Source organism: Microbacterium jejuense (assembly GCF_039544225.1).
Lineage (GTDB): Bacteria > Actinomycetota > Actinomycetes > Actinomycetales > Microbacteriaceae > Microbacterium > Microbacterium jejuense.
In genome coordinates this window covers 98,796-155,639 of record NZ_BAABLG010000012.1, presented here as the reverse complement: position 1 = coordinate 155,639, position 56,844 = coordinate 98,796, and the positions used below count along the sequence as shown (strand labels likewise).

Annotated in this window: 54 protein-coding genes (1 of these 54 cut by a window edge); 39 read left to right on the top strand and 15 right to left on the bottom strand. The window is 71.6% G+C overall.

What is annotated here, in order from left to right; genetic code table 11:
* From ABEA46_RS18175 to ABEA46_RS18165, 3 genes are all read right to left on the bottom strand, one after another.
* Positions 1-43: the beginning of a Mur ligase family protein gene (locus tag ABEA46_RS18175; protein ID WP_345546548.1), read on the bottom strand. 1,622 nt of this gene lie to the left of the window's left edge; only the first 43 of its 1,665 coding nucleotides appear in the window; the start codon lies at positions 41-43; its stop codon lies off the left edge, out of view.
* Positions 44-192: 149 nt separating this feature from the next.
* Positions 193-903 (bottom strand): YcnI family protein, encoded by a 711-nt coding sequence (locus ABEA46_RS18170; RefSeq protein ID WP_345546546.1) that lies wholly within the window; start codon positions 901-903, stop codon positions 193-195.
* Positions 904-1,003: 100 nt separating this feature from the next.
* Positions 1,004-1,579, bottom strand: coding sequence for a hypothetical protein (locus ABEA46_RS18165; protein WP_345546545.1), 576 nt, complete (start codon positions 1,577-1,579; stop codon positions 1,004-1,006).
* A 92-nt stretch (positions 1,580-1,671) separates the two neighbouring features.
* Between ABEA46_RS18165 and ABEA46_RS18160 the strand changes: the two genes are divergently transcribed.
* The 3 genes from ABEA46_RS18160 (at position 1,672) to ABEA46_RS18150 (ending at position 4,732) form a co-directional block, all read left to right on the top strand.
* Positions 1,672-2,988, top strand: a complete 1,317-nt coding sequence (locus ABEA46_RS18160) for a M50 family metallopeptidase (protein ID WP_345546543.1) — start codon at positions 1,672-1,674, stop codon at positions 2,986-2,988.
* Positions 2,989-3,083: 95 nt separating this feature from the next.
* Complete coding sequence (locus ABEA46_RS18155) at positions 3,084-3,452, top strand: YciI family protein (RefSeq protein WP_345546541.1); 369 nt, start codon at positions 3,084-3,086, stop codon at positions 3,450-3,452.
* Positions 3,449-4,732, top strand: a complete 1,284-nt coding sequence (locus tag ABEA46_RS18150; RefSeq protein WP_345546539.1) for an RNA polymerase sigma factor — start codon at positions 3,449-3,451, stop codon at positions 4,730-4,732. The genes ABEA46_RS18155 and ABEA46_RS18150 overlap by 4 nt, the downstream gene beginning before the upstream one ends.
* A 139-nt stretch (positions 4,733-4,871) precedes the next feature.
* On the opposite strand, the gene ABEA46_RS18145 is transcribed toward ABEA46_RS18150, so the two are convergent.
* Positions 4,872-6,842: an anthranilate synthase family protein gene (locus tag ABEA46_RS18145; protein WP_345546538.1), complete on the bottom strand. Its 1,971-nt coding sequence runs from the start codon at positions 6,840-6,842 to the stop codon at positions 4,872-4,874.
* A gap of 284 nt (positions 6,843-7,126) precedes the next feature.
* Here ABEA46_RS18145 and ispG point away from each other — a divergent pair, with 284 nt between their 5' ends.
* On the top strand, positions 7,127-8,278 hold the full coding sequence (gene ispG, locus ABEA46_RS18140; protein WP_185842942.1) for a flavodoxin-dependent (E)-4-hydroxy-3-methylbut-2-enyl-diphosphate synthase: 1,152 nt from the start codon (positions 7,127-7,129) through the stop codon (positions 8,276-8,278).
* Entirely contained in the window at positions 8,278-9,141 is an 864-nt protein-coding gene (locus tag ABEA46_RS18135) for an aminoglycoside phosphotransferase family protein (protein ID WP_345546535.1), read from the top strand. Before ispG ends, ABEA46_RS18135 begins: the two co-directional genes overlap by 1 nt.
* A gap of 24 nt (positions 9,142-9,165) precedes the next feature.
* Here ABEA46_RS18135 and ABEA46_RS18130 read toward each other — a convergent pair whose 3' ends face one another.
* Together ABEA46_RS18130 and ABEA46_RS18125 are read right to left on the bottom strand one after the other, a co-directional pair.
* Positions 9,166-10,539, bottom strand: coding sequence for a hypothetical protein (locus tag ABEA46_RS18130; protein ID WP_345546533.1), 1,374 nt, complete (start codon positions 10,537-10,539; stop codon positions 9,166-9,168).
* A gap of 100 nt (positions 10,540-10,639) precedes the next feature.
* Positions 10,640-11,236: a YdcF family protein gene (locus tag ABEA46_RS18125; protein ID WP_345546531.1), complete on the bottom strand. Its 597-nt coding sequence runs from the start codon at positions 11,234-11,236 to the stop codon at positions 10,640-10,642.
* 51 nt (positions 11,237-11,287) lie between these two features.
* Between ABEA46_RS18125 and ABEA46_RS18120 the strand changes: the two genes are divergently transcribed.
* Together ABEA46_RS18120 and ABEA46_RS18115 are read left to right on the top strand one after the other, a co-directional pair.
* A complete protein-coding gene (locus ABEA46_RS18120; RefSeq protein WP_345546529.1) occupies positions 11,288-12,034 on the top strand; it encodes a metallophosphoesterase family protein in 747 nt (248 codons plus the stop codon).
* A complete protein-coding gene (locus ABEA46_RS18115; protein ID WP_425563216.1) occupies positions 12,031-13,275 on the top strand; it encodes a benzoate/H(+) symporter BenE family transporter in 1,245 nt (414 codons plus the stop codon). Before ABEA46_RS18120 ends, ABEA46_RS18115 begins: the two co-directional genes overlap by 4 nt.
* A gap of 45 nt (positions 13,276-13,320) precedes the next feature.
* On the opposite strand, the gene ABEA46_RS18110 is transcribed toward ABEA46_RS18115, so the two are convergent.
* Positions 13,321-13,656 (bottom strand): putative antibiotic biosynthesis monooxygenase, encoded by a 336-nt coding sequence (locus tag ABEA46_RS18110; RefSeq protein WP_345546528.1) that lies wholly within the window; start codon positions 13,654-13,656, stop codon positions 13,321-13,323.
* Between the two features lie 114 nt (positions 13,657-13,770).
* Here ABEA46_RS18110 and ABEA46_RS18105 point away from each other — a divergent pair, with 114 nt between their 5' ends.
* Positions 13,771-14,499, top strand: a complete 729-nt coding sequence (locus tag ABEA46_RS18105) for a TetR/AcrR family transcriptional regulator (RefSeq protein ID WP_345546526.1) — start codon at positions 13,771-13,773, stop codon at positions 14,497-14,499.
* Here the strand turns inward: ABEA46_RS18105 and pcp are convergent.
* Positions 14,383-15,018, bottom strand: coding sequence for a pyroglutamyl-peptidase I (gene pcp / locus ABEA46_RS18100; protein ID WP_345546524.1), 636 nt, complete (start codon positions 15,016-15,018; stop codon positions 14,383-14,385). The genes ABEA46_RS18105 and pcp overlap by 117 nt on opposite strands.
* A 9-nt stretch (positions 15,019-15,027) precedes the next feature.
* Positions 15,028-16,488: an RNB domain-containing ribonuclease gene (locus tag ABEA46_RS18095; protein ID WP_345546522.1), complete on the bottom strand. Its 1,461-nt coding sequence runs from the start codon at positions 16,486-16,488 to the stop codon at positions 15,028-15,030.
* 91 nt (positions 16,489-16,579) lie between these two features.
* Here ABEA46_RS18095 and ABEA46_RS18090 point away from each other — a divergent pair, with 91 nt between their 5' ends.
* From ABEA46_RS18090 to ABEA46_RS18075, 4 genes are all read left to right on the top strand, one after another.
* Positions 16,580-17,116, top strand: a complete 537-nt coding sequence (locus tag ABEA46_RS18090) for an RNA polymerase sigma factor (RefSeq protein ID WP_345546520.1) — start codon at positions 16,580-16,582, stop codon at positions 17,114-17,116.
* Positions 17,113-18,303 (top strand): hypothetical protein, encoded by a 1,191-nt coding sequence (locus ABEA46_RS18085; protein ID WP_345546518.1) that lies wholly within the window; start codon positions 17,113-17,115, stop codon positions 18,301-18,303. Before ABEA46_RS18090 ends, ABEA46_RS18085 begins: the two co-directional genes overlap by 4 nt.
* A 45-nt stretch (positions 18,304-18,348) precedes the next feature.
* The gene (locus tag ABEA46_RS18080; protein WP_345546516.1) at positions 18,349-20,145 is read left to right on the top strand and encodes a proline--tRNA ligase; all 1,797 of its coding nucleotides are present in this window, start codon (positions 18,349-18,351) and stop codon (positions 20,143-20,145) included.
* Positions 20,146-20,238: 93 nt separating this feature from the next.
* The gene (locus tag ABEA46_RS18075; RefSeq protein ID WP_345546514.1) at positions 20,239-21,507 is read left to right on the top strand and encodes a glycosyltransferase; all 1,269 of its coding nucleotides are present in this window, start codon (positions 20,239-20,241) and stop codon (positions 21,505-21,507) included.
* A 29-nt stretch (positions 21,508-21,536) separates the two neighbouring features.
* On the opposite strand, the gene ABEA46_RS18070 is transcribed toward ABEA46_RS18075, so the two are convergent.
* Complete coding sequence (locus ABEA46_RS18070; protein WP_345546512.1) at positions 21,537-22,178, bottom strand: acetate uptake transporter family protein; 642 nt, start codon at positions 22,176-22,178, stop codon at positions 21,537-21,539.
* Positions 22,179-22,353: 175 nt separating this feature from the next.
* On the opposite strand from ABEA46_RS18070, the gene ABEA46_RS18065 reads away from it, so the two are divergent.
* Positions 22,354-23,403 carry an LOG family protein gene (locus tag ABEA46_RS18065; protein WP_345546510.1) on the top strand — a complete coding sequence of 350 codons (1,050 nt, stop codon included), beginning with the start codon at positions 22,354-22,356 and terminating at the stop codon, positions 23,401-23,403.
* A gap of 31 nt (positions 23,404-23,434) precedes the next feature.
* Here ABEA46_RS18065 and ABEA46_RS18060 read toward each other — a convergent pair whose 3' ends face one another.
* Positions 23,435-24,262: a DUF1206 domain-containing protein gene (locus ABEA46_RS18060; protein WP_345546508.1), complete on the bottom strand. Its 828-nt coding sequence runs from the start codon at positions 24,260-24,262 to the stop codon at positions 23,435-23,437.
* Positions 24,263-24,399: 137 nt separating this feature from the next.
* On the opposite strand from ABEA46_RS18060, the gene ABEA46_RS18055 reads away from it, so the two are divergent.
* The 5 genes from ABEA46_RS18055 (at position 24,400) to rbfA (ending at position 31,140) form a co-directional block, all read left to right on the top strand.
* A complete protein-coding gene (locus ABEA46_RS18055) occupies positions 24,400-26,301 on the top strand; it encodes a lipase family protein (protein WP_345546506.1) in 1,902 nt (633 codons plus the stop codon).
* 117 nt (positions 26,302-26,418) lie between these two features.
* Positions 26,419-27,408 (top strand): transcription termination factor NusA, encoded by a 990-nt coding sequence (gene nusA / locus ABEA46_RS18050; protein WP_345546502.1) that lies wholly within the window; start codon positions 26,419-26,421, stop codon positions 27,406-27,408.
* A 36-nt stretch (positions 27,409-27,444) separates the two neighbouring features.
* The gene (locus ABEA46_RS18045; RefSeq protein WP_345546501.1) at positions 27,445-27,696 is read left to right on the top strand and encodes a YlxR family protein; all 252 of its coding nucleotides are present in this window, start codon (positions 27,445-27,447) and stop codon (positions 27,694-27,696) included.
* A gap of 92 nt (positions 27,697-27,788) precedes the next feature.
* Positions 27,789-30,638 (top strand): translation initiation factor IF-2, encoded by a 2,850-nt coding sequence (infB, locus tag ABEA46_RS18040; protein ID WP_345546499.1) that lies wholly within the window; start codon positions 27,789-27,791, stop codon positions 30,636-30,638.
* Between the two features lie 67 nt (positions 30,639-30,705).
* Entirely contained in the window at positions 30,706-31,140 is a 435-nt protein-coding gene (gene rbfA / locus ABEA46_RS18035) for a 30S ribosome-binding factor RbfA (protein ID WP_345546498.1), read from the top strand.
* A 108-nt stretch (positions 31,141-31,248) separates the two neighbouring features.
* Here the strand turns inward: rbfA and ABEA46_RS18030 are convergent, their stop codons facing one another.
* Positions 31,249-32,115 carry an HhH-GPD family protein gene (locus ABEA46_RS18030; protein ID WP_345546496.1) on the bottom strand — a complete coding sequence of 289 codons (867 nt, stop codon included), beginning with the start codon at positions 32,113-32,115 and terminating at the stop codon, positions 31,249-31,251.
* A gap of 149 nt (positions 32,116-32,264) precedes the next feature.
* Here ABEA46_RS18030 and ABEA46_RS18025 point away from each other — a divergent pair, with 149 nt between their 5' ends.
* The 12 genes from ABEA46_RS18025 (at position 32,265) to ABEA46_RS17970 (ending at position 41,274) form a co-directional block, all read left to right on the top strand.
* Entirely contained in the window at positions 32,265-32,627 is a 363-nt protein-coding gene (locus ABEA46_RS18025; protein WP_345546494.1) for a hypothetical protein, read from the top strand.
* Between the two features lie 5 nt (positions 32,628-32,632).
* Entirely contained in the window at positions 32,633-32,884 is a 252-nt protein-coding gene (locus ABEA46_RS18020; protein WP_345546493.1) for a hypothetical protein, read from the top strand.
* A gap of 44 nt (positions 32,885-32,928) precedes the next feature.
* Complete coding sequence (locus ABEA46_RS18015) at positions 32,929-33,603, top strand: nucleoside/nucleotide kinase family protein (RefSeq protein ID WP_345546491.1); 675 nt, start codon at positions 32,929-32,931, stop codon at positions 33,601-33,603.
* Entirely contained in the window at positions 33,603-34,508 is a 906-nt protein-coding gene (gene truB, locus ABEA46_RS18010; RefSeq protein ID WP_345546490.1) for a tRNA pseudouridine(55) synthase TruB, read from the top strand. The genes ABEA46_RS18015 and truB overlap by 1 nt, the downstream gene beginning before the upstream one ends.
* Positions 34,505-34,873 (top strand): hypothetical protein, encoded by a 369-nt coding sequence (locus ABEA46_RS18005; RefSeq protein WP_345546488.1) that lies wholly within the window; start codon positions 34,505-34,507, stop codon positions 34,871-34,873. The genes truB and ABEA46_RS18005 overlap by 4 nt, the downstream gene beginning before the upstream one ends.
* Before the next feature lie 55 nt (positions 34,874-34,928).
* Positions 34,929-35,372, top strand: coding sequence for a hypothetical protein (locus ABEA46_RS18000; protein WP_345546487.1), 444 nt, complete (start codon positions 34,929-34,931; stop codon positions 35,370-35,372).
* Positions 35,369-36,340 carry a bifunctional riboflavin kinase/FAD synthetase gene (locus tag ABEA46_RS17995; RefSeq protein WP_345546486.1) on the top strand — a complete coding sequence of 324 codons (972 nt, stop codon included), beginning with the start codon at positions 35,369-35,371 and terminating at the stop codon, positions 36,338-36,340. Before ABEA46_RS18000 ends, ABEA46_RS17995 begins: the two co-directional genes overlap by 4 nt.
* A gap of 46 nt (positions 36,341-36,386) precedes the next feature.
* The gene (locus ABEA46_RS17990; RefSeq protein ID WP_345546484.1) at positions 36,387-36,764 is read left to right on the top strand and encodes a hypothetical protein; all 378 of its coding nucleotides are present in this window, start codon (positions 36,387-36,389) and stop codon (positions 36,762-36,764) included.
* A gap of 133 nt (positions 36,765-36,897) precedes the next feature.
* On the top strand, positions 36,898-37,842 hold the full coding sequence (locus ABEA46_RS17985) for a sugar-binding transcriptional regulator (protein ID WP_345546482.1): 945 nt from the start codon (positions 36,898-36,900) through the stop codon (positions 37,840-37,842).
* Between the two features lie 48 nt (positions 37,843-37,890).
* Positions 37,891-38,898, top strand: a complete 1,008-nt coding sequence (gene deoC, locus ABEA46_RS17980) for a deoxyribose-phosphate aldolase (RefSeq protein ID WP_345546481.1) — start codon at positions 37,891-37,893, stop codon at positions 38,896-38,898.
* 25 nt (positions 38,899-38,923) lie between these two features.
* Positions 38,924-40,414 carry an aldehyde dehydrogenase family protein gene (locus tag ABEA46_RS17975; protein WP_345546479.1) on the top strand — a complete coding sequence of 497 codons (1,491 nt, stop codon included), beginning with the start codon at positions 38,924-38,926 and terminating at the stop codon, positions 40,412-40,414.
* Positions 40,411-41,274 carry an aldehyde dehydrogenase family protein gene (locus tag ABEA46_RS17970; RefSeq protein WP_345546477.1) on the top strand — a complete coding sequence of 288 codons (864 nt, stop codon included), beginning with the start codon at positions 40,411-40,413 and terminating at the stop codon, positions 41,272-41,274. The genes ABEA46_RS17975 and ABEA46_RS17970 overlap by 4 nt, the downstream gene beginning before the upstream one ends.
* A 74-nt stretch (positions 41,275-41,348) precedes the next feature.
* On the opposite strand, the gene ABEA46_RS17965 is transcribed toward ABEA46_RS17970, so the two are convergent.
* On the bottom strand, positions 41,349-42,065 hold the full coding sequence (locus ABEA46_RS17965) for an NRDE family protein (RefSeq protein ID WP_345546476.1): 717 nt from the start codon (positions 42,063-42,065) through the stop codon (positions 41,349-41,351).
* Positions 42,066-42,129: 64 nt separating this feature from the next.
* Here ABEA46_RS17965 and coaBC point away from each other — a divergent pair, with 64 nt between their 5' ends.
* From coaBC to ABEA46_RS17940, 5 genes are all read left to right on the top strand, one after another.
* Positions 42,130-43,368 carry a bifunctional phosphopantothenoylcysteine decarboxylase/phosphopantothenate--cysteine ligase CoaBC gene (gene coaBC / locus ABEA46_RS17960; RefSeq protein WP_345546475.1) on the top strand — a complete coding sequence of 413 codons (1,239 nt, stop codon included), beginning with the start codon at positions 42,130-42,132 and terminating at the stop codon, positions 43,366-43,368.
* 78 nt (positions 43,369-43,446) lie between these two features.
* Positions 43,447-44,343 carry a glycerophosphodiester phosphodiesterase gene (locus tag ABEA46_RS17955; RefSeq protein WP_345546474.1) on the top strand — a complete coding sequence of 299 codons (897 nt, stop codon included), beginning with the start codon at positions 43,447-43,449 and terminating at the stop codon, positions 44,341-44,343.
* Between the two features lie 133 nt (positions 44,344-44,476).
* A complete protein-coding gene (locus tag ABEA46_RS17950; protein ID WP_345546472.1) occupies positions 44,477-45,133 on the top strand; it encodes a hypothetical protein in 657 nt (218 codons plus the stop codon).
* A gap of 236 nt (positions 45,134-45,369) precedes the next feature.
* Positions 45,370-47,523, top strand: coding sequence for a DEAD/DEAH box helicase (locus ABEA46_RS17945; RefSeq protein WP_345546470.1), 2,154 nt, complete (start codon positions 45,370-45,372; stop codon positions 47,521-47,523).
* A gap of 114 nt (positions 47,524-47,637) precedes the next feature.
* Positions 47,638-48,666: an ATP-dependent 6-phosphofructokinase gene (locus ABEA46_RS17940; protein ID WP_345546468.1), complete on the top strand. Its 1,029-nt coding sequence runs from the start codon at positions 47,638-47,640 to the stop codon at positions 48,664-48,666.
* Positions 48,667-48,932: 266 nt separating this feature from the next.
* On the opposite strand, the gene ABEA46_RS17935 is transcribed toward ABEA46_RS17940, so the two are convergent.
* Complete coding sequence (locus ABEA46_RS17935; RefSeq protein ID WP_345546466.1) at positions 48,933-49,718, bottom strand: hypothetical protein; 786 nt, start codon at positions 49,716-49,718, stop codon at positions 48,933-48,935.
* A 564-nt stretch (positions 49,719-50,282) separates the two neighbouring features.
* Entirely contained in the window at positions 50,283-52,427 is a 2,145-nt protein-coding gene (locus ABEA46_RS17930) for a S9 family peptidase (RefSeq protein ID WP_425563215.1), read from the bottom strand.
* A 157-nt stretch (positions 52,428-52,584) separates the two neighbouring features.
* Here ABEA46_RS17930 and ABEA46_RS17925 point away from each other — a divergent pair, with 157 nt between their 5' ends.
* The 4 genes from ABEA46_RS17925 to ABEA46_RS17910 all read left to right on the top strand — a co-directional run.
* Positions 52,585-53,949, top strand: coding sequence for an inorganic phosphate transporter (locus tag ABEA46_RS17925; protein WP_345546465.1), 1,365 nt, complete (start codon positions 52,585-52,587; stop codon positions 53,947-53,949).
* The gene (locus ABEA46_RS17920) at positions 53,946-54,278 is read left to right on the top strand and encodes a peptidase (protein WP_345546464.1); all 333 of its coding nucleotides are present in this window, start codon (positions 53,946-53,948) and stop codon (positions 54,276-54,278) included. The genes ABEA46_RS17925 and ABEA46_RS17920 overlap by 4 nt, the downstream gene beginning before the upstream one ends.
* Positions 54,279-54,321: 43 nt before the next feature.
* Positions 54,322-55,230 (top strand): phosphodiesterase, encoded by a 909-nt coding sequence (locus ABEA46_RS17915; RefSeq protein ID WP_345546463.1) that lies wholly within the window; start codon positions 54,322-54,324, stop codon positions 55,228-55,230.
* Between the two features lie 149 nt (positions 55,231-55,379).
* A partial coding sequence (locus tag ABEA46_RS17910) for an aspartate ammonia-lyase (protein WP_345546460.1) occupies positions 55,380-56,844 on the top strand: 1,465 nt, incomplete at its 3' end.

Here is a 56,844-nt window from a genome sequence, read left to right as displayed (position 1 = left end):
GGCGGAGTACCGGGGGAAGGTTCGAAGGCGCGTCTGTCGGCATGGCGCATCCATCTTCGCACGGCGCCGGGGCTCCTCGCCGGTGCGCAATTCAGTCTGGTTCCGGACGCGCCGGAACGCGCGCCGCGCTGCTCCGGGCGTCGTGTGGCGGCGACGTGACGGCCAGACTGAATTGCGCACCGGGCGCCGGAGTCAGGCCTGGCGGCGACCCCGGACGAGCGCCACGAAGAGTGCGGCGACGCCGGCGGCGAGTCCGCCGGCGGCGAGCCAGCGCGCCACCGGGTCGGCGGCGCCCGTGGACTCGTCGGATGCCGCGGCCCCGGCATCCGCGTCGGCGTCGGCGTCGGCTGCGGCATCCCCCGCACCGCCGTGGTGATCGGACTCGGCATCGCTGACCGCGCCGACGGTCACGACAGGGGCGGGGGAGTCGAGCTCCTCGGGGTCCTGGCCGTCGTCGGCGATCTGCGTCCAGGCGGTCTCGCCGACCGTGCACGTCTGCGTCACGGGGAATGCCAGTGCCGTGTCGGCTGCGGCCTCGGTGAACAGCACGTCCATCGCGACGGCCGCCTTGAGTCCGTCCTCGACGGGGGCGTCGGCGGTGTAGACGACGCGTGTGGGAACGCCGTTCGTGCCGAGTTCTCGCGTGATGGTCCAGCCGCCCTGCACGACGGGCGTCGCATTGCCGACGCCTTCGGGCATGTCGATCGCGAGCGCCGTCGTCGGCGAGCCGTCGCAGCCGTGCGAGAACGAGAAGGTGACGGTCTCGGTGGAGCCCGCCGCGGCGGTCTCGGGGTCGACGTGCACATGCGCGGATGCCGCGAGCGGTGCGCCGAGGGCCAGGGCGAGGCCGGCCGCGGCGCCGATCGCGAGACGGCGGGGGGAGGAGGTGCGGGAAGGGGTCATTGCTCTTTCGTCTTTCGTCGGTCGTCCGGGCGCGGCGAAGGGCCGCCGCGCGCGGCAGAGGAGCCGGTCGCGGATCGTGCGACCGGTGCGAGGGCGACGCTCAGCGCGCCGCGGTGACGAAGACGGGAGGGCCGCGCCGCGACAGCCCCGACAGCACGATGCGTGCCGGGAGGACCGCTCGGGCGCGGCGCGAGACGAGAAGGCGCGGCACGGACGGCAGCGGCGCGAAGACGCGTGCCCGCGAGAGGATCGACCGGATGCCGCGGCCGAGGGCTTGCAGCATCCGCTCCCCGCCGTACAGTCCCGCCACCGTGGCGATGGCGGCGAGCACGTGCGCGACGAGCATCGGGGCATCGGGGAGCGCGACCGGCGTGACGCCTCCGGCGAGGACCATCGTGTGGTGCGCGTGCGAGGCGGTCGGATCGGCTCCGGCCGTTATCGCGAACGCCAGGTGGAACAGCGCCTGACTGGCCAGCACGATGGCGCCGACCCGCCACACCGAGAGGCGGCGCCCGGCCAGCGCGACGGCGAGGGGAGCCGCGAGGATGCCGACCGCGGCCACGAGCGCGGGGGCGGGAGCCCCGCCGCCGGCGAGCGTATGGGCGGTGGCGGCGACGACTGTCGCGACGGCCGCGGCGGCGGTGCCGCGCAGCGCGCGGGCGTGGCGTGGCGTCACGGCTCCTCGCTTCTGTCGACCGGCATGCCCGCCACGAGCCTACGCGAGGCCGTCACACCCAACTCAAAGCCTGGCGCGGGTACCGTGAGCGTGTGGAAATCCTTGCGTTCGTCATCGGCGTCGCGCTCATGGTCGTGGGCCTCGCGGTGTCGATCGCGCTCCACGAGCTCGGGCACCTGTGGCCGGCGAAGAAGTTCGGCGTGCGCGTCGGGCAGTACATGATCGGCTTCGGCCCCACCCTGTGGTCGCGTCGCCGGGGCGAGACGCAGTACGGATTCAAGGCGATTCCGCTCGGCGGCTACATCTCGATGGCCGGCATGTACCCGCCGTCGCCGGTCCTCCAGCAGGCGAAGAGCCGCAGCGGCCGTGCCGCCGGCGGGTTCTTCGCCACCATGGTGCAGGACGCCCGGGACGCCAACGACGAGACGCTGCGCGGCGACGACGACACGCGCGTGTTCTACCGTCTGCCGATCTACAAGCGGATCATCGTCATGCTCGGCGGGCCGCTCATGAACTTCCTCTTCGCCGTCGTGCTGTTCGCGATCCTGTTCACGGGGATCGGCGTGCAGACCGCGACCACCACCGTCGCCCGCCTGTCGGAGTGCGTGCCTGCCACGACGTCGTCGGGCACGACCAGCGAGTGCTCGGCATCCGACCCCGCCGCCCCCGCAGCGGCCGCGGGCATCCAGCCGGGCGACACCATCGTGTCGATCGACGGCGAACCGGTGGCCGACTTCGCCGAGGCGTCCGAGATCATCCGCTCGTCGCCCGGGCAGCAGCTGACGTTCGTCGTCGAGCGCGACGGCGCCACCCAGACGCTGCATGTCACGCCGGCCACGGTCCAGGCGACAGTGACGAGCGCCGACGGCACGACCTCGACGCAGGATGTCGGCTTCGTCGGCATCGGACCCACCGTCGAATACGTGAAGCAGCCGATCTGGGCCGGGCCCGAGGCTGCCGTGCAGCAGGTCGGCGCCGTCGCCGGCATCATCTGGCAGCTGCCCGCCAAGGTGTGGAACACCGCGGTGGACCTCGTGACGGGAGAGCCGCGCGACCCGAACGGGCCGCTGAGCATCGTCGGCGCAGGACGCCTGTCGGGCGAGGTCGCGGCGGCGGACGCGCCGGTGCTGAACCGCGTCGCCGGATTCCTGTCGCTGCTGGCGTCGCTGAACATCGCGCTGTTCGTGTTCAACCTGATCCCGCTGCTGCCGCTGGACGGCGGCCACATCGCCGTCGCCCTGTGGGAGGGCATCAAGCGGGTGTGGGCCAAGCTCTTCCGCCGCCCGCCCCCGAAGCCCGTCGACGCGACGAAGCTCGTGCCGCTCACCTTCGTCGTCGTCATCGCGCTCATCGCGATGGGCGCTGTGCTGGTGCTGGCGGACCTGTTCAACCCGGTCACGCTCGGCTGACGCACCCGTCGCACGGATTTCGGCGCGCTGTCGAAATCGGTCTTGTCCGTTCGCTGTGGGGATGAAACGGTTCCCCTGACGAAAGGACACGGGCCATGAAGTACGTCATCATGTTCACCTCCACCCCGGAGCTCGACGCGGCGGTGCCCGAGGAGCGCGCGAAGGAGGTCTACGGCCGGATCTGGGACTGGTTCCAGACCAACTCCGACCAGATCACCGACGGCGGCGCGGAGCTTCTTCCGGTCACCACCGCCACCACCGTCAAGTACGGGCCGGACGGCCCCGTCGTCGTGGACGGCCCGTTCTCGGAGGCGAAGGAGGTGGTCGGCGGGTTCAGCGTGCTCGACGTCCCCGACCTCGACGCCGCGATCGCGCTCGTCAAGACGTGGCCGTCGATGGAGCTGCCCGGCATCGCGATCGAGATCCGCCCGATGGTGACCGACTACAGCCAGTTCGAGCAGTGAGCGACGCGGATGCCGCGGCTCGCGGCCGATCCGACGGCCCGGCTGAGCCCGGAGCCCTCGGAACGCCCGGGGCCGCGGCATCCGATCGCCTTCTCGCCGCCGTCGTCCGCGAGGAGTCCGCGCGGATCACGGCGGCGCTGACGGTCTCGTTCGGCAGCTTCGACATCGCGGAGGAGGCGGTCGCCGAGGCCGTCGAGGAGGCGCTGCGCGAGTGGCGGATGCGCGGCATCCCGCCTAAGCCCGGTGCCTGGCTCACGCAGGCCGCGCGGCACAACGCACTCGACAGGGTGCGACGCGAGCGTGTGCTGCGCGACAAGGTGGCGCTGCTGCCGGCGCCGGCAGCGCCGGACGATGCGGCGCCCGCCGACGAGCGGCTGCCGCTGCTGTTCGGCTGCTGCCACCCCGCCCTCGCACCCGACGCGCAGCTCGCGCTCACGCTGCGGGCCGTGTGCGGCCTCACGACCGCGCAGATCGCACGGGCCACGTTCTCGACAGAGCCCGCCACCGGCCAGCGGATCTCGCGGGCCAAGCGCAAGATCGCCGACAGCGGGATCCCCCTGCGGGTGCCGACCGGCCCCGACGCGGCAGCCCGCCTCGACCTCGTGCTCACGATCGTCTCGGTCATGTACAACGAGGCGCACTTCGTCGCGGGGGCGGATGCCGCGGCCGACCGCGACCTCGCCGACGATGCGCTGTGGCTGGCCGAGGTGATCGCCGGGGCGCTCCCACGCGCGGCGGAGGCCCATGGGCTGCTGGCGCTGCTGCGGTTCCACCGGGCGCGCGAGTCGGCGCGGTCGGTCGACGGCGAACTCGTGCTGCTCGCCGACCAGGACCGCACCCGCTGGGATGCCGCGCTGCTCGCCGGCGCCCGGGACGAGCTCGAGCGTGCGGCGCGCCTGCGCCGACCGGGGCGCTGGCAGCTGCACGCCGCGATCGCCGCCTGCCACGCCGATGCCGCGGACGCGGCCACGACGGACTGGCTGCAGGTGCTCACGCTCTACGACATGCTGCTCGCGTACGACAGCACCCCCGTGGTGCGCCTGAACCGCGCCGTGGCGCTCGCGCAGGTCGAGGGCCCGGCGGTCGCGCTCGCCGAGGTCGAGGAGCTCGCAGATCCGCTGGACCGGTCACACCTGTGGCACGCCGTCCGCGCGTGGCTGCTGCGCGATCTCGGTCGTGACGACGAAGCCCTCGCCGCGGACCTGCGCGCCCTGGAGCTCACCGCGAACGAGGCCGAACGCCGCCTGCTCGCGTCCCGCGCGGCGCTTTCCGGTCGTTGAGCGAGCGTCGCCCACCGCTCGCCCGACCATGCTCGTCGAGCGGGCGAAGCGAGACGAAACGCCGTGAGCACCTGGGCGGAGCCGGCCACTTCCGCACCGTAGGGGTCGGGCGATCGCGTGCTTCGCGGGGTGACCGAGGTCAGGCGAACGCCTGCTCCACCAGCCGCTGCAGGGTCGTCATGCCGTCGCGCGACAGGATCGACTCCAGGTGCCCCTGCACCGATGCGAAGGCGGGCCCGCGCAGCGCGTACACGTCCCCGGCCGCGTCGGAGGCCACGTCGGCCTCGCCGACCCGGGTCGTGCCGGCGGGCACGCGGGCCGTGAACGTGTTGTAGAACCCGATCGAGGCCGGAGTCCCGAACACGTCCACGGTCTTCTGCAGTCCCTGGTGCGGGGCATCCAGCGGCGCGAGCCCGATCCCGAGCGAGTCGGCGAGGATCTGGTGGCTGAGGCACACCGCGAGCAGCGGGGCGCCGGTCTCGCGTCGGCGGGCGACGACCTCGCGCATCCGGGCGATGCGCGGGTTCGCGGCATCCCGGGGGTCGCCGGGGCCCGGGCCCGACACGAGCAGCTCGGCGGCGTCCATCTGCGCGTCGGTGACCTCGTTCCACGGCGTGATCTCGACGTCGAGGCCCAGGTGGCGCAGCTGGTGGGCGAGCATCGTGGTGAAGCGGTCCTCGGCGTCCACCACCAGGGCCGAGCGGCCCGCGAAGGGCGCCGGACCGGTCGTGCCCTGCGGCTTCAGCCAGAACTCCGCCAGCCGGGCGTTGCGCGATGCCAGCAGCTCCGCGATCGCGGGGTCGTCCGCCAGGCGGCGCGGAGCCGCGGCAGGCGCGTCCTCGTCGATCGCGGCATCCCCGCCGGCGACGGCGTCGAGCACGGCGGCACCGCCGGCCTCGGGAGCGTCGCCGGCGGCTTGCTCGGCGGCGACGTCGCGCGGCACGGCGCCGATCGCGCCGAGCACGCCGGCGGCCTTGCCGTGCGTCTCGCCGACCTCGCCGTACGGGTCGGAGTGGCGCACGAGCGTCGCGCCCACCGGGACGCGCAGGCGGCCGTCCTGCAGATACGCGGTACGGATGAGGATGGGGGCGTCGAGGTCATGCGTGGGCTCGTCGGCCAGCAGCGTCTCGCGAGGGGTGAACAGGGCTGCGACGCCCGAGTAGTACCCGCGCGGCGTGGTCTCGTGCCGCGTGATGACGGTGCACGCGTTCTGCATCGGCGAGCCGGTGACCGTGGGCGCGAACATGGTCTCGCGCAGGATGTCGCGGGGGTCGAGGCGGCTGCGCCCGCGCAGCACGTACTCGGTGTGGGTCAGGCGCGACATCTCCTTGAGATGCGGGCCGGTGATGCGACCACCGTCGGAGCAGACCGCGCTCATCATCTTGAGCTCTTCGTCGACCACCATGAAGAGCTCTTCGGTCTCTTTCGTCGAGCGCAGGAACTCCGTGAGCGTCTCGACCGTCGCACCGCCTGCGGGGTGGCGGAAGGTGCCCGAGATGGGGTTCATCGTCACGACGCCATCGCGGGCGCTGACGTGGGCCTCGGGGCTCGCGCCGACGGCCACGTGGCCGGCAGTGACGACCGCGAAAGTCCAATAGGCGCCCCGCTCGTGCTCGAGCAGGGCCCGGAACCACGTGAGCGCGGCGGTGGCGGCATCCGCCGACACGCCCGCCGTGAAGTCGCGCCTGATGACGAAGTTGGCGCCCTCGCCGCGCCCGATCTCGTCGGCGATCACGCGGCGCACGATGCCGGCGTACTCCTCGTCGGCGATGTCGAAGCCGGGCTCGTCGAGCGCGACAGGCTCGGCGGGCAGCTGCGCGAGCGCGTCCTCGCGGGGGAGCGAGGCACGCTCGGTCACCACGAGGCAGCGCAGCGGCGCGCCGTCGTCGTGGCACTCGAAGCCGCGCTCACGGACCTGCCGGAACGGCACGAGCGCGAGCACCTCGCGGGCCGTGCCCGCGGCGTCGAGGAGCGGGATGTCGCCGAGCAGGTCGACGTCGACGACGTCGCCGGTGAGCACCTCGACGGTGACGCCGTCGCGGGCGATGAGGGCGAACGGGATGCCGCTCTGGGCGATCTCGCGGAGGGAGCGTTGGGCGAGGCCGGTCATGGCTGAGTTCTTTCGTCGGGGGGCGGCATCCCTTACGAAAAAGAAGACCGCCCCAGGGGCGGTCGTCGGTCGCGCGAACCCACCGCCTATGCGGTGGGCCACCAGAGAAGTCGCGCGGACATGCGGTCACGATAGCAGACCGGGGATGCCGCCTCCTGCCTCGTTACCCGCAAGCGGCCGGGCCTCACCCGCTGCGCGTGGTCGCGCCTGCGGCGCTCGACGCTTGCTCGCTCGGCTCCGTCCGCAAGCGGCCGGGCCTCACTCGCTGCGCGTAGGCTGGATCCGTGCCAGCCGTGAATCTGGGGATGCCCAAGGTCCCCGAAACGCTCGCCCCCCGCCGCAAGAGCCGCCAGATCAAGGTGGGCAAGGTGCTGGTGGGTGGCGATGCCCCCGTCAGCGTCCAGTCGATGACGACGACGCCGACCACGAACATCAACGCGACCCTGCAGCAGATCGCCGAGCTCACCGCCTCGGGCTGCGAGATCGTGCGCGTCGCGGTGCCGTCGCAGGACGACGCCGACGTGCTGCACATCATCGCGGCCAAGAGCCAGATCCCGGTGATCGCCGACATCCACTTCCAGCCGAAGTACGTGTTCCAGGCGATCGACGCCGGCTGCGGCGCGGTGCGCGTGAACCCGGGCAACATCCGCAAGTTCGACGACCAGGTCGGTGCGATCGCGGCGGCCGCGAAGGCAGCGGGCGTGTCGCTGCGCATCGGCGTCAACGCGGGCTCGCTCGACCGCCGTCTGCTCGAGAAGTACGGCAAGGCGACGCCCGAGGCGCTCGTCGAGAGTGCGGTGTGGGAGGCATCCCTCTTCGAGGAGCACGACTTCCACGACTTCAAGATCTCGGTCAAGCACAACGACCCGATCGTCATGGTCAAGGCCTATCGCCTGCTCGCCGAGCGGGGCGACTGGCCGCTGCACCTCGGTGTGACAGAGGCGGGGCCGGCCTTCCAGGGCACGATCAAGTCCGCGACGGCGTTCGGCATCCTGCTGGCCGAGGGCATCGGCGACACGATCCGCGTCTCGCTGTCGGCGCCGCCGGCCGAAGAGGTCAAGGTCGGCCACCAGATCCTGCAGTCGCTCAACCTCCGTGAGCGCAAGCTCGAGATCGTCTCGTGCCCGTCGTGCGGGCGCGCCCAGGTCGACGTCTACACGCTCGCCGACAACGTCACCGAGGGTCTGAAGGACATGACGGTGCCGCTGCGCGTGGCGGTCATGGGCTGCGTCGTCAACGGACCGGGCGAGGCGCGCGAGGCCGACCTCGGAGTCGCCTCGGGCAACGGCAAGGGCCAGATCTTCGTGAAGGGGCAGGTCATCAAGACTGTGCCCGAGTCCGAGATCGTCGCGACGCTGATCGAAGAGGCGAACCGCATCGCCGACGAGATGGGCCCCGAGGCACCCGTCGGCACCGCGCAGGTCGTCACGTCCTGATGCGATCCGGCCGTCTCTCGGCCGCGCAGCGCGCACTCGTCGAGGAGTGGATGCCGGCGGCCGAGGTCGTCGCCGACCTCAGCTGGAACCAGGTCGACACCGTCGTGCTGCGGGTGCGGCAGGGCGGGGCGGAGTTCGTCGTGAAGGCGGCCGGTCCGGACGGCCACCACTTCGTGCGGGAACTGGACGCCCACCTGGGCGGCCTGCTGTCGGTGTGGTCCGACGTGGGCCATGCCCCCGTCCTGCGCCATCACGACCGCGACGCCCGGGTGCTGGTGACCGAGTGGCTGCCGGGCGAGCTCGCCTATCGCACGCCGTGGGGCGTCGACCCCGACGTGCACCGTCGTGCCGGCGCGCTGCTGCGGCAGCTGCATGCCGGGGCGACCCGGCCGTCGGAGGGAGTGGATGCCGCCGCCTCCGCCCGCTCGCTGGTCTGGCTCGACGCGCCGCACGCGATCGCGCCCGACGTCGAGGTGCGGCTGCGCGGCGCGCTCGCGACGCTCGGGACCGTGGAGGCCGAGCTCGTGCCGACGCACGGCGACTGGCAGCCGCGCAACTGGCTCGTGGACCCCGCCGCCGCGGACGAGGTGCGGGTGATCGACTTCGGCCGGTTCGCGTTCCGGCCCGCGGCTACCGACTTCGTGCGGCTCGCCGTGCAGGAATGGCGCGAGGCTCCCGCGTGCGAGACGGCGTTCTTCGAGGGCTACGGCCGGGACCCCCGGCATCCTGAGCACTGGCTTCTGATGCGGCTGCGCGAGGCGATCGGCACCGCCTGCTGGGCGCACCAGGTCGGCGACGTCGAGTTCGAGGCGCAGGGGCATCGCATGATCGCCGACGCGCTGGCCGAGTTCGACGCGCGCTGAGCCTCCCTCCCGGCGCAGGGCGGATCAGCAGCGCCGTGCCCGGATCCCGCCGACCGTCGCGAAGACGAGTCCCGCGGCGACGAGCGCGCCGGCGCTGAGGGCGACCTGCGGGCCGCCCGAGGCGCCCGACTCCGCGAGCTGCGGCGCCCCCGCCGGTGACGCCGTCGGCGAAGCCGGTGACGCCGTCGGCGAAGCCGGCGACGCCGTGGGCGAAGCCGGCGACGGGGTCGCCGACGGCGTGGCGGTCGGTGTGGGTGTGGGCGTGGGGGTCGGTGTGAGTGTGGGTGTGGGTGTGGGGGTCGGTGTGACGACCGGCTCGATGACGACGGGGGGCGCGGTCGCCTCGAGCGTCTCGGGGTCTTCGGGCAGCCCGGGGAGCGGCACCGGCTCCGGCGCGACGTACCCGGTGGGGACGATCACCTCGGCGACGTACCCCGCCTCGGACTGCTCGAGCTCGACGGTGTACGTGCCGGTCTCGGGGTCCACCGGGACGGTGAGTGGCTGGTCCTCGATGTCCAGGAGCGGTGTGCCGTCAGGGTCCTCGATCTGCACCGTGGTGCCCTCGGGGACGACCAGCCCGGCGGGCGGGTCGGGTGTCGTCACGGTGCCGGTGATCACGACCTTCGGCGCCGGGCTCGCGAGCCACAGCTGCGCGGTCGGGAAGCCGTCGCGGATGCCGAACGTGATCCGGATGCTGCGGACCGTGGCATCGGGCTGGAACCATCCGTACGCGCCCGCGGTGTCGCGGGTCGTGGCAGGGGAGCCGGGAAGGCTGTTGCCGCGCAGCGTGCCTGGGACGTAGTCGATGCCGTCGAAGCTCTCGGGTGCGGTGACCCACACCGGGGCGTCGGTGAAGGGGCCGCCCGCACACGCTCCCGGCTTCGGCGTCGCGGCGCAGTAATTGCCGGTCGAGCGGAACCCGACGGCCGCGGGCGGGAGGGGACTGGTCTGCGCCGCGTCCGAGAAGGCCTGGATGAACGCCCAGTCCGCGTCGATGTCGCCGAGTGCGAATCCCCACCCCGACGGCGGCGCACCGTCGAAAGAGATGTCGGTCACGGAGTTCGAGGAGCCCGCCGGGGACAGCGTCAGGTAGGGCTGGGACCGAGTGGTGCCGTACTCGGCCCCGAAGTCGGTGCCGGCGCCGAGGAAGGCCGTGACACCCGACGGCGAGGCCAGTGTCGACCCGGTGGAGGTCACGGTGGTCGCGGGGAATCCGGTCGACGCGGGGAACGTCGGCGTCGCGGTGTACGCGCCCGACGATCCCGATACGGCCCACGTCGGAAGGACCCCGACCTGGCCGGACTCCACGGCGTGCGCCGCCGCGGGGACGAGGGCGGCAGCACCGGCGAGCGCCAAGGCGATGGGCAGTGCGAACGCGCGCGCAGCAGGCTTCGACATGCGATTCTCCGTCCCGTCCGGTGCGCGCACCGGCCCCCCGAGGCAAGATGTTCTCCCGGTCATCCCACCATTCGCACGCTCACGCGCGCAAGCATCCCGATCAGCGGGACGCCCGGCGCCCGTGCCGCGCGGCGATGACGGCGGCGGCCACCTTCAGCAGCGGCGCCTCGCCGATGCGGTCGTCGTCGCCGCGGACGAGACGCGCGGCGAGATCGGGGCGCAGCTCCCACAGGTACTCGCGGCTCACGACCGCGTGCGGCGGGTGCGAGACGATCTTGATCCGGCCGGCATCCTCGATCAGCGGGATCGCGTTGCGGATGTTCTCGGCCGTCGTGCGGCTCTCGGCGTCGAGCCGGATCGGGCCGGTGTACCCGCGCTCACGCGCATAACGGGCCATCAGTTCCGCCTCGGGCACCTCGCCGCCGACCGCGCCGCCGCACAGCACGAGCACGCTCTCGGACGCGGCCGGGTCCAGCGAGCGCAGGCCCACACGCACGCGGTAGCGGTTCACGAAGTTCGCACGAGGCCCCGTGTCGCGGTACCCGAGGACGACGACAGCCTCCGATCCGCCCGCGGGCGCGGGCGACGGACCGAGCGCCTGACGCGAGGTGCGCCAGTGCACAGTCTCCGCCCAGGCGAGCACGCCCACGGCGCCCGCAGCCGCCAGCGAGATCGGGATCAGCAGCACGCGACGCACAGCCCCGACCCTAGAGGCATCCGGGTGCGGGGACGTGGCAGGATCACGAGGGTGCCCCCCGAACGGATCGCCCTCATCTCCGACGTCCACGGCAATCTGACCGCGCTCGAGGCTGTGCTCGACGACATCGCAGGGCGCGGCATCCATCGGATCGTCAATCTCGGTGACAACGCCGGCAAGGGTCCTCGCGGCGCCGCCGTGGTCGAGCGCGTCCGCGACGCGTGCGAGATCAACATCCGGGGCAACTGGGACGACTTCCTCGAGGGGATCGGCGACGACGAGCCCGAAGAGATGCGCTGGTGGCGCGACGAGCTGTCGCCCGCGCAGCGCGCGTGGCTGCGGTCGCTGCCGCTCAGCCACGACCTGACGCTCAGCGGACGGCGGGTGCGGCTGTTCCACGCGTCGGCCGAGAGCCCGCACGTGCGGGTGCACTTCCGCCACACCGACGAGCAGTTCGACGGGATGTTCCAGGCCACGCCGATGACCGGCGACGGCCCGGAGCCCACCGTCGTCGGCTACGCCGACATCCACGACGCCTACATCGAGTCCCGCGACGGGCGCACGCTGTTCAACGTGGGCAGCGTCGGCAACCCGCTGGACGAGCCGACGCCGAGCTACGTGATCCTCGAAGGAGTGACGGATGCCGACGGCCCGGCGCCGTTCGAGGTGCGCTTCGTGCGCGTTCCGTACGACGTCGAGGCCGAGATCGCGGTCGCCGAGAGGCTCGGGATGCCGCAGGCCGGCGTCTGGGCGGTCGAGCTCCGCACCGCCGTGTACCGCGGACGGCAGGCGTCGTGACTGCGCAGGAGCCGCAGCCGGGGGCCGGGCCGGAGCCCGGCGCGGCGCCGGACGCACCGGCGCCCGCGCCGCGCGCCCCCCTCTCCCGCCCGATCGTCGCCGGTGTCGTCACGGCGCTCGTCGGCGTGACCAGTTCGTTCGCTGTCGTGCTGACCGGACTCGACGCGGTGGGCGCGACGCCCGCCCAGGCCGCCAGCGGCCTGCTCGTGCTGTGCGTGACGATGGGTGCCTCGGCGATCCTGCTCGCGTGGCGCTACCGCATGCCGATCACGGTGGCGTGGTCGACTCCCGGTGCTGCCGTGCTCGCCGCGACCGGCTCCGTCGAGGGAGGCTGGCCGGCGGCCGTCGGCGCGTTCCTCGTGACGGCCGGGCTGATCCTGCTGACGGCGCTGTGGCCGCAGCTCGGCCGCCTGATCGCCCGCATCCCGCCGTCGATCGCGCAGGCGATGCTCGCGGGCGTGCTGCTGCCGCTGTGCCTCGCACCCGTGACCGGCATCGTCGCGGACCCGTGGGGCGTCGCGCCGGTCGTGATCGTCTGGCTCCTGGGCGTGCGGCTCGCGCCGCGCTGGGCCGTGCCGCTCGCATTCGTCGCGGCATCCATCGTCGTCGGCGTCGACGTGGCGGTCACGGGAGCCTCGATCGACCCCGCCGTGCTGATCCCGCGGCTGGAGTTCACGGCGCCCACGCTGACGTTCGGCGCCGTGGTCGGGCTCGCGCTGCCGCTGTTCCTCGTGACGATGGCCTCGCAGAACGTGCCCGGCGTCGCGATCATGCGCAGTTTCGGCTACGAGGTGCCGTGGCGACCGGCGATGCTCGTCACCGGCGTCGGCACGGCGCTCGGCGCCACCGCAGGCGGACACGCGATCAACCTCGCCGCGATCAGCGCGGCGCTCGCCGCAGCCCCGGACGCCGACCCCGACCCGAAGCGGCGCTGGGTGGCCGGCGTGTCGACGGGTGGGACCGGCATCGTGCTGGGCGGCCTGTCGGCGGCGCTCGTCGCGCTGGTGGTCGTGGCGCCCGAGGCCGTCATCCCGGCCGTCGCCGGCATCGCGCTGTTCGCAGCCTTCGGCTCGGCCGTGCAGCAGGCGATCGACGACCCGGGGGAGCGGCTGCCTGCCGTCGTGACGTTCCTCGTCGCCGCGTCGGGGGTGGCGATCGCCGGCGTCAGTGCCGCCTTCTGGGCGTTGGTCGCCGGGCTCGTCGTGCGCGAGGTGCTGCACGTCGGCCGTCGCGGGCGCTGAGCCGTGCAGGGCTCAGCGCCGCGGTCTCCGAGCGCCCCGGCGGCCTCAGCGCCCGCGGCGACGGGCGACGATCGCGCCGTGGACGCGCAGCAGGCGCGGTACGACGAGGTAGACGGCGAGCGGCACGACCACGGCCGTCAGCACAAGGGCGCGCAGGACCGGATGCCAGGACTCCGAGAACGGTGCGATCAGCAGCATCCCGACCGAGACGAGCGGGAAGATCGCGAGCCAGGTGATGACGGCGCGGACATGGACTGACGGTGCGGCCGGCGGGTTCGGGGCGGACGCGGCGGCCTCGAGGGGCGTGGCGGCGGCAGGAGCGGTGACGGTGGCAGATGTGCTGACGGTGGTGTCAGGCGTGTTGGCGGCGGGAGCGGTCATGTGCGGCATCCTTCGAATATTCCAACTGAACAGTTGCAACTGACTGGTTGCAAGTGAATCACTCCCCGGTCTATTCCGCAACCATTCAGTTGGATTCATGCCTATGATGGCGGCATGGCGTGGGACACCGAACGCACCAAACGGCTCCTGCTCGATGCTGCGACCGCTGAGTTCAGCGAGCACGGCCTCGCCGGCGCCCGGGTCGACCGCATCGCCGCGGCCGCGGGCGTCAACAAGGAGCGCATCTACCAGTACTTCGGCAAGAAGGACGAGCTGTTCGCCACCGTGCTGTCCGAGGCCCTGCAGGCGGCGCTGCAGGCCGTGAACGCCGAGGGGACCGGGCCCGCGGCCGTGGGCGACTACGCGGCTCGGCTCTTCGACCACCACATCGCGCACGGCGAGATCCCGCGGCTCGTGTACTGGGAGGGCCTGGAGCGTGGCGTCGAGGCCGCCGAGAGTCCCGTGCGAGCCGCGTTCCACGCGGAGAAGGTCGACCGCATGCAGCGCATGCTGCCGGGGATCGGGCGCGTCGAGGCGGGGGAGCTGCTGCTGACCCTGGTCAGTCTCGTCAACGCCTGGCCGGTGCTGCCGCAGCTGGACGCGCTGATCATCCCCGGCGGCGGCGACCGCGAGGCGCGCATCGCGGCGCGGCGGGCGTCGATCGTCGGGACGGTGACCGCCGCGGCGGCGGCCGCGATGGCCTCCGTCCCGGACCGACCGAAGGCCTCAGTGCAGCGTGCCGGCCGGTACGGCGGCGTCCTCGGTGACGTCGAGGCTCGTGCGCACCGCGATCTCGAGCGCCTCGACGATCTGCAGGATGGGCAGCGTCGCGGCGTCCGATGACGGCGCGTGCTCGGACGACCAGGGGACGTGGACGAATCCCGCGCGGGTTCGGGATGCCGCGGCCTCCAGCGCCGTGAAGAACACGTGGTTGCACACGAACGTGCCCGCCGAGTACGACACCTCCGCGGGGATGCCGCCGGCCGTGATGCGGCGCGCGATCTCTTTCACGGGAAGGGTCGCGAAGTGCGCGGCCGGTGCGCCCGGTGCGCTCGGGACGTCGACCGGCTGATCGCCGTCGTTGTCGGGGATGCGGGCGTCGAGGAGGTTCACCGCAACGCGCTCGACGCCGATCGCCGCGCGTCCGCCGGCCAGGCCCGCGGCGATCACGACGTCGGGGCGGTGCTCGGCGACGAGTTCCCGCAGGCGTGCGCCGGCGCCCGCGAAGGTCACCGGCAGCACCGCGGTGATCAGCACCTCGGGGCCGCTCCACCGTGAAGCGACCAGGTGCACCGCCTCGCCGGAGGGGTTGGCGGCGTCGCCGCCGAACGGCTCGAACCCGGTGAGCAGCACGGTCGTCATACGTCCAGCCTAAGCAGTGGGCTCGAGCACGATCTCGCCGGTGGCGATGTCGGCCGAGCGCAGCCGGAGGCGCACCGTCGTGCCGGCGGCGGCATCGAGTCCCGCGACCTTCGCGGCGACCGGCGGGTCGACGAGCTGCACGCGCGCCCCGCCGTTGCGGCGGCCCAGCACGACCGCGTCGAACGTGCGGCCCTCGCGGCCCGACAGCTGTGCCGCCTCGACGCGGTCGAGCGTGCCGGCTTCGAGCCGGCCTGCCAGCGCGTCGCTGCGGCCCATGATCTTCGGCAGCGTGGCGAGGCTCTCCCTCGCCCAGGCGGGGACGACGAGGCCGTTCGCGATCGCCTCGCAAACGACGAGCGACCAGCGGTCCACGAGCCGGCGCAGCGGCGCCGTCGTGTGCGCGTACGGGGCGCCGATGGCGGACTGGATCGGGTCGGCCGGCGGGGTGCCGTCGAAGGCGACATAGCCGGCGCCGCGGAACAGGCCTGTCGCCGCATCCAGGATCGCCAGCGCCGTGGGGTCGGTGCGGTCGAGGTCGCGCAGGTAATCGCCGTACGCGACGTCGTCGCGCCAGGGCAGGCCGAGGGCGACGGTCTGCGCTCGGAACGTGGCGACGTCGTCAGGATCGGCGGCCGGCATCGTGCGGAGCACCCCGACGCGGCCGCGCAGCATGAGCTCGGCGGCGGCCATGCCGGTCAGCAGCGACACCTGGGCGTTCCAGTCCTCCACCGGCAGCGGGGCGTCGCGTTCGAGGCGGTAGCCACCGTCGTCGGGCACGATGTGCGCCTCGGGCACGTTGAGGCTCGCCCCGCCGCGCTCGGACTCGCGCGCGAGCCGCTGCGGGCCGAACCAGGCGAGCGCCTGCAGGGTGGCCGGTGCCGTGCCGGCATCGATCGCCGCCTGCGCGTCGACGTAGGTCCACTGCCGACGCGACCGGATGACGGCGCGATGCAGCGTCGTCACGACCGGCCGGGCGCCCTCGTCCAGCTCGAACCGCCAGACATACGCCCGCCGGTCACGATCGGGGAGCAGGGATGCCGCGTCCTCGCTGATCTCGACCGGATGCAGCGGGATGCGCCCGTCGGCCGCGTACAGCGTCTGCCCGCGCCGCCGTGCCTCGGCGTCGACCGCGCCGCCCGGTTCGACGTAGGCCGGGACATCGGCGATCGCGTACTGCAGGATGCCGCCGGTCGGCGCCCCCTCGGGCGACAGAGCGAGCTCGAGGTGCATGGCCTGGTCGAGATCCGTCGAGCCCGCCGGATCGATCGTCAAGAACTCGACATCCCGCAGATCGTCGACCCCCGCGATCGCCGGGTCGGTCGGCACCGACACTGCCGCGGCGTGGGCGGCCGCATCCACCTCTGCCGGGAACCCGGTCGGCAGCTCGAGGTCGATGCGCAGCTGCGCCAGCGACTCGATCAGCTCGTCGTGGACCCTGGCGGGGGCGAGTCGAGGGCGGCGGGCGGGCACCCGATCAGTGTAGGCACGGAGCCCTCGCGCCCCGCAGGGAGATTCGTCGCGCGCCCGGGAACCTTTCGGTCGATCCCGGACACTACTTGTTATGAGCGACGACGCCGCCGCCCTCTGGGGGCGGGTGCTTGCGGGTGACGAATCTGCACTCGGCACCCTGTTCGAACAACATGAGGCACGTCTGTTCCGGCACGCCTGCCGCCTGCTCACCGCACGTGAGGATGCGAAGGACGCCGTCACGATCGCGTTCTTCGAGCTCTGGCGCAAGCGCGACGTGGTGCGCCTGGTCGACGGGTCGCCGCTGCCCTGGCTCCTGAACACCGTCGCGCACTCTGCGCGCAATCTGGAGCGCTCAGCGCGCCGTTACCGCACCCTTCTGACCCGCTCGCCCATCGATGCGCCGTCACCGGCGCCGGTCGCCCGCGACGAGTCCGGTGTGATGGCAGCGCTCCGCCGGCTGCCCGCCCGGGAGCAGAGCGTCGTCGTTCTCACCGTGCTGGAGGGGTACCCCGAGCGCGCGGCCGCCGAAACGCTGGGCATCCCGATAGGGACGGTGAAGTCGCGACTGTCGCGGGCGAAGACGAGGCTCCGGCAGGACCTGGGCTCGATCGAGGGAGCATGGACATGAACGACGGACTCTCGCCGCGCGAGCGGGCCGAGCTCCGCGACGTCGTGGTAGCCGGCGCGCAACGTCTGCGGTCGAGGCAGGGGCGCGCGCGAATCGTCGCGGGCGCAGTCGCGCTGGTTCTCATCGGCGGCGTCACGGGTGGCGCGGTGGCGACCGCCGCTCTGCTCGGGTCGGACACGAACCCGGCACCAGCGCCGACCGCCACGCGAACGGAGCCCGCGCCCGAGCCGTCTCCGACGCCTACGCCGACGCCGACGCCGACGCCAACGCCCCATCCGGACGTCGATCCTGGCTCGGCGGGAGTCGAGCCGTTCGGAGGGGACTGCGCCGCCGCACTGACCGACGAGGAGGTCGACGCACTGCGGGGCATCGACATGACGCGCTCCGACTATCGCTGGCAGACGGGCGCGAACGCCGTGCTGGGCGGAATCGACTGCGTATGGGTATCGGCAGAGGCCTACCTCACGGCGACAGTGCACCTTTTCGCATATCCCGCGGACACCATCGCCGCCTCGCTTCTGGACGTCGCCGCCCCCGGATGCGTCGGCACCGGCGAGGCGTCCCGGGTCTCGTGCACGCAATGGGCTGACGTCGACGGGACGTGGCTGCTCGTGCGCGCCGTCGGCTCGGCGGAGCAGATCACGCAGAGCGGAGTGGACGCGCTCTTCGCCGCGGCCGCCGCGCGGATGGCCGACCACCCGCGGGCAGTCCCCGCGGTTCGCACTGACGCATGGTGGAGCGCGCCGGACTGCGGCAGCATCGAGGCGCAGATCGACCCTGCCGTGTACGGGTATGAGCGTGTCGCACTGTTGGACGGACAGCAGTCCACGCCGCCGCCGGAGCAGCCGGAGTCGATCGTCTCCCTGCTGGGTGCCGCATTCGCCTGCGAGTTCCACTTCACCTCGGGTACGGGCGACGGATCGCGCGGCGAAGTCGTGCGCATGGACGTGGTTCCCGGCGGCGGCACGTCGTTCTCCTCGGCCCAGAGTGCGGAGCATGGCGAGCCCGTGACAGTGCAGGGAGCCCAGGGTGCGGTCATCGTGCCGGGGCTCGACCGGTACGAAGGATCGCCCGCAGTCATCGCCGTGACCGACGGGGTCAACATGCTCATGGTGTCGCCGGACATGACACGCGACACGGCGGACGCCGCGCCGCTTGCGGCCACGCTGTTGGCGGCGATGCAGTGACGACTCGCCGGGAGGCGGCATCCGCTCGCCCTAGACTTGACGATCGTGGTCACCCGTCTGTCGAACTTCTTCCTCCGCACCCTCCGTGAAGACCCCGCCGACGCTGCCGTCACGAGCCACAAGCTGCTCGTCCGCGCCGGCTATATCCGACCGCAGGCCGCGGGCATCTTCGCGTGGCTGCCGCTGGGGCTGCGGGTCAAGGCCCGGATCGAGGCTGTCGTCCGTGAAGAGATGGCCGCCGCGGGCGCTCAGGAGGTGCACTTCCCGGCGCTGATGCCGCGCGAGGCGTACGAGGCCACCGGCCGGTGGGAGGAGTACGGCGATCTGCTGTTCCGCCTCCAGGATCGCAAGGGTGGCGACTACCTGCTTGCCCCGACGCACGAGGAGGCCTTCACGCTGCTCGTGAAGGACCTGTACTCGTCGTACAAGGACCTGCCGCTGACGATCTACCAGATCCAGGACAAGTACCGCGACGAGGCGCGTCCCCGCGCAGGCCTGCTGCGCGGCCGCGAGTTCACGATGAAGGACGCGTACTCGTTCGATTCGTCCGACGCCGGACTGGATGCCTCGTACATGGCGCAGCGCGACGCGTACGAGCGCATCTTCCAGCGGCTCGGTCTCGAGTACGTCATCGTGCAGGCGGATGCCGGCGCGATGGGCGGCTCGCGCTCCGAGGAGTTCCTGCACCCGACCGCGGTGGGCGAAGACACCTTCGTCCGCTCAGCCGGCGGGTACGCGGCCAACGTCGAGGCGTACACGACCGTCGCGCCCGCCGCGATCCCGCTGGACGGGCTCGGGGCACCGGTGATCTTCGACTCGCCGAACACGCCCACAATCCAGACCCTCGTCGATCACTCGAACGCCCATCTCGATGCGCCCGCGTCGGGGATCGCCGGTCCGGCCACCGACGGCGCCGCGGAGTGGACCGCCGCCCACACGCTGAAGAACGTCGTGCTCGCGCTGACCCACCTCGACGGCACGCGCGAGCTCGTGATCGTCGGCGTCCCCGGCGACCGCGACGTCGACGACAAGCGCGTCGAGGTCGCGTTCGCGCCGGCCGAGGTGGAGGCGGCGACGCCCGAGGACTTCGAGAAGCACCCGCTGCTGGTCAAGGGCTACATCGGCCCCTGGTCCGAGACGGGCGCCGTGCTCGGCGAGGAGTCCGCGACCGGCATCCGCTACCTGCTCGACCCGCGCGTCGTCGACGGCACGGCATGGATCACCGGCGCGAACATCGACCAGAAGCACGTGCACACGCTCGTCGCCGGCCGTGACTTCGCCGGTGACGGCTTCGTCGAAGTCGCCACTGTGCGCGCGGGCGACCCGGCGCCGGACGGCTCAGGCCCGGTCGAGCTCGCCCGTGGCATGGAGATCGGCCACGTCTTCCAGCTCGGCCGCAAGTACGCCGAGGCGCTGGGACTCAAGGTCCTCGATGAGAACGGCAAGCTCGTCACCGTCACGATGGGCTCCTACGGCATCGGGGTGACGCGCATCCTCGCGATCATCGCCGAGCTCAACAACGACGAGAAGGGCCTCATCTGGCCGGCCTCGGTGGCGCCGTTCGACGTGCAGGTCGTGGCGACCGGCCGTGACAGCGTCGTGTTCGAGGTGTCGGAGCAACTGTCGGCAGACCTTGAGGCCGCAGGCCTCGACGTGCTCTACGACGATCGTCCCAAGGTCTCACCCGGCGTCAAGTTCGGCGACGCCGAGCTTGTGGGCGTGCCGAAGATCGTGATCGTGGGCCGCGGAGCGGCCGACGGCCAGGTCGAGCTGTGGGACCGCCGCACCGGGGACCGCGAGGTCGTACCGGTGGGTGAGGTCGTGGCGCGGCTGAGCGCGTAGCACCCTTCCAGCCACGGAGGCCGGTGCGCGGTATCACAGGCCGCGTGACCGGCCTCTGGCATCCCGAGGTCCCTGCACGGGAGGATGGCGCACATGGGCCGGTTCCTGCTGACGGCGATGCCGTTCACGGGCCACGTCGCGCCATTGGCCGCTGTCGCCCGGCAGCTGGTGGACCGCGGTCACGACGTGCGCTTCTACACGGGCGCGCGGTTCCGCGCACGGGTCGAGGCCGCCGGAGCGCGTCTCGTGCCGTGGCGCGAGGCGCCCGACTTCGACGAGAACGACGTCGCTGCGACCTTCCCGCGCCTGGTCGGCAAGAAGGGCATGCGGCAGCTGCTCATCAACGTGGTGGACTGCTTCATCGGCACGGCGCCGGCGCAGGTCGCCGATCTCTCCGCCGAGTGGGCGCGCGAGCCCTGGGACGCGCTGGCCGCTGACGAGGTGTCCATCGGCGCGGTGCTGTTCAGTGAGCGGGAGAGGATGCCGTGGGCCACGGTGGCCGTGCTGCCGCTGAATCTGCCGGGCCCAGGCGGCCCGCCGAGCGGCATGGGCATCCGTCCGGGCACCAACCCGTTCACGAAGACGAGGGACGCGGCGCTGCGCGGACTCGTTCCGCTGATCTCGCGTCCGCTCGTCACCGCGCTCGACGAGGCGCAGGCCGCTGTCGGCCTGTCCACCCGCGGACGCACGATGGATCGCGTCGTGTTCTCGCCCACGCTGATCGTCGCCAGCGGCGCGCCGCAGTTGGACTACGGCCGCACCGACCGCCCCGCCCACGTGCACTTCGTCGGCGAGCTGGCCGCGCAGTCCTCACCCGCGTCGCCGGGTGCGCTCCCGCCGTGGTGGGGCGACCTCGACGGGCATCGTGTCGTGCTCGTGACGCAGGGCACGCAGAACATCGATCCCGGTGACCTGGTGCGTCCGGCCCTCGCCGCGCTGGCCGACCGGGACGCGATCGTCGTGGCGACCACCGGCGTGCCCGGGCGCGACTCGTTTCCGTTCGCCACGCCGCAGAACGTTCGCGTCACGGGGTTCGCGCCCTTCGGTGCGCTGCTGCCGCGCGTCGACCTCGCGATCACGAACGGCGGCTGGGGCGGCACGATCGCGATGCTCGGTCACGGCATCCCGCTGGTCGTCGCAGGCGGCGACCTCGACAAGCCCGAGGTCGCGGCACGCGTGGCGTGGAGCGGCGCCGGCGTGAACCTGCGTACCGGCACCCCGAAGACGGCGACGGTTCAGACAGCGGCGGACCGGGTGCTCGTCGAGCCGTCATTCCGGGCCGCGGCCGGCCGCCTCGCGGCCGACCTGCGCGCGCGGGGCGGCGCCGCGCACGCCGCGGAGCTCATCGAGGGCATGCTCTGACGCCTTGGCACCGGGCGGGTGCTCGCGACTCAGGACTCCGGGTTGGGGTCGGCGTCCAGCCACGGCGGGCCCAGCGGCACGACGCGCCGGCCGATCGTGCGCCAGTAGAACTTCTCGACGAGCAGGTACGTGGCCAGGGCCGACGCGGCGATCAGCACGATCGAGCCGGTGATCGCCAGGCCCTGTGCGCCGGTGAAGGCGCCCATCGCCTGGAACCCGAGTCCGAGCGAGACGCACAGCAGCGTGATCGGCAGCACCGTGTTGTGCGCGGCTCCGGCCGGGACGAACAGCAGCGCGAGGATCGCGAACACGAGCGAGAAGAGCCCGCGGGCCGACGCCGTCACCTCGAAGAACCCCAGCTCCTCGCCGAGCAGGAATCCCGGCACCACGATCCAGTACCAGCCGAACGCGTTGTAGACGATGAAGTGGAAGTTGTCGCCGGCGAAGTACGACAGCATCCCCGCGGTCACCTGCACGACGCCGCCGAACGCGGCGCCGATCCAGAACACGGGAGCGTCGTCCTGCAGCCCGAGGTGCGCGAGCTGGGCGATCACGGTGGCGATCACGAAGCCCAGCAGGCCGATGAGCCCGGGATCGGCGACGCGCAGGCCGCCGGTGCGCGGCACTCTGATCGCGTCCGTGATCGCGATGTTGGTCGTGCCCTCGGTCATGCGAAAACCTCCCGTTCCCGGTGCCACCGTCGTCTTCCCGCCAGTATGCCGAGCGGACGACGCGTGCCGCCATCATCGGCGGCGGCACGCCGGTGACGACGTGAGCGCGAGGATGCGGCATCCATCGTTCACGATCCGGTCACCGGACGGCGGCGGGACGTGGCACGCTGGCGTCATGGGCCAGAGCGACACCGGAACCATCCCGCACCCCGTCACCGAAGAGCTGCGCGCCACGATGGCCGCGGCGGGCATCTCGCACGACGCCGACCTCGTCGCGCGCATCCTCGCCACGGGCATCGGGCTGGGGCTGGACGACACCGACCGGCTCGACCTCAAGATCACGTCGGCAGCGCTCAGCGAGATGCGCGCGGCGTTCCGGCTGTTCGCGCCGTATCGCGGCATCCCGAAGGTCACGATCTTCGGCTCGGCGCGCACCCGCTCCGAGGACGAGCTGTACCGACAGGCGTCCGAGACGGCGGCCGTGCTCGCCGAGCGCGGCTGGATGGTCGTCACCGGCGCCGGTCCCGGGATCATGGAGGCGGCCGCCGAGGGCGCCGGTCCGCACCATTCGCTCGGCGTCTCGATCCGCCTGCCGTTCGAAGAGAAGCCGAACGCGATCGTGGGCGGCAACGCCCGCAACGTCGCGATGAAGTACTTCTTCACCCGCAAGCTCATGCTGGTCAAGGAGTCGCGCGGCTTCGTGTGCGTGCCGGGCGGCTTCGGCACGCTCGACGAGATGTTCGAGCTGCTGACGCTGCAGCAGACGGGCAAGGCCGATCCCACGCCGATCGTGCTGCTCGACTCGCCCGGCGGCACGTTCTGGGCGGGGCTGCAGCGGTTCGTCGACGACCATCTGCTGCCCTCGGGCGTCATCTCGAAGGGGGACTTCGACCGGGTGCTCGTCACCGACTCGGTCCCGGCCGCTGTCGACGAGATCACCGGATTCTACCGCAACTACGACTCGCTGCGGTGGGTGGGCAAGCGGCTCGTGCTGCGGTTGAAGGCCAAGCCGACCGAGGCCGAGGTCGACGAGCTCAACGAGCGCTTCGCCGATCTGGTGGCCGAAGGACGGATCGAGCATCGCGGCGCGCTGACGGCCGAGCGCGAGGACGACGACGTCGTCGATCTGCCCCGGCTCGTGCTGCGGCTGGACCAGTTCCGCGTGGGCGAGCTGTATCGCCTCATCCGCGCCGTGAACGCCCTCGAGTCGGCCCCGCGCGAGTGAGGCAGAGTGGATGCCGCACCCGAGGTGCGCGTCACAGCCGTCGGTAGCGCGCCGACAGCATGAGGTACACCCCGTAGACGACCAGCCCGCCCCCGATCGCGGCGCACAGCAGCGGACCCAGGGGGAGGGCCACGAGGCCGTCGAGAGCGGCATCGAGGCCGCCGGCATCCTCCGGGTCGACCTTCACGGCCGCCACGATCAGCAGCACCCCGACGGTCAGCAGCGCGAGTCCTTTGGCGATGTACCCGAACACGGCGATCCCGGTCACGACTCGTCCCGCGCGCCCCGCCGGCAGCGACAGGCCGCGGACGAACCGACGCGTCGATCCGATGACGACGAATCCGATCCCGCCGGCGACGATCGCGAGGCCGACGAGCCCCAGCACGAAGGGCCCGCCCGGGACGAACAGCACGCCGCGGCTCGCGTCCTGCACGCTCTCGTCGGGGTCGGGGCGCGCGCCGATCGCGACGGCGGCCGCGACGACGGCCAGCGCGAAGAAGACCACCGCCTTGCCCCACGCGATCGCCCGCGCACCCCACGTGCGCGCCGGCGAGTCACGGCGCACGAGGATGCCGTCCAGGACCTGCCAGACGCCGAGCGCGGCGAGCGCGAGCGCCGCGAGCCAGAGCACGACGAAGCCGAGCGGGGCGCCGGCGATCGTCATCAGCGCACCCGATTGATCGGCCTCGCCGTCTCCGCCGAACGCGACCCCGATCGCGAGGGCGCCGATCAGCACGTGCACCACCCCGTCGGCGACGAAGCCCGCGCGTGCGAGCGCCTCGAACACCGGATTCGCCTCGGCGCGATGGGCGGCATCGCGCACTTCGGCGCGCGGTGAGGAGCGGGCTCCGGCTGACATGACGTCCACGGTAGAGCCCGTCGCCACGATCGGCACAGGGGCTTGCGCCGGCTGTCTCGACTGTGCTGCGGGCCGCGCGGACGGCACGCCGCCAGGCTCGGACCGAACGCTCGGGTTCGCCGCCTAGCATGGACCGGATGATCCGCGAGGGCCTGCCCCAGCCCACGACCGGATGGAGCATCATGCCGCGGCTGATCCGCGGAGCCTCTCCCGTCGTGCTGGTCGTGGTGGGCGCGCTCTCTCTGCTGATCGGTCTGCTGATCGTCACGCGACCGCTGACGTCGCTGCTCGTACTGACCATCTACGTCGGCATCAGCGCCATCCTGTCGGGCCTCGCGCGCATGCTCGCCGCGCCCGAGACGCCCCTGTGGTCGCGCATCACCTTCGGCGCGGTCTGGATCGCCTTCGGCGTCGCGATCCTCGTCGGGCTCGGGCGCCGGCTGGACCTGCTGCCGGAGCTGATCGCGGTGCTCCTGGTGCTCGGCGGCCTCGCTTCGCTGTACGACGCGCTCAGCCGGGGCACCGTCAGCCAGCGCGTGCTGTCGGCGGTGTGGGGCGGTGCGCAGATCGCCTTCGGCGTGCTGGCGTATGCATGGCCCGACGTGACGGTGCTGCTGGCCGCCGTGGTGTTCGGGCTGCGCACCATCGTGTTCGGGCTCACGCTCCTGATCCGCGCGGTGCGCGCGTTCGTCGAGGGCCGACGCTCGGTGCCCGCCACGTCGGAGCCGGCACCGGTCGAAGACACGGAGAGGGATGCCGCATCCCGGCCGCCGGCATCCACGGACGTCCTTCCCGCCCGGCGCGGCCGCGCACGAGCCGCGTGGCTCGCGGCAGGACGCTATGCGCTGTCGATGCTGCTGGTCGTGCTCGTGGCGGGCGGCTGGTGGGCGAACACCTGGCTCGAGGACGGCGCTCAGGTGGTCGACGCATTCTACGATCCGCCGACCGTCGTGCCCTACGAGCACGGCACGCTCATCCGGTCCGACGAGTTCACCGGACAGAAGCCGGCGAACGCCGACGTGTCGCGGATCCTGTACACGACCCGCGACGCGAACGGGCAGCCCGCCGTCGCCAGCGGGCTGGTCATCACGCCGCATGACATGCCGCCGGGTCCGCGCCCCGTCGTCATCTGGAACCACGGCACGACCGGCGTCGCGCGCGGGTGCGCGCCGAGCCTGCGCGACGCATCGGCGACCAAGTGGGCGATCCCGGGACTCGACCAGGCGATCGCGAAGGGCTGGGTCGTCATCGCGTCGGACTATTCGGGCCAGGGGGCGCCCGGCGACTTCCCGTACCTGATCGGGCGCGGCGAGGCACGCTCGTCGCTGGACGCCGTCATCGCCGCGCGCGAGCTCGACGGCCTGACGCTGTCGGCGCACACCGTGGTGTGGGGGCACTCGCAGGGCGGCCACGCGGCGCTGTGGACCACGCAGATCGCTCCGGACTACGCTCCCGACATCGACATCCGCGGCACCGCGCTGCTCGCACCCGCCGCGGAGCCGGTCAAACTGGCGCACGAGCTCATGACGGGCGACGCGAACGCGCTGCTGTCGATCCTCATCTCGTGGGTGCTGGTGCCCTACTCCGAGACGTACTCCGACGTCGACCTCAGCGACTACGTCGCCCCGGGCGCCGAGTCGATCGTCCGCGAGATGACCCAGCGCTGCCCGACCGAGCCCGGCGTGATCGTCTCGGTCGCCGCTGCCCTCGGCGTCTCGGAGGACCGCCCGCTGTACGTCGGCGATCTGACCTCGGGGGCGCTCGGCAAGCGGCTCGAAGACAACACGCCCGACGGTCCGTGGGGGACGCCCATCCTCATCGCGTGGGGGAGTGAGGACGAGGTCATCCCGCCGCACCTGCAGCGCGAGTTCGTCGCCACCCTGTGCGCGCAGGGCGAGCAGGTGCGCAGCCTCGAGTACGTCGGCTACGACCACCTGGGCACGCTCCTGCCGGGGTCGGCCTTCATCCCGGTGCTCATCACCTGGACCGATGCGCGGTTCCGGCACGCCGACACCCACGTGGACGACTGCGGCGCCTGATCGGTGCGTGCCCGCGCCGACCAGGGGACTCCCAGGGCGGCCGGTTCCGGCATCCGGTAACGTTGTAGGGTTCCGGCGCGCGCGACGCGCCGGTGAGAGCTGAATACGGAGGCTGTTGTGGACATCGATCTCGGACTTCTGCGGACCGTCGAGCGCGAGAAGGAGATCCCCTTCGACGAGCTCGTGCACATCATCGAACAGGCGATTCTGACCGCCTACGCCAAGCACACCTCGCCCACCGGCGAGCTGCCCGAGGGGGCACGCGCCGAGCTCGATCGCAAGACCGGTCACGTGGCGGTGTTCATCCCGCTGCTCGACGACGAGGGCGCCGTGATCGGCGAAGAGGAGTCGACGCCCGAGGACTTCGGCCGCATCGCCGCGTTCGCCGCCAAGCAGGTCATCAGCCAGCGTCTGCGCGACATCGCCGACGACGCCGTGCTCGGCGAGTTCCGCGGCAAGGAGGGCGACATCGTCGCCGGCATCGTGCAGCAGGGCCCGAACCCGCGCATGGTCCACGTCGACCTCGGCTCGGTCGAGGCGATCCTGCCCCCCGAGGAGCAGGTCCCGAGCGAGGACTATGCCCACGGCGCCCGTCTGCGCGTCTATGTGACCTCGGTCGCCAAGGGCACGAAGGGCCCGCAGATCACCGTGTCGCGCACCCACCCGGGGCTCGTGCGCAAGCTGTTCGCCCTCGAGGTGCCCGAGATCCCTGCGGGCCTGGTCGAGATCGTCTCGCTCGCGCGCGAGGCCGGTCACCGCACCAAGATCGCCGTCAAGGCCAACGACCCGTCGATCAACGCCAAGGGCGCCTGCATCGGCGAGCTCGGCCGCCGTGTGCGCGCCGTCACCGAGGAGCTGGGCGGCGAGAAGATCGACATCGTCGACTACGACCCCGAGCTCGCGAAGTTCGTCGCGAACGCGCTGTCGCCGGCGAAGGTCACGTCGAGCTTCGTCCTGGATGCCTCGAACAAGGCCGTGCGCGCGCTCGTGCCCGACTACCAGCTGTCGCTGGCGATCGGCAAAGAGGGGCAGAACGCCCGCCTCGCGGCCAAGCTGACCGGTGCCAAGATCGACATCCAGCCCGACTCGATCCTCGAGGACAGCTGAGCCTCGCGGCGCAGTCGCTCAGCTAGTCGGTGTAGCATGGAGGCTGTACGAACGTGCGTCGGATGCCGCACGCGTGCTCCCCGGTCCGCCCTCCTCAGGGTGGTCTCCATTGATTCCGCCCTCGTCGTCGACGAGCGCGCGTCGATGCCCGGAAGAGGCGCGTGGGTGCATGAGACGCCCGAGTGCGTGGATGCCGCCATCCGGCGCCGCGCCTTCGTGCGGGCATTGCGTGTGTCAGGCCCGCTTGACACGCAGACCATCGAAGAGCACATCCAGCGAAAAGGCTGAACGGCTATGGAAACAAAGTGAACGGCTCGAAATGAGACCCGTCCGCCGATAACGGTCTGCCCTGTCTGGGCAGACCCCAGACAGGAGAATTTGTGGCTGCCAAACCACGCGTGCACGAGATCGCTTCCGAGCTCGGCGTCGACAGCAAGGTCGCGCTCGAGAAGCTGAAGGAGCTCGGCGAATACGTCAAGAGCCCCTCGTCCACCATCGAACCCCCCGTCGCGCGCAAGCTGCGCGCGGCGCTCGAAGCCGACGGCTCGGGCAAGTCCGGCGCGGCTCCCGCGGCTCCGGCCGCCAAGCCCGGTGCGGCGCGCCCCGCCGCAACGCCCGGTGCCGCGGCTGCCAAGCCCGGTCCCGCGGTCAAGCCCGGCCCGGCTGCCAAGCCCGGTCCGGCGCGCCCGGCCGCGCCCGCAGCACCGGCGGCTCCGGCCGCCCCCGCGGCGAAGGCTGCTCCGGCAGCCGAGGCCCCCGCGGCTCCGGCTGCTGCCGCTCCGGCGGCTCCGGCCGCCCCCGAGGCCAAGGCGGCTCCGGCCGCTCCCGCGGCCCCGGGCGCCAAGCCCGGTGCGCCCAAGCCCGGTCCGGCCGGTGCGACGCCGCAGGCGCCGCGTCCCGGTGGAACCCCGCGTCCGGGCAACAACCCGTTCGCTTCGTCGCAGGGCATGGGCCAGCGTCCTGCCGGCCCGCGTCCGGGCAACAACCCGTTCGCGTCGGCGCAGGGCATGGGCCAGCGCCCGACCCCCGGCAACATCCCGCGTCCGCAGGCCCCGCGCCCCGGCTCCCCGCGTCCCGGTGCTCCGCGCCCGGGCGGTGCGGGTCGTCCCGGCGGCGGCGGTCGTCCCGGCGCTCCGTTCCAGCAGCGTCCCGGCGGTCCCGGTCGTCCCGGCGGCGCCGGCGGCTTCCAGCGTCCCGGCGGCGCGCCCGGTGCGGGTGCCCCCGGCGGCTTCGCCGGTCGTCCCGGTGGTGGCGGCGGTCGTGGCCGCGGTCCCGGCGGTGGCACCGCAGGTGCCTTCGGCAAGGGCGGCGGCAAGTCGAAGCAGCGTAAGTCGCGTCGGGCGAAGCGTCAAGAATTCGAGATGCGGTCGGCGCCGGTCGTCGGCGGCGTCAACGTCCAGAAGGGCAACGGCGAGATCATCCGCATGCGACGCGGCGCGTCGATCGCGGACTTCGCCGACAAGCTCGAGGCGCTGCGCGGCTACACCGTGCAGCCCGGCACGCTCGTGACGATCCTCTTCAACCTCGGCGAGATGGCCACGGCCACCGAGTCGCTGGACGAGGCGACGTTCGAGGTGCTCGGCGCCGAGCTCGGCTACAAGATCCAGATGGTCTCGCCCGAGGACGAGGACAAGGAGCTCCTCGAGGGCTTCGGTCTCGACCTCGAGGCCGAGCTGGAGGCGGAGAACGAGGAAGACCTCGAGATCCGTCCTCCGGTGGTGACCGTCATGGGCCACGTCGACCACGGCAAGACGCGACTGCTCGACGCCATCCGCCAGACCAACGTGGTCGCGGGCGAGGCCGGCGGCATCACGCAGCACATCGGTGCGTACCAGGTCTGGACCGAGCACGACGGCATCGAGCGCGCCATCACGTTCATCGACACCCCCGGTCACGAGGCGTTCACCGCCATGCGTGCCCGTGGTGCGCAGGTCACCGACATCGCGATCCTCGTGGTCGCGGCCGACGACGGCATCATGCCGCAGACGGTGGAGGCCCTCAACCACGCCCAGGCGGCCAATGTGCCGATCGTGGTCGCGGTGAACAAGGTCGACAAGCCCGAGGCCAACCCGGCCAAGGTCCGTCAGCAGCTGACCGAGTACGGCCTGGTCGCCGAGGAGTACGGCGGCGACGTCATGTTCGTCGACGTGTCGGCCCGCCAGAACACCGGCATCCAGGAGCTCCTGGACGCGGTGCTGCTCACCGCGGACGCGGGTCTGGACCTCACGGCCAACCCGAACAAGGATGCGCGCGGTGTCGCGATCGAAGCGAAGCTCGACAAGGGCCGCGGATCGGTGGCCACGGTGCTCATCCAGTCCGGAACGCTGCGCGTCGGCGACGCGATCGTCGCGGGCACGGCCTACGGCCGCGTGCGCGCCATGATCGACGAGAACGGCGACCCGGTCGAAGAGGCCTACCCGTCGCGTCCGGTCCAGGTGCAGGGTCTGAACTCCGTGCCCCGCGCCGGTGACACGTTCATCGTGACCGAGGAGGACCGCACGGCCCGCCAGATCGCCGAGAAGCGTGAAGCGGCCGAGCGCAACGCCCAGCTGGCCAAGGCCCGCAAGCGCATCTCGCTCGAGGACTTCACCCGCGCTCTCGAAGAGGGCAAGGTCGAGTCGCTCAACCTCATCATCAAGGGCGACGTGTCGGGTGCCGTCGAGGCGCTCGAGGAGTCGCTCCTCAAGATCGAGGTCGACGACTCGGTGCAGCTGCGGATCATCCACCGCGGCGTCGGTGCGATCACCGAGTCCGACATCAACCTCGCGACGATCGACAACGCGATCGTCATCGGCTTCAACGTCCGTCCCGACACGAAGGCGCGCGAGCGCGCCGCCCGTGAGGGTGTGGATGTCCGGTTCTACTCGGTCATCTACAACGCGATCGACGACGTCGAGCAGTCGCTCAAGGGTCTGCTCAAGCCGGAGTACGAAGAGGTCCAGTCGGGCGTGGCCGAGATCCGCGAGGTGTTCCGCTCCTCGAAGTTCGGCAACATCGCCGGTGTCATCGTCCGCTCGGGCACGATCACGCGCAACGCCAAGGCGCGCGTCATCCGCGACGGCGTGGTCATCGCCGATGGCCTGGCCATCGAGTCGCTGCGTCGCTTCAAGGACGACGTCACCGAGGTGCGCACCGACTACGAAGCCGGTATCGGCCTCGGCAAGTACAACGACATCCAGGTGGGCGACGAGATCGAGACCACCGAGATGGTCGAGAAGCCGCGCGGCTGAGTCCGCGTATCTGATTCCGGATGCCTTCTTCGGGAGGCATCCGGAATCACCCCCTTAAGGAGCACTCATGTCTTCGGAACGTCAGGCCCGACTGGGCGACCGCATCCGCGTGATCCTCGCCGAGCGCCTCGAGAAGGGGCTGCGCGACCCGCGGCTCGGCTTCGTCACGATCACCGACGTCCGTGTGACGGGCGACCTGCAGCACGCCTCCGTGTTCTACACGGTGCTGGGGTCGGCCGAGGAGCGCGAGGCCTCGGCGAAGGCGCTCAAGTCGGCGACCGGGATGCTGCGCTCCGAGGTGGGCAAGCACCTCAACGTGCGGCTCACGCCGAGCCTGGAGTTCATCGCCGACGCGATCCCCGAGAACGCGGTGCACATCGAGGACCTGCTGCGTGAGGCGCGCGAGCGCGACGAGTCCGTCGCGGGCCTCGCGGCCGGCGCGACCTACGCCGGCGAGGCCGACCCGTACGTCAAGCCCCGCGAGCTCGACGGCGACGAGTAAGCAACGCAACGCTCACACGCTTGGCAGACGCGCGCCGCAATCGCAGGATTCCGGCGCGTTTCTGCGTCGTACGACAGGGACCGCGCGAGTGTGTGAGCCGCGTCCACGCTAGCGGGGGAGCCGCAGCATCCCGTCGGACGCCTCCGCCAGCCCGTCCGCGATGAGCGAGTCGATCGCGCGGTCGCGCTGCAGCGCGTCGGGCCAGTCCGCAACGACCTCGGGCAGCGGCACCGCGTGGGCGGCGGCATCCCTGAGCGTCTTGAGGACGGCGCCGCGCGCCTGCCTGTCGCTTCCCTCGTAGCGCGCCTGCTTGCGCCGCTCGTCGCCGGTGTCGGGTCGCCCCGCGGCGAGCCACGCGCAGCGGTCCTGCAGCGGACAGATCTCGCATCGCGGCGACCGCGCGGTGCAGACGACGGCGCCGAGCTCCATCGTCGCGGCGTTCACGACCGCAGACGTCGCGACGTCCGCCGGAAGAACCGCCGCCATCGCGTCGAGGTCGCGACGTGACGGCGGGCCGGGCTGCGAACGCCCGTCGGCCGCGCGTGCGAGGACGCGGCGCGTGTTCGTGTCGACGACGGGATGCCGGTCGCCGTACGCGAAGACGGCGACGGCGCGCGCGGTGTACTCGCCGATGCCGGTCAGTGCGAGGAGCGCGTCCACGTCGCGCGGCACGACCCCGTCATGACGGTCGCGGATCTCGACAGCCGCGCGGTGCAGCCACAGGGCCCGGCGCGGATAGCCGAGGTTCGCCCACTGCCGCACGGCATCGGCGGGCGCCGCGGCGGCGAGGTCGCTGGGCGTCGGCCAGCGGCCCAGCCACGCCTCGAGATGCGGGATCACACGGGTGACGGGCGTCTGCTGCAGCATGAACTCGCTGACCAGCACGCCCCACGCGCCGAATCCCGGACGACGCCACGGCAGGTCGCGCGCATTCTCGCGATACCAGGCGACGAGCGGGCTCGCGAGGTCGGGCATGCGCTCCAGCCTATGCGGCGCCTCAGCGGTCGAGCCGCCGGACGGCGGCCGTCCGGACGTCACGACATCGTCACGATCGAGCGGCCGACCGCCTCGGTCCCGCCCGGGTGGCCCTAGGTTGCGGGGTGGGCAATCGTGAGGAGAGACGTATGCGTGTCCGGGCATCCATCGCCGTTCTGCTGCTGTCGGCCGTGGCGCTGACCGCGTGCGCGACGCCGGGCGACCCGGCTTCGACCTCGTCGCGCACGCCGTCTGCATCGGCCGAGCAGACCTCGACGCCCAGCCCGGCCCCGACGATCGACTCCGACGATCCGTCGACCTGGATCATCACCGATGACGGCATGGGACCGATCACGCTCGGCGACCCGTTCCCCGACGCGCTCGCGCTGATGCCCGAGGGCACGACGAACGACGTCGACAACTGCGCGTGGACCGCCTGGTGGAACGCGCCGGACCAGTCCTACCAGGTGTTCACGGCACGGGCTCCGACAGCGCGGACGACGCTCCGGTGATCAACGTGACCACCGCGTCCTGGAACGACCCGTCCGCCGCCGACGGCCCGCGGACCGCCGACGGGATCGGCGTCGGCTCGACGGTCGACGAGGTGCGCGCCGCCTATCCCGATGTCACCGAGGTGCCGGACGCGATCGGCCCGTCGATCATCCATCTGAAGGTCGGCCGCATCTTCTTCACCTACCGCGAGACGCCCGTCATCACGTCGGTCACCGTGACCACCGCCGACGCGCCGCCGTACGAGGTCTGCGGCTGACGGCGGCGCGCGGCCCGATGCCCGCGGCGCCGTAGGCTGGGAGCATGCGCCTCCCCGTCACTCCGACCACGACGCTGTGGCGCGATCTGCGCGGCCGCGTGCGCGGTCGCTACCCGGCCGGACGCGTCGTGATCGCCGTCGACGGGCTGGACGGCGCCGGCAAGACGGTGTTCGCGGACGGCCTCGCCGAGGTGTTCGCCGAGGCCGGTGACGCGGTGTTCCGCGCGGGCATCGACGGGTTCCACCGGCCGCGCGCCGAGCGGTACGCTCTCGGGCGCCGCAGCCCCGAGGGCTTCTACCGCGACTCGTACGACTACGCCACCTTCCAGCGCGTGCTGCTGGACCCGTTCCGCGACGGCGCGCAGACCGCGGGCACGACCGGGTTCCAGCTCGCGGCGTTCGACGTCGCGCGCGACGCACCGGTCGAGTCGCAGTGGGTGACCGCGCCGCGCGATGCCGTGCTCGTGGTCGACGGCATCTTCCTCCACCGGCCCGAGCTGCGCGACCTGTGGGACTGGTCCATCTGGCTCGATGCGCCGTTCTCTGCGACGTTCGCGCGCATGGCGCTGCGTGACGGGTCCGATCCGGATCCCGACGCGCCGGCGAACGCCCGCTACCGGCAGGGTCAGGAGCTGTACCTCGACGAGGCGCGGCCGCGGGAGGCGGCATCCCTCGTCGTCGACAATTCCGATCTCGCCCACCCGCGGATCGTCGCCTGATGGCCGCGCCGGGGATCCTGCTGGTCGACAAGCCGCAGGGCATCACGAGTCACGACGTCGTCGCGCGCGCCCGGCGCGCGCTCGGCACGCGCAAGATCGGGCACGCCGGAACCCTCGACCCGATGGCGACGGGCCTGCTCGTGCTGGGCGTCGAGGGCGCGACCCGGCTGCTCACGTTCGTCGTGGGCCTCGACAAGACCTACCGGGCCACGATCCGGCTCGGAGTCTCGACCGACACCGACGACGCCGACGGGCAGATCGTGGCGACTGTGGATGCCTCCTCCCTCGACTCCGCCCGGATCATCGAGGCCGTCGCGCCGCTGACCGGTCGCATCTCGCAGGTGCCGAGCACCTTCTCGGCGATCAAGGTCGACGGCCGCCGCGCCTACGACCTTGCCCGGGCGGGGGAGGACGTGCAGCTCAAAGCGCGAGAGGTCACGGTGTCGCGGTTCGACGTGCTGGCCGAGCGACGCCCGTCGACAGGCTCAGCGGCCGAAGGAGTGGTCGACCTCGACGTCGTCGTGGACTGCTCCAGCGGCACGTACATCCGCTCTCTCGCGCGCGACCTGGGCGCCGCGCTCGGCGTCGGCGGGCACCTGACGGCGCTCCGCCGCACCCGCATCGGCCCGTTCGACGTGACGCAGGCCGTCGATGTCGACGCCATCGCCGACGCCCCGCTGCTGGCCCCGGCCGATGCCGCCGCGGCGGTGCTCGGCCGCTTCGACGTGACGGCCGGCGAGGCGCGCGACCTGCGTCACGGAAAGCGCCTCGCGGGCGCCGCGTCCCGCCTGGCGGCGGACCCCACCGCCGCGATCGACCCCGACGGCGTGCTCGTCGGCATCGTCGAGCGACGGGGCGCCGACGTCAAGAGCGCCATGAACATGCCCGAGGAGGCGGCCCGATGATCCTGTGGTTCACGATCGTGCAGGTGGCTGTCGCCGTCGCCGCGGGACTCTTCTGCGTCATCGCCGGTCTCGCCGGCCGCCGCCCCAGCGACTGGACGGTCGGCTCGCTCGCGCTGGTCGAGCTGCTGCTCATCGCCCAGGTCGTGATCGCGATCGTCGCGCCGTTCGCGGGCAACCCGCCGACCGGGAGCCTGCTCGAGTTCTGGGTGTATCTCGTATCGGCCGTGCTGCTGCCGATCGCGGCGGTGGCGTGGGCGCTGCTGGAGCGCAGCCGATGGAGCACGGTCATCATGGGCATCGCCGCGCTGTCGATCGCCGTCATGGTGTGGCGCATGCAGGTCATCTGGACCATCCAGCCCGCCTGACGCGGGGAAGCATCCGGGCGCTGCCCGCTGACACACGGACTAAACTCAGGTGGTTATGTCGTCGCCCGCCCGCCCCCGTATGACCGGCATCGGCCGTGTGCTCGTGATCGTCTACGCGATCATGGCCCTCGGCGCCACCGGTCGGTCCTTCGTCCAGATCGTCGAGCGCTTCGACGAGGCGCCCCTCGCCTACACGCTGTCGGCGATGTCGGCCGTCGTGTACATCGTCGCGACGCTGGCGCTGATCTTCGCCGGACGCCCCGGCTGGTACGTCGTCGCCTGGGTCGCGATCGTGTTCGAGCTCGCCGGCGTGCTGATCATCGGCACGCTGAGCCTCGTCGCCCCCGAGCTGTTCGGCCACCCGACGGTGTGGTCGTGGTTCGGGATGGGATACGTCTTCGTGCCGCTGGTGCTCCCCTTCCTCGGCCTGTGGTGGCTCGCCACGCATCGCCCCGCCGCCCGTCAGACGGCGCCCGACACCGCGGCGGTGGCATCGTGATCGTCTTCCGCGACCCGAGCGAGGTGCCCGCGGGCTTCGGCCCTTCGGTGGTCGCGATCGGCAAGTTCGACGGCGTGCACTCCGGTCACCGTGCGGTGATCGACCGGGCACGCGTGGATGCGGCAGCCGCCGGCGCGAAGGTCGTCGCGGTGACGTTCGACCGCAACCCGCTGGCGCTGCTGCGCCCCGAGATCTGCCCGCAGAGCCTGGTCGGCGTCGAGCAGAAGCTGCGACTGCTCGCGGATGCGGGGGCCGACGCCACCCTCATGCTGACCTTCGACCGTGCGCTCGCCGACCTCGGCGCCCGCGAGTTCGTCGAGCACGTGCTCGTCGGTGCGCTGGGCGTTCGGATCGTCATGGTCGGCGCCGACTTCCGCTTCGGCCGCGGCGGCGCCGGCAATCCCGATCTGCTGCGGGAGCTCGGACCCGGGTTCGGCTTCGAGGTCCACGTCGTGGACGACGTGCGCGCGATCGACGCCGGTCGCCGCGTGTCGTCGACCTGGGTGCGCGAGCTGCTCGACGAGGGTGACGTCGCCGGCGCGGCGCGCCTGCTCGGACGCCCGCACGCGGTGCGCGGCGAGGTCGTGCACGGCTTCAAGCGCGGGCGCGAGCTCGGCTTCCCGACCGCCAACCTGTCGGCCGACCTGGAGGGCTTCGTGCCTGCCGAGGGCGTGTACGCGGGCTGGCTGGTGGACGAGGGGATGCCGGGGGACGAGGCATCCACACCTCGCAGCAGTGTGCGCTACCCCGCGGCGGTCAGCATCGGGACGAACCCGACGTTCGACGACGTGCACGCGCGTCAGGTCGAGGCGTACGTGCTCGACGAGACCGACCTCGACCTGTACGGCCACACCGTCGAGGTGGAGTTCGTCGTGCGCATCCGGGGCATGGTCGCGTTCGAGGGCGTCGACGCCCTGATCGTACAGATGACCGACGACATCGTGCAGGTGCGCCGCGAGCTCTCCTGATTCGCAGGCCGTAGACCGCGGGGCGTCCTCGCCCTAGCATCGAGGCGTGCACGCGCTGGGGGTGTGGGCCGCGGAGGCCGCGGCCGGAGGCTCTGTCAACCTGTGGGGCGCGCTCGGGTGCGCGGTCGCGTACTCGGCGTCGCTGCTGGCGACGCTCGACGCGTTCGCCGACCTGATCCTCGCGCGCGGGGACTCGCCGGCCGGCCGCCTCACTCCGGGAGTGGGTCTCAAGTTCGCGTCCAAGCTCGCCGCCGCGGCGATCGCCGTCGTGTCGGCGGCGATCGTGCTCGCGCTCGACGAGAACTGGTTCGCTTTCACGAGCCTCACGATCGCGTTCGTCGTGGTCGTCGGCATCGGCGTCGTGGTGCTGCTGCGGCATGCCAAGGCGGTGGCGACGCCCGGCCCCGCCGCGACGAGCGGCTGAGGCGTCGGCGGCCGTGGGGCGCGGCATCCACTGGTTCCTCGCCGACGTCCTGCTCATGTGAGCAAAGTCTGTGCAGATGTTGCTCCATTGCGCGCGCGTGTGTCAGCCTGGAGGGGACGACGAAGGGAGGATCGTGGACGCCGTCGACGAACTCCTCTCGATCCGGGCCGCCGAGCTCTACTACGAAGAGAACCTCACGCAGGAAGAGATCGGCAAGAGCCTGCAGATCACGCGCTGGAAGGTCGGACGCCTGCTCACACAGGCGAAGGACGCCGGCTTCGTCCGCATCGAGATCCTCCACTCCCGCGCGCGTCGCCCGCAGCTCGAACGCCGTCTGCGCGAGGAGCGCGGGCTCACCGATGCCGTCGTCGTCTCGCGCGCCGGCGTGCGCAGCGAGGACGAGCTGCTGCAGCGCGTGGCGCAGGCCGCGGCCGACCATCTCGCCGCGCTGCGACCGAGCCCGCGCCTGCTCGGCGTCAGCTGGGGGCGCACGCTGTCCGAGATCGCGCACCACCTGCGCGACGGCTGGTCTACGCAGACCGATGTCGTGCAGATCAACGGCGGCATGAGCGTCAGCTCACGGCCCGGCACGGCCGCGGCGACCGCGGTCGGCATCGCGCAGAAGGGCGGCGGCAGCGCCGCGCTGCTGCCGAGTCCCGCGATCCTCGAGCACCGCGCGACGAAAGATGCCATCGAGGCCGACCGCGTCGTGGCGCGCGTGCTCGAACTGGCGCGCTCGGCCGACGCCTACCTGTTCAGCGCGGGCGCGGCCGACCACGGCTCGGTGCACGTCGACAGCGGCTACCTCGCCGCGTCGGACATCGACCGCCTGGTCGCGGCTGGCGCCGTCGGCGACGTCGTCGGGCGCTACATCGACGCGTCCGGCCGCATCGTCGACCCCGACCTCGATGCCCGCACCGTCGGCCTGTCGCTGGACGACCTCCGCAGCGCCGACGTGGCGATCGCGGCCATCGCGGGGGAGTCCAAGCGTGCGATCGCCTCCGCCGTCGTCACGTCCGGTCTGTGCACGGTCCTCGTGACCGACGAGACCACCGCCCAGCAGCTGCTCGACGGCTGACCCCTCACACTTCCTGTGCTCGCGCACCCACCGAAAGGCAGACCCGACATGTCAGGCACCTCCATCGTGACGCTGCCCGAGAGGGCTCTCGAGCTCCTCGGCGGCGAGCCCGACGACACCACCCTGCGCCGCTATCTGCACGGGCTCCCCGGCGTCGACGCCGTCGGGCTCGAGCAGCGCGCCGCCGGGCTCGGCACGCGCTCCATCAAGACCTCGTCGAAGGCGTGGGCGCTCGACAAGATCATCCAGCTGATCGACCTGACGACGCTCGAAGGGGCTGACACCCCCGGGAAGGTGCGGTCGCTGGTCGCCAAGGCGTTGAATCCGGATGCCTCCGACCAGACCACCCCGCGCGTCGCGGCCGTCTGCGTGTACGGCGACATGGTTCCGTACGCCGTCGAGGCGCTCGGCTCGGCGCACGGCGACCCCGACGAGGGCGGCGTGAGCATCGCGGCCGTCGCGACGGCGTTCCCGAGCGGCCGCGCGTCGCTCGACATCAAGCTCGCAGACACCGCCGAGGCTGTCGGACAGGGCGCCGACGAGATCGACATGGTGATCGACCGCGGCGCGTTCCTCGCCGGCCGGTACGGCCAGGTGTTCGACCAGATCACGCGCGTCAAGCAGGCCTGCCGCCGCGAGGACGGCACGTCGGCCTCGCTCAAGGTGATCCTCGAGACCGGCGAGCTGAACACGTACGACAATGTCAAGCGCGCCTCGTGGCTCGCGATCCTCGCCGGCGGCGACTTCATCAAGACCTCGACCGGAAAGGTGTCGCCGGCGGCGACGCTGCCCGTGACCCTCCTCATGCTCGAGGTCGTGCGCGACTGGCACCGTGCCACCGGCGAGAAGATCGGCGTCAAGCCGGCGGGCGGCATCCGCACGTCGAAGGACGCGATCAAGTACCTCGTCACCGTGGCCGAGACGGTCGGCGAGGAGTGGCTGCAGCCGCACCTGTTCCGCTACGGCGCGTCGAGCCTGCTCAACGATGTGCTGCTGCAGCGCCAGAAGCTGAAGACCGGGCACTACTCCGGCGCCGACTACGTGACGATCGACTGAGACAGAAGGCGACCAGGACCCAGACATGAGCTTCCTCGAATACGCACCCGCCCCCGAGTCGCGGGCGATCCTCAGCCTCAAGCCCGAGTACGGCCTCTTCATCGACGGCGAGTTCCGTCAGGGCTCGGGCGACCCGTTCGTGACGATCTCGCCCGCCGACGAGTCGCACATCGCGACGGTCTCGACCGCGACCGAGGCCGACGTCGACGCAGCCGTTGCGGCCGCACGTCGCGCGTACGACAAGACGTGGTCGAAGATGAGCGGCCGCGACCGCGGCAAGTACCTCTTCCGCATCGCGCGCCTCGTCCAGGAGCGGGCCCGCGAGCTCGCCGTGGCCGAGAGCCTCGACAACGGCAAGCCGATCAAAGAGAGCCGCGACGTGGACGTGCCGCTCGTGGCCGCGTGGTTCTTCTACTACGCCGGCTGGGCCGACAAGCTCGACTACGCCGGCCTGGGCGCCGACCCGCGTTCGCTGGGTGTCGCCGGCCAGGTGATCCCGTGGAACTTCCCGCTCCTCATGCTCGCGTGGAAGATCGCCCCGGCGCTCGCCGCCGGCAACACCGTCGTGCTGAAGCCCGCCGAGACGACGCCGCTGTCGGCGCTCATCTTCGCCGAGATCCTGCAGCAGGCCGACCTGCCCCCGGGCGTCGTCAACATCGTGACCGGAGCCGGAGCGACCGGCGCCGCCCTCGTGCGGCATCCGGATGTCGACAAGGTGGCCTTCACCGGCTCGACCGCCGTCGGCCGCGAGATCGCGAAGGCCGTCGCCGGCACCGACAAGAAGCTGACGCTCGAGCTCGGCGGCAAGGCCGCGAACATCGTCTTCGAGGACGCCCCCATCGACCAGGCGATCGAGGGCATCGTCAACGGCATCTTCTTCAACCAGGGCCACGTGTGCTGCGCGGGCAGCCGCCTGCTCGTGCAGGAGTCGATCCACGACGAGGTCGTCGACCGGCTCAAGGACCGCATGTCGACGCTGCGCCTCGGCGACCCGCTCGACAAGAACACCGACATCGGCGCGATCAACTCGCGCGAGCAGCTCGATCGCATCCGCGAGCTCAGCAAGGTCGGCGAGGAGGAGGGCGCCGAGCGCTGGAGCGCCCCCTGCGTCATCCCCGACAACGGCTTCTGGTTCGCGCCGACGATCTTCACCAACGTGCAGGCCTCGCACCGCATCGCCCGCGACGAGATCTTCGGCCCGGTGCTGTCGGTGCTGACCTTCCGCACGCCCGCCGAGGCGATCGAGAAGGCCAACAACACGCCGTACGGCCTGTCGGCGGGCATCTGGTCCGACAAGGGCTCGCGCATCCTCGCCGTCGCCGACCGGCTGCGCGCCGGCGTCGTGTGGGCCAACACGTTCAACAGGTTCGACCCGTCGTCGCCGTTCGGCGGCTACAAGGAGTCCGGCTACGGCCGTGAGGGCGGCCGCCACGGCCTGGCCGCGTACCTCAAGGGCGCGACGGCGGCACCGCGCGCCGTCGAAGCCCGCACCGCGAAGAAGGAGGTGGCCCCGTGAGCAAGCGCCTCACCGTGCCCAAGACGTACAAGCTGTTCATCGGCGGCGCCTTCCCGCGCAGCGAGTCGGGGCGCACCTACGAGGTCGTCTCGCCCAAGGGGGAGTTCCTCGCGAACGCGGCACTCGCGTCGCGCAAGGACGCGAGGGATGCCGTCGTCGCCGCCCGAGGGGCCGTCAAGAGCTGGTCGGGGGCCACGGCGTACAACCGCGGACAGGTGCTCTATCGGGTGGCCGAGATCCTCGAGGGTCGTCGCGCGCAGTTCGTGGACGAGATCGTGCAGCAGGCCGGCGTCTCGGCCGCCGTCGCCGGCGCCGAGGTCGACGAGGCGATCGACCGCTGGGTCTGGTACGCCGGCTGGTGCGACAAGTTCGGCCAGGTCGCCGGCAACGGCAACCCGGTCGCGGGCCCGTACTTCAACATCTCGGTGCCCGAGCCGACCGGCGTGGTGGGCGTCATCGCCCCGCAGGACACCGCGCTCGTCGGGCTCGTCTCGGCGATCGCCCCGGCGCTCGTCACCGGCAACTCGGTCGTCGTGGTGGCCTCCGAGCGCTACCCGCTCTCTGCGATCAGCCTCGCCGAGGTGCTCGCGACCAGCGACGTGCCCGGCGGCACCGTGAACGTCCTCACCGGGTCGCCTGCCGAGATCGCACCGTGGCTCGCGTCGCACCCCGACGTGCACGCGCTCGACCTCGTCGGCGCGGGCGACCTCGACTGGATCGACCTGCAGATCGCCGCGGCCGAGACGCTCACGCGTGTGCTCCCGCCCGAGAGCGGAGTGGATGCCGCCGCCCCGAGCCTGGCGCGCATCTCGGCGTTCACCGAGACGAAGACGGTCTGGCACACCAAGAGCCTGGTGTAGCCAGCCACGCATCGCTCGTTGAGCGAGCGCAGCGGGACGAAACGCCGCTCAACGACCGGGATGGCGGAGCGTGCCTACCCCAGCTCCAGGCCGCCCCACCGACCGGGCTCGGCGAGCTCGCCGTAGTGGACGTCGACGTCGTGCGCCGAGACCGAGGCGACGCACGCGAGGAGCGACAGGGTCGGGTAGCCGTAGGGGCGGTTGTCGCGGATGATCGCGTCGTCGTCGGTCGGGGCGAGTTCGGCCGAGCGGGCCAGCACCTGGACCCACGGCATCCACCACTCTCCGGCGGCGGCGGGCGGCGTCGCGCGGAAATCGCCGAGCCAGCGGGCGATGCGGGGTGTGGCGGGGTCGTCGACGTCGTCGTGCGCGATCATGTGCGTGCCGGGAGCGAGCTCGACGGTGCGCAGCGACTCGCCGTCCCACATGAGCACGCGCGCCCGTCCGCCGTCGACCTCGACGAGATTGAAGCCGTGCGTCGGCGGCGCGCCGGCGGGGGAGCGGCCGGCGACCGCGTCCAGCACGAGTCCGCCGCGTGACACGAGTTCGGATTCGGGACGCGTGTCGATGTCCGCCCGGTTGAGCAGCACCGCGAGGCGACCCGCCGCGGGGTCGGCGGCCAGCCAGGCGCCGCCGGCGCGCACGTCGCGCACCCCCACGACGCCGTCGTGCGCCTCGGGCCACCACCGGCCGAGCGGGTTCCAGGGCCGGGCCGGATCCTCGTCGCGGACCGCGAGCACCCGCGTGGGCTCATCGCCGGATTCCGGGACGCGGATGACGACGGTGCACATGCGGGGCTCCTGGGGTGTTTCGGTCTGGCGGGCCGTGCGGCCGGCTTCGTGCCAAGATCGGAGGGTGTTCGTCGTGGTCGGGGTCACGGGCGGGATCGCCGCCTACAAGACGGTGCAGCTCGTGCGCCTGCTGGTGAAGGCGGGGCACGACGTGCATGTCGTCCCCACGGAGGATGCCCTGCGGTTCGTGGGGCTCCCGACGTGGGAGGCGATCAGCCGCCACCCCGTGACGACCTCCGTCCACGACGACGTCGCACGCGTGCGTCACGTCTCGCTCGGCCAGTCGGCCGACCTCGTGATCGTGGCGCCCGCGACGGCGAACACGCTGGCGAAGATGACCGCGGGAATCGCGGAGGACCTCCTCGGAACGACCCTACTCGCCACCACGGCACCGGTCGTCGTGGCGCCGGCGATGCACACCGAGATGTGGCGGCACCCCGCGACAGTGCACAACATGGCCGTGCTGCGCGAGCGCGGCGTGATCGTGGTGGGCCCCGAGGACGGCGAACTGACCGGCGGGGACAGCGGGCCGGGCCGGATGTCGGAGCCCGAGGTCGTGCTCGAAGCCGCGCTGGCCGCCGTCGAGGCCGACGCGCCCGCCGACCTCGCGGAACTGCGGGTCGTGGTGAGCGCCGGCGGCACGCGCGAGCCGATCGACCCGGTGCGCTTCATCGGCAACCGCTCCAGCGGCCGGCAGGGCGTCGCGGTGGCGCTGGCCGCCGCGGACCGCGGAGCGGACGTCGTGCTCGTGGCGGCGCATGTCGAGGAGGGGGTCCTGGTGGAGGCATCCACTCGTCCGAACGTGCGGGTCGTGACCGCCGGCACCGCGGCCGAACTGGGAACGGCCGTCGAGGCCGAGGCGACCTCAGCCGATGTCGTCGTCATGGCTGCGGCCGTCGCGGACTATCGCGTCGCCGAGGTGTCGCCGCGCAAGCGCACGAAGGAGGCCGCCCCCGAGGGCGGCATCACGTTGGACCTCGTCGAGAACCCCGACATCCTCGCCGGCCTGGTGCGACACCGCCGCGAGGGCCAGACGATCGTCGGCTTCGCGGCCGAGACGCCCGGTGAGGGCGAGACGCTGCTCGACCGCGGCCGCCGCAAAGCCGCCCGCAAGGGCACCGATCTGCTCGCGGTGAACGAGGTCGGCTGGTCGCGCGGCTTCGAATCGGCCGACAACGCCGTGACCGTCATCGACGCGGCGGGCGAGGTCGTCGCGGCACGCCGCGGCAGCAAGCGCGACGTCGCCGAGGCGCTGTGGGACGCCGTGCTCGCGGTGCGCCAATCCCGCGCAAATCCAAAGTAACGAAAGTGTAACGGCGCATGTAGAGTGGTCCGCACCACGTCGACGAGGACGTGGCGCAAGACCCGGAGGACATGCCCGATGCCCGATTCCGCGGTATCCGATCGCGCCCGCGATCGGATCCACGCCCTGTCCGTCATGTGCGTGCTCGCCGTCGCGAGCGTCGTCATCGCGTTCCTCGGGGCGACGCCCGCGCGCGTGAGCTCACGAGAGCTGCTCGGCGCCGAGCGCACGCCCGGCGAGGCCGCCTTCATCGCGAGTCATCGCGGGGGAGCGGCCACCGCACCCGAGAACACGCTGCCCGCCATCTCGGCCGCGCTCGCGAGCGGCTTCGACTACGTCGAGGTCGACGTCGCCCTCACCGCCGACCGCTCTCCCGTGCTCATGCACGACGCCACGGTGGACCGCACCACGAACGGCCACGGCCGCCTCTCGTCCCTGACCCTCGCCGAGGTGCGTGCGCTCGACGCCGGCGGCTGGTTCGACCCGGCGTACGCAGGCACGCCCGTGCCGACGCTCACCGAGTTCCTCGACACGCTCGCCGGCGCGAAAGGCCGGGCGATCGTCGAGCTGAAGGGGAGCTGGGATGCCGCGGCCCTCGACGCGGCCATCGCCGAGGTCGCGGCACGGGGCCTGGAGAGCCGGATCGCCTTCGCGAGCTTCGACGCGCGAACGCTGGCGCTCGCCGCGAGCGGGTCGGGGGTGCTGTCGCGGCTGCTGATCCTCAAGCAGCTGCCCGCCGACGTCGTGAGCGCTGTCGCCGAGGCGGGCGCGCGCGGCGTGGTCGTCAGCCGCAAGGCCGTGCTCGCGCGGCCCGACATCGTCGACGAGCTGCACGCCGCCGGGGCCCGTGTCGTCGTCTACACGCTCAACCGCGACACCCAGTGGGATGCCGTCACCGCGCTCGGCGTGGACGGCATCGTCACCGACGACCCCCACACGCTGTCGCAGTGGCAGAGCGCCTACGCCGGTCCGTGACCGTCGGGTTCGCGCCCTGACCGGCCGTGCCCTGACCGGCCCGTGCCGGGCCGCTCGTGCGGCGTGGGGGGCGGCATCCACCGGTCTTCGTCGTTAGTCTCGATCACGGGGCCCACGGCGAAGCGGAGGCGTGATGACCGGACGGATCAGGATGCCGCGCCTCGCGGTCGGCGTCGCCGCACTGCTGCTCATCGCCGGCGCCGCCACCGGGTGTCGCCCCGAGCCGGGGCCCGGCGCCACCTCGACGCCGGGCGACGTGCCGTCGAACACGCCGACGCTGCAGATCAAGACGCCCACGCCCGACCCGTCGATCTCGCCGACCGACAAGCCGCAGGCCGGGTTCGAGATGCCGCAGTCGTGCGAAGAGATCTACTCGCCCGCCATGCTCGCCCAGCTGCAGTCGGCGAACCCGCCGCTGAACGATCCCGGTGTGACGATGCTGTCGAGCGAGAACGCCGACGTGCTCGAGATCGTCCACAGCGGTGCGGCCACGCTGCGCTGCTCGTGGGGCAAGCCGAGCGAGTACGGCCTCGCCACCAACATCACCACGATCGACGCCGCGCAGGGCGCGACGGTCCAATCCGCGCTGCAGTCGGCCGGCTTCGGGTGCGAGCCGCTCGGCGACGGGACGGTGTGCCGCATCCAGCAGTCGGGCGTGACGCTCGACGACAACCCCTACACCCGGGGCGAGACGCACTACATCGGCGACAAGGCGCTGGTCACCACGGCGTGGATCAACTTCGCGCCCCAGGGCTACACCGAGGACGTCGTGGCGACACTCTGGGGCTGAACCGGCGTGTTTGTGCAGTTCGTCCTCACTGTGGACCGGTGTCTTCCCCTAGAATGGATAGCGGGGAAGTTCTGAGGCGACGTCGCAGCTCGCAGAAGCGAGTGCCCGCGACCGCCCGAGTCCGGCCCTGATCCCGCGTTCGCGACGGCGTTCGCGCCGCCCGCGGGAGCACGCATCACCATCGGTGTCATCCGATCATCGCCGGTCCCGTTCCGGCACTCACGCTCAGGAGGAGCATGCCGACCACGGCACCCGCCCAGACGGCGCAGCGGCGCCGCAAGACCTCGTCCTCGCGCCGCGACGACGAGGCCCCCATCATCCCGATCCTCGCCCGCAAGGTGCGCGAGGTCGAGGCCAAGGCGCAGCGCGGCAAGCTCGGGCCCACCAATCGCGTCAAGTTCCAGGTCATCGCGTTCCTGGTGCGCGAGGAGCGCGCCCGCGTCAAGGGCGACACGTCGCTGACCGACGCCGCTCGCGCCGAACTGCTCAAGCGCCTCGACGGCGTCGCGACGATCCTCGCCAAGACCGCCGCGCGCGACACGTCGCTCATCCAGCTGCTCGAGGTCGACCAGGCCACCTCTCCGGTCGCGCGCCGCATGCGCCGCGACTGGCTGCTCGAGTCGGGCGCCGAACTCGCCCCCGACGAGCTCATCATCACCGACGTCGCCCCGGTCGCCGCGACAGTCGTGCCGGCCGCGCTCGCCGAGCGTCAGGTCGTGCCGCCGCAGGTCGAGGCGCGCCGCGAGTCGAACCCGTTCCTCGCGCCCGACCTCACCATGCGCGCTCCCAAGCAGACGCCGCGTCGGCGCCTGGACAGCTGGGAGCTCATGGGTCCGCTCTACAAGGCGTTCGAGACCGGGGCGGGCGGCGGCAGCGCCACGATGGAGCTGCCTCCCGTGCCCGAGTTCGACAGGCTGTCGCCGCGAGGACTCGAGGTCATGCCGCACCAGTCGCGGTTCCTCGAAGCCGTGCGCGCCGGGCACCGCACGTTCCTGCTGGCAGACGAGCCCGGCCTCGGCAAGACCGCGGAGTCGGTGCTGGCGGCATCCGTCGCGAATGCGTACCCGCTGCTGGCCGTCGTCCCCAACGTGGTCAAGATGAACTGGGCGCGCGAGGTCGAGCGGTGGACGCCGCAGCGGCGCGCGACCGTCATCCAGGGCGACGGCGAGGCGATCGACGCGTTCGCCGACGTGTTCATCGTCAACTACGAAATCCTCGACCGCCACCTGGCGTGGCTGAGCTCGATCGGGCTCAAGGGGCTCGTCGTCGACGAGGCGCACTTCATCAAGAACCTCACCTCGCAGCGCTCGCAGAACGTGCTGGCGCTCGCGAACCGCATCCGCGAGCAGGTGCCGAACCCGCTGCTGCTGGCCCTGACCGGAACGCCGCTCATCAACGACGTCGAGGACTTCGACGCGATCTGGCGCTTCCTCGGCTGGACGAACGGCGAGAAGCCGGGTCCCGTGCTCATGGACAAGCTCGACGAGACGGGGCTCACCCCCGCCGACAAGTCGTTCTACCCCGAGGCGCGCGAGGCGGTCATCTCGATGGGCATCGTGCGCCGTCGCAAGAAGGACGTCGCCACCGACCTGCCAGACAAGCTCATCGCCGACCTGCCCGTCGAGCTGGACGACGAGTTCGGCCGCTCGATCCGCCAGGCCGAGCGCGAGCTCGGCGACCGTCTGGCCGCGAAGTACCGCCGCATCATCGAGGCGCGCGGCGACCGCGGTCTCGCGCCCGGCGAGATCGACGACGACATCGTGCGTCTGGTGGCCCACAACGAGCTCGAAGAGTCCAAGGCCGCCGGCACGGGCTCCGAGAACGTGTTCACGATGGTCCGCAAGATCGGCCAGGCCAAGGCGGTGCTCGCCGCCGACTACGCGGTGCAGCTGCAGCGCTCGGTCGGCAAGGTCGTGTTCTTCGCAAAGCACATCGATGTGATGGATGCTGCCGAGGCGCACTTCGCCGCGGCCGGCCTGAAGACGGTCTCGCTGCGCGGCGACCAGGCGGCGACCGCCCGCCAGCAGGCGATCGACGCGTTCAACAACGACCCCGAGGTCGGCATCGCGGTCTGTTCGCTGACCGCCGCCGGCGTGGGCGTGAACATGCAGGCATCGTCCAACGTCGTGCTCGCCGAGCTGTCGTGGACGGCCGCCGAGCAGACGCAGGCGATCGACCGCGTGCACCGCATCGGCCAGGACGAGCCCGTCACGGCGTGGCGCATCATCGCCGCGCACACGATCGACACCAAGATCGCCGAGCTGATCGACTCGAAGCAGGGCCTCGCGGCTCGCGCCCTGGACGGCGAGGCCGTCGACCCGCAGTCGAGCGACTCGGTGCAGCTGTCGGCGCTCATGCACCTGCTGCGTCAGGCGCTCGGCGCGGCGTAGTCCGCGTCGGACGGATGCCGTGACCTCGCCGTGTGGCAGGTCGCGGCATCCGGCACTAAGGTCAGGTGAGGCAGCGTCGCCGTCCCTCTTCACCGACCAGCGAGGAACACAGCAATGAAGATCGGCATCCTGACGAGTGGCGGCGATTGTCCCGGACTCAACGCGGTCATCCGCGGCGTCGTGCTCAAGGGCACGACGACCTATGACCTCGAGTTCGTCGGCATCCGCGACGGCTGGCGCGGCGTCGTCGACGGCGACTTCTTCCCGCTGACCCGTCACGAGGTCAAGGGCCTCTCGAAGGTCGGCGGCACGATCCTGGGCACCTCGCGCACCAACCCGTACGAGGGTCCGCGCGGCGGCGCCGAGAACATCGCCAAGACGATGTACGGCCACCGTCTCGACGGCATCATCGCGATCGGCGGCGAGGGCACCCTCGCGGCCGCCAACCGGCTCTCCAACGACGGCATCAACGTGCTCGGCGTGCCGAAGACGATCGACAACGACCTGCGCGCCACCGACTACTCGTTCGGCTTCGACACCGCCGTCAACATCGCCACCGACGCGATGGACCGCCTGCGCACGACCGGCGACTCGCACCAGCGCTGTATGGTCGCCGAGGTCATGGGCCGCCACGTCGGCTGGATCGCCCTGCACGCGGGCATGGCCGCCGGTGCCCACGCGATCTGCATCCCCGAGGTGCCGATGTCGATCGACGAGGTCGCCGATCTCGTCACGAAGGCCCACGACCGCGGTCGCGCGCCGCTGGTCGTCGTGTCGGAGGGCTTCACCCTCACCGGCATGGACGAGGCCTACAGCGACAAGGGCCTCGACGCGTTCAACCGCCCCCGCCTCGGCGGCATCGGCGAGGTGCTCGCGCCCGAGATCGAGCGCCTGACGGGCATCGAGACCCGTTCCACCGTGCTCGGCCACATCCAGCGCGGCGGCTCGCCCTCGGGCTTCGATCGCGTGCTCGCGACGCGCCTCGGCCTCCACGCCGCGGACGCCGTCGTCGACGGCGCGTGGGGCCAGATGGTCGCCATGCGCGGCACCGACATCGTCCGCGTCCCGTTCGCCGACGCGCTCGGCGAACTCAACACCGTGCCCCTGTACCGCTACGAAGAGGCCGCCGCGCTCTTCGGCTGATCGACCTTCGAGAGAGTGGATGCCTCGGGCCGAGGCATCCACTCTCTCGCTGTCTGCGCCGTCAGTGCGTCTGACGCTGGACACCGCATGTCAGGGGAGGAGTCGCCTGGACGCAGTGCAGAGGCAGATTCCCTGACGGCGTGAGCGGCATGTCAGAGAAGTGGCAGTTGAAGGCACGGTCGGCAGCGATCTTCCGGACCTCCGGTGTCGGATGTCAGGGAAGCTGCGCAAGTTCCGCAATGGGCGCCGCCGCGGAACGTGGACCGTCAGGAACGCCCAGGGCGCCATCCAGCGTTCCAGAGCGCTTCGCTGACGCGTTCGATCGCCACCCAGGGATCGGGTCGCATGTGATGGCTGAGGATCCGGATGTGCTCCCATCCCTGCTTGCGGATGTCGTCCCACCGGTCCGCATCGCGCGCGTATTGCTTCTCGTCGAACGCGTGCGTTCGACCATCGTGTTCCGGCGCGACGCGATACTTCGGGTAGGCGAGGTCGAGACGAGCCACGAAACGTCCGTCGGGTGCGCGCAGCGTCCAGTTCAGTTCGGGTTCGGGCAGGCCCGCCCGGGTGAGATGCAGCCGCAGCTTCGTCTCTTCGGCCGTCTCGGCACCCACACGGATCTCATCGAGTGCGCGAGCGAGGCGCCTGCCGGTCACATCCCCGGCATCCGAGAGCTCGTACCGCAGATCGTCCAGCGAGAGCAGCCCTCGGCGCGGGCTGACGAGGAAGTCACCCGCGGCGATGAGGTCATCGAGGTCCCACATCGGGGCGACCTGACGCCACAGCCTGGCGGGATGCTCGATGGGCAGTCCCTGGGCGCGCCACGGTGCAGGTGCGCGTCGCTGCAAGCGGTGCCCGATGACGCCGGCGCGTTCCGGCTGTGCGGCAGGCCGCCGTGCCGATACGTGCAGGGAACGGCTGTCGCTCGTCGTGAACGGCAGTGGCGCTCCGGCGAGCGAGAGTCCTGTGTCGTGGCTGAAGAACTGACCCGCAAGAAGTACGGGGGCGATCTCCGTCGCGCGCCGGTGCAGGTCGTTCCTCAGCCGCGTCATCCGCTCGGATGCGCTCTCATCGGCGGCGATCGGCTCGACGTCGGTGCGAGTCGTGCGAACCCCGCGAGTCGGCGCCCGGAGATCGGACGCCCGCAGGCGTGCATCGGTGACGCCCGCTTGTCGCGCTTCTGCGACGGAGAACGGGCGAGCAGCGAGATCCGCGGGCAGGGGGCGTGGTCGGGACATGCATCCAGAAAGCCCCCGCGAGACGAGATGGTGAGGTGGATTCTCCGCGATTGTGCACAACGCGCGACGCCGGAGCCCCGGGATGTCGGTGGGGAGGAACCGTCGCGCGACTGGTTCTCAGACGCACCGAGTCGTGTGTCAGACGATTCGTTGATCGGCGAACTCGCGGTGCCGAGAAATCGGACAGCCTAGGCCTGCGTCCGACAAGTGGGCGCTTTGCGGGCCGCGACTGTCGAGTTTCGCTGACGCGTCGGCACCGATGTCAGGGAAGTGGATGCCTCGGCCCGCCCGCACGAGGCGGCCGAGGCATCCGCTCACCCCTCAGGATTCACCATGCCCCGGGCCCCCGAGCGCATCGTCCGGTCTGCGGGCAGCGGGTCAGGCGTCGGCGACGCCGAGGACGTCCAGCAGCCAGGCCAGCTCGAACGCCCGCTCGCGCCACGCGTTGTAGCGGCCCGAGACGCCGCCGTGGCCGGCGACCATCTCGCACTTGAGGAGCGCGTCGGCGCCGACCTCGCGCAGGCGCGCCACCCACTTGGCCGGCTCGACGTACAGCACGCGGGTGTCGTTGAGCGAGGTCACCGCGAGGATCCGCGGGTACTGCACATCGGAACGCACGTTCTCGTACGGCGTGTACGACTTCATGTACGCGTAGACGTCGGCGTCGTGCAGCGGGTCGCCCCATTCGTCCCACTCGATCACGGTGAGGGGGAGAGAGGGGTCGAGGATCGTGGTGAGCGCATCGACGAACGGCACGTCGGCGAGCACGCCGGCGAACAGCTCGGGCGCGATGTTCGCGACGGCGCCCATCAGCAGGCCGCCCGCGGACCCGCCCTCGGCGACGAGCTGCGACGCGGTCGTGTAGCGGTGATCGATGAGGTGCAGCGCGCAGTCGACGAAGTCGGTGAACGTGTTGCGCTTGTGCAGCAGCTTGCCGTCCTCGTACCACTGGCGCCCCATCTCACCGCCGCCGCGCACGTGCGCGACGGCGAACACGACGCCGCGGTCGAGCTCCGACAGCCGAGGCACCGAGAAGCCGGGCTCGATCGAGTGCTCGTACGAGCCGTAGCCGTAGAGGTGCACGGGGCGGGGTGCGACGCCGGCATCGCCGAACGATCGCTTGTAGACGAGCGAGATCGGGATCTGCGTGCCGTCCTGCGCGGTCGCCCACACACGCTCCTGGGCGTACTCCGACGACTCGTAGCCGCCGAGCACGGGCTGACGCTTGCGCAGGTGCAGTTCGCGGGTCGCGACATCGAGGTCGTAGACGGTCGCGGGGGTGATGAACGAGCCGAACACCACGCGCAGCAGCGGGGGCGCCCACTCCGGGTTGCCGCCGGTGCCGACCGAGTACAGCGGTTCGTCGAACTCGAGCTCGTCGACGGCGCCGTCGGCGTACGACAGCATGCCCAGGCGCGCGAGGCCGCCGCGGCGGTAGCCGACGACTCCCCAGTCGCGGAACGTCGAGACGCCCAGCAGACGCTCGCCCGGACGATGCGCAATCACGACCGAACGTGAACCGGAGGGATCGGATGCCGCGACCCGGACGAGCTCGAAGTCCAGTGCTCCGTCGTTGTGCAGGATGAACAGCACGTCCTGGCCGTCGACGACGGCGTGCTCGGAGTCGTACTCGACGCCCTCGACGCGCGGCCACACCACGCGCGGCTCGCCACGCAGGTCGTCGGCGTCCAGCAGCCATTCCTCGCTCGTGATCGACGAGCCGAGGCCGATCACCAGGAACCGGTCGCTGCGGGTGAAGCCGGCGCCCACCCAGTACTTCTCGTCGGGCTCGTGGAAGAGCTTCGCGTCGTCCTCGACGGGCGTGCCCAGCTCGTGCAGCCACACGGTGTCGGGGCGCCAGGCGTCGTCGACGGTCGTGTAGACGATGAAGCGGCCGTCGGGCGAGAACGTCGCGCCGGCGAACGTGTCGGGGATGACGTCGGGCAGATCGGCCCCGGTCTCGAGGTCGCGTACACGCACCGTGTAGCGCTCATCGCCGGCGACGTCGACGCCGTACAGCATGAGACGTGCGTCGTTCGAGACCTCGAAGCTGCCGAGCGAGAAGAACTCGTTGCCCTCCGCCTCGACGTTGCTGTCGAGCAGGATCTGCTCGCCCGGCACGTCGGCGTCGGCCGACAGCGACGGCGGGGTCCAGTCGTCGGGCGAGGCCAGGGGAGCGCGGCACTGGATGCCGTACTGCTTGCCTTCGAGAGTGCGCCCGTAGTACCACCAGTCGCCGCGACGGGTGGGCACCGACAGGTCGGTCTCGAGCGTGCGGCCCTTGATCTCGTCGTAGATGCGCTCGCGCAGACCCTCGAGGTGCGCCGTGCGCTCGTGGGTGTAGGCGTTCTCGGCCTCGAGGTGTGCGACGACCTCCGCGTCCTCTCTCGCGCGGAACCATTCATAGCGGTCTTCGACGTCGTCGCCGTGGTGCGAGCGGATCGTCCGGCGGACCGCCGCGACGGGAGGACGGATGCCGTCGTCAGGCGTGGACGGGGCGGGTGCGGAATCGCTGAGAGTCACCGTTCCACGCTAGCTTCTGCGGTCGAGTGGATCGACAGTTCGGCGTTGTAGGATTCTCGTGGCCGGTTGCCGGTTCCTTAAGTCCAGGTGAACTCTTCGTTCGTCGCGCCGATTCCGTCGGCACTTCCTTCTCCCACTCCCTCTCGGAAAGCGAACGGTGGAAACCGCAGCCCTGATCGTCGTTCTGGTCATCGCTCTCGCGCTCTTCTTCGACTTCACGAACGGCTTCCACGACACCGCGAACGCGATGGCGACGCCGATCGCGACCGGTGCGCTCAAGCCCAAGGTGGCGGTGCTGCTCGCAGCCTGCCTGAACCTCGTCGGCGCGTTCCTGTCGACCGAGGTCTCGAAGACGATCTCGCACGGCATCATCAACGAAGACGCCATATCCAGTGCGGAGATGCTCCCGATCATTTTCGCCGGCCTCATCGGCGCCATCACGTGGAACATGCTCACGTGGCTGCTCGGTCTGCCGTCGAGCTCGTCGCACGCGCTGTTCGGCGGCCTCATCGGCGCCACCATCGTCGGCACGATGTCGCTGTCGTCGATCAACTTCGGCGAGGTGCTCGGCAAGGTCGTGCTCCCCGCCGTGATCGCGCCGTTCACCGCCGGACTCATCGCGTTCGCCGCGACGCGCCTGGCCTACGTGCTCACGCGGCGCTACGACAGCAAGCCGGACGGCCGCGACGGCTTCCGCTGGGGTCAGATCTTCACCTCGTCGCTCGTCGCGCTCGCCCACGGCACCAACGACGCGCAGAAGACGATGGGAGTCATCACCCTGACGCTCATCGTCGCCGGCTGGCAGAGCTCGTCCCAGGAGGACCCGTACACGTGGGTCGTCTTCGCGTGTGCGTTCGCGATCGCCCTCGGCACGTACGTCGGCGGCTGGCGCATCATCCGCACCCTCGGCAAGGGCCTCACCGACGTCAAGCCGGCTCAGGGCTTCTCGGCCGAGACCGCGACGGCGTCGACCATCCTCGCCTCCAGCTACTTCGGCTTCGCGCTGTCGACGACGCAGGTCGCGTCCGGCTCCGTCATCGGCTCGGGCCTCGGCCGCCGCGGCTCGACCGTGCGCTGGCGCACCGTCGGCCGCATCGCGATCGGCTGGCTGCTCACGCTCCCCGCCGCGGGCGCCGTCGGCGCGGTCGCCGCCCTCATCGTCACGTGGTTCGGCGGCTGGGGCGTCCTGGTGGACGCGATCCTCGCGGTCGTCATCATCGTCGGGCTGTTCCTGCGCTCGCGCCGGGACGCCGTCACGGCGAGCAACGCGATGAGCGAGGTCGCCGACTCGGGCCTGGCCGTCAAGGTCAAGCGCAACCCGCCGCCCACCCGCCGTCAGCGCCGCATCGCTCGGGAAGAGGCCCGCGTGCGTGCCGAGCAGGAGGCCGCGGCCAAGGCCAAGGCCAAGGCCGAGGCGAAGGCGAAGGCGAAGGCCGACGCGAAGGCCGCGGGGGAGCGGTCGAAGGCCGAGGCCGCAGCCAAGGCGGCATCGCGTCCGGGCAAGGGAGGCGACAAGAAGTGATCGACATCGACTGGCTCGCCTTCGTCCAGGTGTTCGTGGCAGCCCTCATCGCGTCGCTGCTCGTCGTGGGCTTCTACGCCGTCGCGGTGCGGCTGCTGGTGCGCGCGGGCCGCGCCCCGGTGGTCGCCCCGGCGGAGTTCACCGACGCCATCACCGTGATCTCCGAGAAGGAGGCGCGGCGGGCGGAGAAGGCCGCGGCGAAGGCGGCGAAGAAATCGCCGCTCACCGACGGTCAGAAGCAGCTCGCGCTCGTCGGCGCCTATGCGTCGTTCGGGATGTGCGGGCTCGCCGTGCTGGGCGGCCTGCTGCTCATCGTCTTCGGGCACTGAGTCCGCCCGCACGGGCGTCGGGGCCACGGCCTAATCTGGGAGCATGGTCTCCGCGCCCGTCCAGTTCGGCCAGCATCCGCCCGCGCGGCGGACGATCCTGCACATCAGCGACACGCACCTGCTGGCCGGCAACCCGCCGCTCGGCGGCCGCTACGACACGGCGGCGAATCTGCGCCAGACACTCGCCGCGGCAGAGGCCACCGGCATCCGACCCGACGCGATCGTCTTCACGGGCGATCTGACCGACCTCGGCGAGCCCGACGCGTACCGGGCGCTGCGCGAGGCGGTCGAGCCGTTCGCCGAGCGGCTGGGCGCGCCGGTGGTGTGGGTGGCCGGCAACCACGACGAGCGTCCCGCGCTGCGCCGCGAGCTGCTCGACGCGACGCCGACGGAGGAGCCGGTGACCGGCGTGTGGGACCTCGGCGGTCTGCGGCTCATCGCGCTGGACTCGACGGTGCCCGGCTGGCACCACGGCGACCTCGACACCGCACAGCTGGAGTGGCTGCGCAGAGAGCTGGCGACGCCGGCGGCGCTCGGCACGATCCTCGCGCTGCACCATCCGCCGCTGCCGTCGCACATCCCCTTCTTCGACATCCTCGAGCTGCGCGACCAGGGCAGGTTCGCCGAGGCGATCGCCGGCACCGATGTGCGGGCGATCCTCGCGGGGCACCTGCACTACTCCACGAACGGCATGTTCGCGGGCGTCCCGGTGAGCGTGGCGGCGGCCACCTGCTACACGATGAACCTCGCGCGTCCTGCGACGCAGGTGAACGGAATGGATGCCGGTCAGTCGTTCCACCTCGTGCACGTGTATGACGACACCATCACCCATGCCGTCGTGCCCGTCGTCGACGCGGCGACAGCCGACTTCTTCTCGCCGGAGTGGACCGCGCACATGGCCCGGCTCACGCCCGAGCAGCGGCTCGAGGAGTTCTCGCGCAAGCGTCGGTGAGGCCGCTGGAGCGCGCCCCGCTCGGATCTCCCCGACGTACGGTGCGAACGCACTGGGTGTACGCCCTGTACAGCCCCGGGCATCCCGCACGCGGGTAGGGTCGAAGCAACCCCGCACACCGCTGTGAACGACCCACGAGGACTGCATACATGGCTCTGGACGCAATGACGCGAACCCGCATCGAGACCGATTCCCTGGGATCCAAAGAGATCCCCGCCGACGCGTACTGGGGCATCCACACGCTTCGCGCGCTGGAGAACTTCCCGATCTCGAAGCGCCCCATCTCGGTCTACCCCGACCTGGTGCGCGGTCTCGCGATGGTCAAGCAGGCCTCTGCCCGCGCCAACCGCGAGATCGGGGTGCTCGATCCCGCGAAGGCCGACCTCATCGACCGTGCCGCCCAACTCGTCATCGACGGACAGTTCCACGACCAGTTCGTGGTCGGCGTCATCCAGGGCGGCGCCGGCACGTCGACCAACATGAACGCGAACGAGGTCATCACCAACATCGCGCTCGAGCTCGCCGGCCGGGAGAAGGGCGACTACGCCTTCCTGTCGCCGATCGACGACACGAACCGCAGCCAGTCGACCAACGACGTCTACCCGACGGCGATCAAGGTGGGGCTCGGCCTCGACCTCGTCACGCTGCTGGATGAGCTCGACCTGCTGCGCCAGTCGTTCCTGGCCAAGGCTGTGGAGTTCCACGACGTGCTGAAGGTCGGCCGCACCCAGCTGCAGGACGCCGTGCCGATGACCCTCGGCCAGGAGTTCCACGGATTCGCGACCACCCTGGGATACGACCACCAGCGCCTCACCGAGAACGCGTACCTGCTGTACGAGGTCAACATGGGCGCCACCGCCATCGGCACCGGCATCACGACGCATCCGGCCTACGCGCCAGCGGTGCTGCGCCACCTGCGCGAGATCTCGGGTCTCGACCTCGCCACGGCGACCGACCTCGTCGAGGCCACGAGCGACACCGGCTCATTCATGTCGTTCTCGTCGTCGCTCAAGCGCAACGCGATCAAGCTGTCGAAGATCTGCAACGACCTGCGACTGCTGTCGTCCGGTCCGCAGGCGGGTCTGGGCGAGATCAACCTGCCCGCGATGCAGGCGGGCTCCAGCATCATGCCCGGCAAGGTGAACCCGGTCATCCCCGAGGTCGTGAACCAGGTCGCCTTCTCGGTCGTCGGCGCCGACGCGACAGTCACGATGGCGGTCGAGGGCGGCCAGCTGCAGCTGAACGCGTTCGAGCCGGTGATCGCGCACTCGATCTTCCAGTCGATCACGTGGCTGCGCCAGGCGATGTACACGCTGCGCGTCAACTGCGTGGACGGCATCACCGCCAATCGCGAGCGCCTGGGTGCGATGGTCGGATCGTCGGTCGGAGTCATCACGGCGCTGACCCCGTTCATCGGCTACGCGGCGGCTGCCGCCCTCGCCAAGACCGCCCTGCTGACCGGCCGCAGCGTCGCCGACCTCGTCGTCGAGGCCGGGCTGATGTCGAGCGACGAGGTCGCCAAGCAGCTGTCGCCTGCCCGCCTGTCGGGCCTGGAGACGGTGACCGCCGCGATCCCGATCGTGCAGGCCGCCGAAGACATCGTCTCGTCCGACA

Bases quoted from the DNA above. Each gene is read 5' to 3' on its own strand.
- ABEA46_RS18170 (WP_345546546.1), bottom strand. From the start codon at position 903: ATGACCCCTTCCCGCACCTCCTCCCCCCGCCGTCTCGCGATCGGCGCC.
- ABEA46_RS18155 (WP_345546541.1), top strand. From the start codon at position 3,084: ATGAAGTACGTCATCATGTTCACCTCCACCCCGGAGCTCGACGCGGCG.
- ABEA46_RS18145 (WP_345546538.1), bottom strand. From the start codon at position 6,842: ATGACCGGCCTCGCCCAACGCTCCCTCCGCGAGATCGCCCAGAGCGGC.
- ABEA46_RS18135 (WP_345546535.1), top strand. From the start codon at position 8,278: ATGCGATCCGGCCGTCTCTCGGCCGCGCAGCGCGCACTCGTCGAGGAG.
- ABEA46_RS18130 (WP_345546533.1), bottom strand. From the start codon at position 10,539: ATGTCGAAGCCTGCTGCGCGCGCGTTCGCACTGCCCATCGCCTTGGCG.
- ABEA46_RS18110 (WP_345546528.1), bottom strand. From the start codon at position 13,656: ATGACCGCTCCCGCCGCCAACACGCCTGACACCACCGTCAGCACATCT.
- ABEA46_RS18105 (WP_345546526.1), top strand. From the start codon at position 13,771: ATGGCGTGGGACACCGAACGCACCAAACGGCTCCTGCTCGATGCTGCG.
- pcp (WP_345546524.1), bottom strand. From the start codon at position 15,018: ATGACGACCGTGCTGCTCACCGGGTTCGAGCCGTTCGGCGGCGACGCC.
- ABEA46_RS18090 (WP_345546520.1), top strand. From the start codon at position 16,580: ATGAGCGACGACGCCGCCGCCCTCTGGGGGCGGGTGCTTGCGGGTGAC.
- ABEA46_RS18085 (WP_345546518.1), top strand. From the start codon at position 17,113: ATGAACGACGGACTCTCGCCGCGCGAGCGGGCCGAGCTCCGCGACGTC.
- ABEA46_RS18075 (WP_345546514.1), top strand. From the start codon at position 20,239: ATGGGCCGGTTCCTGCTGACGGCGATGCCGTTCACGGGCCACGTCGCG.
- ABEA46_RS18070 (WP_345546512.1), bottom strand. From the start codon at position 22,178: ATGACCGAGGGCACGACCAACATCGCGATCACGGACGCGATCAGAGTG.
- ABEA46_RS18065 (WP_345546510.1), top strand. From the start codon at position 22,354: ATGGGCCAGAGCGACACCGGAACCATCCCGCACCCCGTCACCGAAGAG.
- ABEA46_RS18060 (WP_345546508.1), bottom strand. From the start codon at position 24,262: ATGTCAGCCGGAGCCCGCTCCTCACCGCGCGCCGAAGTGCGCGATGCC.
- ABEA46_RS18055 (WP_345546506.1), top strand. From the start codon at position 24,400: ATGATCCGCGAGGGCCTGCCCCAGCCCACGACCGGATGGAGCATCATG.
- ABEA46_RS18045 (WP_345546501.1), top strand. From the start codon at position 27,445: ATGGAGGCTGTACGAACGTGCGTCGGATGCCGCACGCGTGCTCCCCGG.
- rbfA (WP_345546498.1), top strand. From the start codon at position 30,706: ATGTCTTCGGAACGTCAGGCCCGACTGGGCGACCGCATCCGCGTGATC.
- ABEA46_RS18030 (WP_345546496.1), bottom strand. From the start codon at position 32,115: ATGCCCGACCTCGCGAGCCCGCTCGTCGCCTGGTATCGCGAGAATGCG.
- ABEA46_RS18025 (WP_345546494.1), top strand. From the start codon at position 32,265: ATGCGTGTCCGGGCATCCATCGCCGTTCTGCTGCTGTCGGCCGTGGCG.
- ABEA46_RS18015 (WP_345546491.1), top strand. From the start codon at position 32,929: ATGCGCCTCCCCGTCACTCCGACCACGACGCTGTGGCGCGATCTGCGC.
- truB (WP_345546490.1), top strand. From the start codon at position 33,603: ATGGCCGCGCCGGGGATCCTGCTGGTCGACAAGCCGCAGGGCATCACG.
- ABEA46_RS18005 (WP_345546488.1), top strand. From the start codon at position 34,505: ATGATCCTGTGGTTCACGATCGTGCAGGTGGCTGTCGCCGTCGCCGCG.
- ABEA46_RS18000 (WP_345546487.1), top strand. From the start codon at position 34,929: ATGTCGTCGCCCGCCCGCCCCCGTATGACCGGCATCGGCCGTGTGCTC.
- deoC (WP_345546481.1), top strand. From the start codon at position 37,891: ATGTCAGGCACCTCCATCGTGACGCTGCCCGAGAGGGCTCTCGAGCTC.
- ABEA46_RS17975 (WP_345546479.1), top strand. From the start codon at position 38,924: ATGAGCTTCCTCGAATACGCACCCGCCCCCGAGTCGCGGGCGATCCTC.
- ABEA46_RS17965 (WP_345546476.1), bottom strand. From the start codon at position 42,065: ATGTGCACCGTCGTCATCCGCGTCCCGGAATCCGGCGATGAGCCCACG.
- ABEA46_RS17955 (WP_345546474.1), top strand. From the start codon at position 43,447: ATGCCCGATTCCGCGGTATCCGATCGCGCCCGCGATCGGATCCACGCC.
- ABEA46_RS17950 (WP_345546472.1), top strand. From the start codon at position 44,477: ATGACCGGACGGATCAGGATGCCGCGCCTCGCGGTCGGCGTCGCCGCA.
- ABEA46_RS17945 (WP_345546470.1), top strand. From the start codon at position 45,370: ATGCCGACCACGGCACCCGCCCAGACGGCGCAGCGGCGCCGCAAGACC.
- ABEA46_RS17940 (WP_345546468.1), top strand. From the start codon at position 47,638: ATGAAGATCGGCATCCTGACGAGTGGCGGCGATTGTCCCGGACTCAAC.
- ABEA46_RS17935 (WP_345546466.1), bottom strand. From the start codon at position 49,718: ATGACGCGGCTGAGGAACGACCTGCACCGGCGCGCGACGGAGATCGCC.
- ABEA46_RS17915 (WP_345546463.1), top strand. From the start codon at position 54,322: ATGGTCTCCGCGCCCGTCCAGTTCGGCCAGCATCCGCCCGCGCGGCGG.